Origin of the sequence: Pseudoduganella sp. RAF19, assembly GCF_052114165.1 — a bacterium.
Lineage (GTDB): Bacteria > Pseudomonadota > Gammaproteobacteria > Burkholderiales > Burkholderiaceae_D > Rugamonas.
This window is the reverse complement of the sequence record NZ_JBFREF010000005.1, coordinates 565,337-620,068: the sequence shown is the minus strand read 5'-3', so window position 1 is coordinate 620,068 and position 54,732 is coordinate 565,337. Positions and strand designations below refer to the sequence as shown.

The 54,732-nt window shown below is 60.5% G+C and carries 57 protein-coding genes and 1 pseudogene (2 of these 58 only partly in view); 22 read left to right on the top strand and 36 right to left on the bottom strand.

Annotated elements, in window-relative coordinates; all coding sequences use genetic code 11:
* The 6 genes in view from AB4Z19_RS16125 to AB4Z19_RS16100 are tightly spaced (at most 36 nt apart) and all read left to right on the top strand, a layout consistent with a single transcriptional unit that may run on beyond the window.
* Positions 1-1,084, top strand: the 3' portion of a protein-coding gene (locus AB4Z19_RS16125; RefSeq protein WP_442029017.1) for an OmpP1/FadL family transporter. 518 nt of this gene lie to the left of the window's left edge; the window shows 1,084 of its 1,602 coding nt (coding positions 519-1,602); its start codon lies off the left edge, out of view; it ends in the stop codon at positions 1,082-1,084.
* 11 nt (positions 1,085-1,095) lie between these two features.
* Complete coding sequence (locus AB4Z19_RS16120; RefSeq protein ID WP_442035601.1) at positions 1,096-1,635, top strand: DUF2059 domain-containing protein; 540 nt, start codon at positions 1,096-1,098, stop codon at positions 1,633-1,635.
* A gap of 15 nt (positions 1,636-1,650) precedes the next feature.
* Complete coding sequence (locus tag AB4Z19_RS16115) at positions 1,651-2,619, top strand: AraC family transcriptional regulator ligand-binding domain-containing protein (RefSeq protein ID WP_442035600.1); 969 nt, start codon at positions 1,651-1,653, stop codon at positions 2,617-2,619.
* Positions 2,606-3,304 (top strand): hypothetical protein, encoded by a 699-nt coding sequence (locus AB4Z19_RS16110; RefSeq protein WP_442029962.1) that lies wholly within the window; start codon positions 2,606-2,608, stop codon positions 3,302-3,304. Before AB4Z19_RS16115 ends, AB4Z19_RS16110 begins: the two co-directional genes overlap by 14 nt.
* Positions 3,305-3,306: 2 nt before the next feature.
* The gene (locus AB4Z19_RS16105; RefSeq protein ID WP_442035599.1) at positions 3,307-3,963 is read left to right on the top strand and encodes a hypothetical protein; all 657 of its coding nucleotides are present in this window, start codon (positions 3,307-3,309) and stop codon (positions 3,961-3,963) included.
* Between the two features lie 36 nt (positions 3,964-3,999).
* Positions 4,000-4,500, top strand: a complete 501-nt coding sequence (locus AB4Z19_RS16100; protein ID WP_442028952.1) for a DUF1003 domain-containing protein — start codon at positions 4,000-4,002, stop codon at positions 4,498-4,500.
* A 27-nt stretch (positions 4,501-4,527) separates the two neighbouring features.
* Here the strand turns inward: AB4Z19_RS16100 and AB4Z19_RS16095 are convergent, their stop codons facing one another.
* Genes AB4Z19_RS16095 through AB4Z19_RS16085 form a run of 3 tightly spaced genes read right to left on the bottom strand, consistent with a single transcriptional unit; the run spans position 4,528 to position 9,091 of the window.
* A complete protein-coding gene (locus AB4Z19_RS16095; RefSeq protein ID WP_442028953.1) occupies positions 4,528-5,268 on the bottom strand; it encodes a GntR family transcriptional regulator in 741 nt (246 codons plus the stop codon).
* A complete protein-coding gene (locus AB4Z19_RS16090; protein ID WP_442028954.1) occupies positions 5,265-6,389 on the bottom strand; it encodes an acyltransferase family protein in 1,125 nt (374 codons plus the stop codon). Before AB4Z19_RS16090 ends, AB4Z19_RS16095 begins: the two co-directional genes overlap by 4 nt.
* Entirely contained in the window at positions 6,389-9,091 is a 2,703-nt protein-coding gene (locus AB4Z19_RS16085) for a TonB-dependent receptor (protein ID WP_442035598.1), read from the bottom strand. Before AB4Z19_RS16085 ends, AB4Z19_RS16090 begins: the two co-directional genes overlap by 1 nt.
* Before the next feature lie 182 nt (positions 9,092-9,273).
* Here AB4Z19_RS16085 and AB4Z19_RS16080 point away from each other — a divergent pair, with 182 nt between their 5' ends.
* On the top strand, positions 9,274-10,029 hold the full coding sequence (locus AB4Z19_RS16080; protein WP_442035597.1) for an FCD domain-containing protein: 756 nt from the start codon (positions 9,274-9,276) through the stop codon (positions 10,027-10,029).
* Positions 10,030-10,087: 58 nt separating this feature from the next.
* On the opposite strand, the gene AB4Z19_RS16075 is transcribed toward AB4Z19_RS16080, so the two are convergent.
* Positions 10,088-11,722 (bottom strand): M28 family peptidase, encoded by a 1,635-nt coding sequence (locus AB4Z19_RS16075; protein ID WP_442026427.1) that lies wholly within the window; start codon positions 11,720-11,722, stop codon positions 10,088-10,090.
* Positions 11,723-11,791: 69 nt separating this feature from the next.
* Between AB4Z19_RS16075 and gluQRS the strand changes: the two genes are divergently transcribed.
* Together gluQRS and AB4Z19_RS16065 are read left to right on the top strand one after the other, a co-directional pair.
* Positions 11,792-12,697 (top strand): tRNA glutamyl-Q(34) synthetase GluQRS, encoded by a 906-nt coding sequence (gluQRS, locus tag AB4Z19_RS16070; protein WP_442026426.1) that lies wholly within the window; start codon positions 11,792-11,794, stop codon positions 12,695-12,697.
* Positions 12,698-12,759: 62 nt separating this feature from the next.
* Positions 12,760-13,113, top strand: coding sequence for a DUF4124 domain-containing protein (locus AB4Z19_RS16065; protein WP_442026425.1), 354 nt, complete (start codon positions 12,760-12,762; stop codon positions 13,111-13,113).
* Here AB4Z19_RS16065 and AB4Z19_RS16060 read toward each other — a convergent pair.
* Complete coding sequence (locus tag AB4Z19_RS16060) at positions 13,110-13,457, bottom strand: hypothetical protein (protein ID WP_442026424.1); 348 nt, start codon at positions 13,455-13,457, stop codon at positions 13,110-13,112. The genes AB4Z19_RS16065 and AB4Z19_RS16060 overlap by 4 nt on opposite strands.
* 127 nt (positions 13,458-13,584) lie before the next feature.
* A complete protein-coding gene (locus tag AB4Z19_RS16055) occupies positions 13,585-14,295 on the bottom strand; it encodes a substrate-binding periplasmic protein (RefSeq protein ID WP_442026423.1) in 711 nt (236 codons plus the stop codon).
* Between the two features lie 107 nt (positions 14,296-14,402).
* Here AB4Z19_RS16055 and AB4Z19_RS16050 point away from each other — a divergent pair, with 107 nt between their 5' ends.
* Both AB4Z19_RS16050 and AB4Z19_RS16045 read left to right on the top strand, forming a co-directional pair.
* On the top strand, positions 14,403-15,191 hold the full coding sequence (locus AB4Z19_RS16050) for an alpha/beta fold hydrolase (protein ID WP_442026422.1): 789 nt from the start codon (positions 14,403-14,405) through the stop codon (positions 15,189-15,191).
* A 33-nt stretch (positions 15,192-15,224) separates the two neighbouring features.
* On the top strand, positions 15,225-15,410 hold the full coding sequence (locus AB4Z19_RS16045; protein WP_442026421.1) for a hypothetical protein: 186 nt from the start codon (positions 15,225-15,227) through the stop codon (positions 15,408-15,410).
* Positions 15,411-15,613: 203 nt separating this feature from the next.
* Here AB4Z19_RS16045 and AB4Z19_RS16040 read toward each other — a convergent pair whose 3' ends face one another.
* Positions 15,614-16,510, bottom strand: a complete 897-nt coding sequence (locus AB4Z19_RS16040; RefSeq protein ID WP_442026420.1) for a LysR family transcriptional regulator — start codon at positions 16,508-16,510, stop codon at positions 15,614-15,616.
* Between the two features lie 96 nt (positions 16,511-16,606).
* On the opposite strand from AB4Z19_RS16040, the gene AB4Z19_RS16035 reads away from it, so the two are divergent.
* Positions 16,607-17,812, top strand: coding sequence for an MFS transporter (locus AB4Z19_RS16035; RefSeq protein ID WP_442035596.1), 1,206 nt, complete (start codon positions 16,607-16,609; stop codon positions 17,810-17,812).
* A 41-nt stretch (positions 17,813-17,853) separates the two neighbouring features.
* Here the strand turns inward: AB4Z19_RS16035 and AB4Z19_RS16030 are convergent.
* The 3 genes and pseudogenes from AB4Z19_RS16030 to AB4Z19_RS16020 form a co-directional block, all read right to left on the bottom strand.
* Positions 17,854-18,603, bottom strand: a pseudogene (locus tag AB4Z19_RS16030) (DUF4198 domain-containing protein); the annotation flags it as partial.
* Positions 18,604-18,622: 19 nt separating this feature from the next.
* On the bottom strand, positions 18,623-19,753 hold the full coding sequence (locus AB4Z19_RS16025) for a DUF4331 family protein (protein WP_442025251.1): 1,131 nt from the start codon (positions 19,751-19,753) through the stop codon (positions 18,623-18,625).
* A complete protein-coding gene (locus tag AB4Z19_RS16020) occupies positions 19,750-20,067 on the bottom strand; it encodes a DUF885 family protein (RefSeq protein WP_442025252.1) in 318 nt (105 codons plus the stop codon). Before AB4Z19_RS16020 ends, AB4Z19_RS16025 begins: the two co-directional genes overlap by 4 nt.
* 135 nt (positions 20,068-20,202) lie before the next feature.
* Here AB4Z19_RS16020 and AB4Z19_RS16015 point away from each other — a divergent pair, with 135 nt between their 5' ends.
* Positions 20,203-21,021 carry an EAL domain-containing protein gene (locus AB4Z19_RS16015; RefSeq protein WP_442025253.1) on the top strand — a complete coding sequence of 273 codons (819 nt, stop codon included), beginning with the start codon at positions 20,203-20,205 and terminating at the stop codon, positions 21,019-21,021.
* 16 nt (positions 21,022-21,037) lie between these two features.
* Here AB4Z19_RS16015 and AB4Z19_RS16010 read toward each other — a convergent pair whose 3' ends face one another.
* Positions 21,038-21,943, bottom strand: coding sequence for a LysR family transcriptional regulator (locus tag AB4Z19_RS16010; RefSeq protein ID WP_442025254.1), 906 nt, complete (start codon positions 21,941-21,943; stop codon positions 21,038-21,040).
* A gap of 101 nt (positions 21,944-22,044) precedes the next feature.
* Between AB4Z19_RS16010 and AB4Z19_RS16005 the strand changes: the two genes are divergently transcribed.
* The 3 genes from AB4Z19_RS16005 to AB4Z19_RS15995 all read left to right on the top strand — a co-directional run bounded on the left by AB4Z19_RS16005 (position 22,045) and on the right by AB4Z19_RS15995 (position 25,797).
* A complete protein-coding gene (locus AB4Z19_RS16005) occupies positions 22,045-23,121 on the top strand; it encodes a tartrate dehydrogenase (RefSeq protein ID WP_442025255.1) in 1,077 nt (358 codons plus the stop codon).
* Positions 23,122-23,187: 66 nt separating this feature from the next.
* Positions 23,188-24,516, top strand: coding sequence for a dicarboxylate/amino acid:cation symporter (locus AB4Z19_RS16000; protein ID WP_442035595.1), 1,329 nt, complete (start codon positions 23,188-23,190; stop codon positions 24,514-24,516).
* A gap of 12 nt (positions 24,517-24,528) precedes the next feature.
* Positions 24,529-25,797, top strand: a complete 1,269-nt coding sequence (locus tag AB4Z19_RS15995) for a glycerate kinase type-2 family protein (protein ID WP_442025257.1) — start codon at positions 24,529-24,531, stop codon at positions 25,795-25,797.
* On the opposite strand, the gene AB4Z19_RS15990 is transcribed toward AB4Z19_RS15995, so the two are convergent.
* Positions 25,794-26,219, bottom strand: coding sequence for an Lrp/AsnC family transcriptional regulator (locus AB4Z19_RS15990; protein ID WP_442025258.1), 426 nt, complete (start codon positions 26,217-26,219; stop codon positions 25,794-25,796). The genes AB4Z19_RS15995 and AB4Z19_RS15990 overlap by 4 nt on opposite strands.
* A 110-nt stretch (positions 26,220-26,329) precedes the next feature.
* On the opposite strand from AB4Z19_RS15990, the gene AB4Z19_RS15985 reads away from it, so the two are divergent.
* On the top strand, positions 26,330-27,919 hold the full coding sequence (locus AB4Z19_RS15985; protein WP_442035594.1) for a phytoene desaturase family protein: 1,590 nt from the start codon (positions 26,330-26,332) through the stop codon (positions 27,917-27,919).
* 137 nt (positions 27,920-28,056) lie between these two features.
* A complete protein-coding gene (locus AB4Z19_RS15980; protein WP_442035593.1) occupies positions 28,057-29,991 on the top strand; it encodes a methyl-accepting chemotaxis protein in 1,935 nt (644 codons plus the stop codon).
* Here the strand turns inward: AB4Z19_RS15980 and grxC are convergent.
* From grxC to AB4Z19_RS15965, 3 genes are all read right to left on the bottom strand, one after another.
* The gene (gene grxC / locus AB4Z19_RS15975; RefSeq protein ID WP_442027793.1) at positions 29,977-30,234 is read right to left on the bottom strand and encodes a glutaredoxin 3; all 258 of its coding nucleotides are present in this window, start codon (positions 30,232-30,234) and stop codon (positions 29,977-29,979) included. The two genes, AB4Z19_RS15980 and grxC, sit on opposite strands and share 15 nt — an antisense overlap.
* 96 nt (positions 30,235-30,330) lie before the next feature.
* On the bottom strand, positions 30,331-31,458 hold the full coding sequence (locus tag AB4Z19_RS15970) for a branched-chain amino acid ABC transporter substrate-binding protein (RefSeq protein ID WP_442035592.1): 1,128 nt from the start codon (positions 31,456-31,458) through the stop codon (positions 30,331-30,333).
* 87 nt (positions 31,459-31,545) lie between these two features.
* Positions 31,546-32,253 (bottom strand): pseudouridine synthase, encoded by a 708-nt coding sequence (locus AB4Z19_RS15965; protein ID WP_442027790.1) that lies wholly within the window; start codon positions 32,251-32,253, stop codon positions 31,546-31,548.
* A gap of 42 nt (positions 32,254-32,295) precedes the next feature.
* On the opposite strand from AB4Z19_RS15965, the gene AB4Z19_RS15960 reads away from it, so the two are divergent.
* Positions 32,296-32,964, top strand: coding sequence for a GNAT family N-acetyltransferase (locus tag AB4Z19_RS15960; protein WP_442035591.1), 669 nt, complete (start codon positions 32,296-32,298; stop codon positions 32,962-32,964).
* Here AB4Z19_RS15960 and AB4Z19_RS15955 read toward each other — a convergent pair.
* A complete protein-coding gene (locus AB4Z19_RS15955; protein WP_442035590.1) occupies positions 32,957-34,597 on the bottom strand; it encodes a glycoside hydrolase family 43 protein in 1,641 nt (546 codons plus the stop codon). The genes AB4Z19_RS15960 and AB4Z19_RS15955 overlap by 8 nt on opposite strands.
* Positions 34,594-35,847: an MFS transporter gene (locus tag AB4Z19_RS15950; RefSeq protein WP_442028075.1), complete on the bottom strand. Its 1,254-nt coding sequence runs from the start codon at positions 35,845-35,847 to the stop codon at positions 34,594-34,596. Before AB4Z19_RS15950 ends, AB4Z19_RS15955 begins: the two co-directional genes overlap by 4 nt.
* 137 nt (positions 35,848-35,984) lie before the next feature.
* On the opposite strand from AB4Z19_RS15950, the gene AB4Z19_RS15945 reads away from it, so the two are divergent.
* The gene (locus AB4Z19_RS15945) at positions 35,985-36,725 is read left to right on the top strand and encodes a substrate-binding periplasmic protein (protein WP_442028073.1); all 741 of its coding nucleotides are present in this window, start codon (positions 35,985-35,987) and stop codon (positions 36,723-36,725) included.
* A 196-nt stretch (positions 36,726-36,921) separates the two neighbouring features.
* Complete coding sequence (locus AB4Z19_RS15940) at positions 36,922-37,917, top strand: DUF4214 domain-containing protein (protein ID WP_442035589.1); 996 nt, start codon at positions 36,922-36,924, stop codon at positions 37,915-37,917.
* A gap of 420 nt (positions 37,918-38,337) precedes the next feature.
* On the opposite strand, the gene AB4Z19_RS15935 is transcribed toward AB4Z19_RS15940, so the two are convergent.
* From AB4Z19_RS15935 to AB4Z19_RS15900, 8 genes are all read right to left on the bottom strand, one after another.
* Entirely contained in the window at positions 38,338-39,672 is a 1,335-nt protein-coding gene (locus tag AB4Z19_RS15935) for an HNH endonuclease (RefSeq protein WP_442035588.1), read from the bottom strand.
* A 701-nt stretch (positions 39,673-40,373) separates the two neighbouring features.
* A complete protein-coding gene (locus tag AB4Z19_RS15930) occupies positions 40,374-41,297 on the bottom strand; it encodes a hypothetical protein (protein WP_442028845.1) in 924 nt (307 codons plus the stop codon).
* 108 nt (positions 41,298-41,405) lie between these two features.
* Positions 41,406-41,612 (bottom strand): hypothetical protein, encoded by a 207-nt coding sequence (locus tag AB4Z19_RS15925; RefSeq protein ID WP_442028846.1) that lies wholly within the window; start codon positions 41,610-41,612, stop codon positions 41,406-41,408.
* Positions 41,609-41,824, bottom strand: a complete 216-nt coding sequence (locus AB4Z19_RS15920; protein ID WP_442028847.1) for a helix-turn-helix transcriptional regulator — start codon at positions 41,822-41,824, stop codon at positions 41,609-41,611. The genes AB4Z19_RS15925 and AB4Z19_RS15920 overlap by 4 nt, the downstream gene beginning before the upstream one ends.
* A gap of 99 nt (positions 41,825-41,923) precedes the next feature.
* A complete protein-coding gene (locus AB4Z19_RS15915; protein ID WP_442028848.1) occupies positions 41,924-43,255 on the bottom strand; it encodes a tyrosine-type recombinase/integrase in 1,332 nt (443 codons plus the stop codon).
* Between the two features lie 340 nt (positions 43,256-43,595).
* Positions 43,596-44,258 carry a hypothetical protein gene (locus tag AB4Z19_RS15910; RefSeq protein ID WP_442035587.1) on the bottom strand — a complete coding sequence of 221 codons (663 nt, stop codon included), beginning with the start codon at positions 44,256-44,258 and terminating at the stop codon, positions 43,596-43,598.
* Entirely contained in the window at positions 44,255-45,112 is an 858-nt protein-coding gene (locus AB4Z19_RS15905; protein ID WP_442025272.1) for a ComEC/Rec2 family competence protein, read from the bottom strand. The genes AB4Z19_RS15910 and AB4Z19_RS15905 overlap by 4 nt, the downstream gene beginning before the upstream one ends.
* Before the next feature lie 132 nt (positions 45,113-45,244).
* Positions 45,245-46,033: a DNA adenine methylase gene (locus AB4Z19_RS15900; protein ID WP_442025273.1), complete on the bottom strand. Its 789-nt coding sequence runs from the start codon at positions 46,031-46,033 to the stop codon at positions 45,245-45,247.
* A 151-nt stretch (positions 46,034-46,184) separates the two neighbouring features.
* Between AB4Z19_RS15900 and AB4Z19_RS15895 the strand changes: the two genes are divergently transcribed.
* On the top strand, positions 46,185-46,982 hold the full coding sequence (locus AB4Z19_RS15895) for a hypothetical protein (RefSeq protein ID WP_442035586.1): 798 nt from the start codon (positions 46,185-46,187) through the stop codon (positions 46,980-46,982).
* A gap of 28 nt (positions 46,983-47,010) precedes the next feature.
* On the opposite strand, the gene AB4Z19_RS15890 is transcribed toward AB4Z19_RS15895, so the two are convergent.
* The 11 genes from AB4Z19_RS15890 to AB4Z19_RS15840 all read right to left on the bottom strand — a co-directional run.
* Positions 47,011-47,436, bottom strand: coding sequence for a DUF1353 domain-containing protein (locus AB4Z19_RS15890; protein WP_442025275.1), 426 nt, complete (start codon positions 47,434-47,436; stop codon positions 47,011-47,013).
* Positions 47,433-48,023, bottom strand: coding sequence for a hypothetical protein (locus AB4Z19_RS15885; RefSeq protein ID WP_442025276.1), 591 nt, complete (start codon positions 48,021-48,023; stop codon positions 47,433-47,435). Before AB4Z19_RS15885 ends, AB4Z19_RS15890 begins: the two co-directional genes overlap by 4 nt.
* A gap of 51 nt (positions 48,024-48,074) precedes the next feature.
* Positions 48,075-48,533, bottom strand: a complete 459-nt coding sequence (locus AB4Z19_RS15880) for a glycoside hydrolase family 73 protein (protein WP_442025284.1) — start codon at positions 48,531-48,533, stop codon at positions 48,075-48,077.
* An 11-nt stretch (positions 48,534-48,544) separates the two neighbouring features.
* Complete coding sequence (locus tag AB4Z19_RS15875; protein ID WP_442025277.1) at positions 48,545-48,871, bottom strand: hypothetical protein; 327 nt, start codon at positions 48,869-48,871, stop codon at positions 48,545-48,547.
* A gap of 64 nt (positions 48,872-48,935) precedes the next feature.
* Positions 48,936-49,346, bottom strand: coding sequence for a hypothetical protein (locus tag AB4Z19_RS15870; RefSeq protein ID WP_442025278.1), 411 nt, complete (start codon positions 49,344-49,346; stop codon positions 48,936-48,938).
* Positions 49,347-50,873 (bottom strand): hypothetical protein, encoded by a 1,527-nt coding sequence (locus AB4Z19_RS15865; RefSeq protein WP_442025279.1) that lies wholly within the window; start codon positions 50,871-50,873, stop codon positions 49,347-49,349.
* Positions 50,873-52,150: a hypothetical protein gene (locus AB4Z19_RS15860; RefSeq protein WP_442025280.1), complete on the bottom strand. Its 1,278-nt coding sequence runs from the start codon at positions 52,148-52,150 to the stop codon at positions 50,873-50,875. The genes AB4Z19_RS15865 and AB4Z19_RS15860 overlap by 1 nt, the downstream gene beginning before the upstream one ends.
* A gap of 8 nt (positions 52,151-52,158) precedes the next feature.
* Positions 52,159-52,722 carry a YmfQ family protein gene (locus AB4Z19_RS15855; protein WP_442025281.1) on the bottom strand — a complete coding sequence of 188 codons (564 nt, stop codon included), beginning with the start codon at positions 52,720-52,722 and terminating at the stop codon, positions 52,159-52,161.
* The gene (locus AB4Z19_RS15850; RefSeq protein ID WP_442025282.1) at positions 52,723-53,841 is read right to left on the bottom strand and encodes a baseplate J/gp47 family protein; all 1,119 of its coding nucleotides are present in this window, start codon (positions 53,839-53,841) and stop codon (positions 52,723-52,725) included.
* Positions 53,841-54,287, bottom strand: a complete 447-nt coding sequence (locus AB4Z19_RS15845; protein WP_442025283.1) for a phage GP46 family protein — start codon at positions 54,285-54,287, stop codon at positions 53,841-53,843. Before AB4Z19_RS15845 ends, AB4Z19_RS15850 begins: the two co-directional genes overlap by 1 nt.
* Positions 54,284-54,732 carry the 3' portion of a phage baseplate assembly protein V gene (locus tag AB4Z19_RS15840; protein ID WP_442035585.1) on the bottom strand. Its footprint extends 169 nt past the window's final position, so the window shows 449 of its 618 coding nt (coding positions 170-618); the start codon falls outside the window, past its right edge — the gene reads right to left on this strand; the stop codon is at positions 54,284-54,286. Before AB4Z19_RS15840 ends, AB4Z19_RS15845 begins: the two co-directional genes overlap by 4 nt.

The following is a 54,732-nucleotide window of genomic DNA, read 5'->3' as shown; positions in this document are numbered from 1 at the left end:
GCAGCGTCTGGTCTACCTGTCTCCTGCAGTCGGCTACAAATATTCGGACACCCTGCGCTTCGGCGCTGCGGTACCGATCGCCCACTCGGCTTTCGTGATCGATACCGATATGCGATTTCCGAATGAGCTGCTGGGCGTGTTCGGCAAGCTGCAGCAGGGCTGGTGTCCCGAACAGGGCGGCAACGTGATCGACATCTTCGGCTTCGGCTTGTGCGGCGGCGGCAAGGACGGCTTCGTGAGTCCTTTCAAGAAGGCGGCCAATATGCGCATGGAGATGACGGCGCCGGTCGACCCGACCATCAACCTGGGCGTGCTGTGGGAGCCAAAACCTTGGTTCGCGCTCGGTGTTGTTTACCAGGGCGGATCGAACACGCGCTACACCGGCTGGTATGACTTCCATACCGAACCCATGCTGCGCAATTTCGTGAAAGGCCTGAATTCCAGTCTGCTGGGACCGATCGCAGGCGCCGTGCTTGGCCTGCCGCAGTCCATTCCTGAAGAACAAAAGGGCAACGTGAGCGCCACCATCCCCTTCCCTGCGCACCTGCAGGTCGGGATCAAGCTCAGGCCGGTCAAGTATGTGCAGCTGAATGTGGATGCCAGCTATGCGCGCTGGAGCGACTGGAACGCGCTGACCTTCGAGTTCGACCAGAGTATCCGCCTGCTGGAAGTGGCGCGCCTGTACGGTATTCCGGATTCGACCAAGCTGAAGATCCCGCGCGGCTATAAGAGCCTGGTCAACTTTGGCTATGGCTTGCAGCTGTATCCCTTCGATCGTCTGGCACTGCGCTTCGGCTATGAGCCGCGCAAGTCCTCGATACCGAAAAACGGCATCGACCTGATTGCGCCGCTGCCGGACACGAAGCTGTACAGCGTGGGCCTGAACTTCAAGATTACCAAGACGATGGATCTCAGCCTGACCGCCACCACCATGCGGGGCAAATTCGACGTGCCCGCCAACACGGACGAAAACCTGAACAGCAGCAAATTCCTGAATGTGATTTACAACCCTTATGCAGGCCTGGACGTAGCGGGCGATATCAAGGTCCGCTACTACGGCTTTAGTCTCAACCATCAATTCTAGGAGGGAGCGTCATGAAAAGACTGACAATGATGTGTGCTGCGCTGGCCGTTGCCGGTGCCGCGCAGGCGGCCGGTGCACCGATTCCGCCAGCCAAGCAGGAACTGGTCAACAAGGTACTGAAGCTGTGGCATATGGAGAGCATCGGCGAATCCATGCTGCAGCAGCCGGTCGGCAGCGCTGTGCAGCAGGCGCGCGTGGTGCTGCAAGGCCGCGTCGCTCCGGAGAAGCGCGACGCCGCGATGAAGGACATCGTGGAAGACGCGCGCAAGTTCATGGACGAAAACAAGGCCGTCACCACCGCCAGCGCGCAAAAGCTGATCCCGACCACCATTGCGCCCTTGCTGGCCGAGCGCTTCACCGAAGATGAACTGAAACAGATCATCGTGATCCTGGAATCGCCCGTGAAAGCCAAGTTCGAGGCCATGGTGCCGGAACTGCAGAAAAAACTGGGTGAGAGCATTGCCGCCGACACCCGCAGCGTGATCGATCCGAAGCTCCAGGGCCTGGAGCAGCGCATCGGCACGCGCCTGCACACCGCGGTGGGACAGTAAGCGGAGCCCAGCGCCATGAGCTATTCCTCGGCTCTCCACCTGGTACGCGGCGTGAAATCGCGCCTCGCCCACTCAGGGGTAGAAGCGGATGCGCTGTTCGCCCAGGCCGGCCTGAATGAAGGCGATGGCCTGGCCTGCGACGCGCTGACACTGTCGGACAAGTTGAGCCACCTGTGGGAACTGGTGGTCGAGCACTCAGGCGATCCGCTGATCGGACTGAAAATCTCCACGCCGCACCGCCTTGGCTGGCTGGGCGTGATGGGCCACATCATGCTGGTGTCGCCCACCGTGCAAAGCACCATCGAACGCTGCCACGGCCACACGCGGGTCGGCATCGTGCTGCCCGGACTGGAACGCTCGGTGCCGCTGCAGCGCTACGATTTCGTGTGGTGCGTGCTGCTGCGCACCTTGCGCTGTGCCTCCGGCCGCGACGATGCGCGCCCAGTCGCAGTGGAATATGCTTTTCCGGAGCCGCCGAATGTGGCTTTTTATGAACAGACTTTCGGCTGCCCGGTGCGCTTCAACCGTCCGCACAATGTCATGGAATTCGCCGACGCGGATCTGGTGGCCGCCCTGCCGAATGGCGGCGGTCCCACGCCGCATGATTCAAGCGCCATGCCCGTGCTGACCCAGCTCGCGCATGCCGCACCGCCAAGTTTTACCGCCCGTGTGCAGAACATCCTGGCTGAGATGCTGCCCAAGGGTCCGCCGCATCGCGATGCTGTCGCGGCGCGGCTGATGATGAGCGAGCGCACGCTGCAGCGGCGTCTCGCGGAAGAAGGCACCAGCTTCAGCCAGCTGGTGGACGACACGCGCCGCGAACTGGCGCGCCAGTCACTCGAAGCGGGCGACCTGTCGCTCAAGATGCTCAGTTTCCAGCTCGGCTTTTCCGAACCGAGCGCCTTCTACCGCGCCTGCAAGCGCTGGTTCGGCATGACGCCTTCGGATCTCGTTCACCACGGAGACAAACATGACTTGGTTTAAACCGGAGCATCCTACCCAGCTGTTTGGCCAGATGCTGGTCAAGCACAATCTGATTACCGAAGAACAGCTGGAACGCGCGATTGAACATCAGCGCCAGACTGGCCAGCGCCTCGGCGAGATTTTCGCCGAATGGGAACTGGTGACCCACCAGCACGTGCAGGACATGCTGCGCAAGCAGCGCCGCATCCGCATGGCGGCAGCTTTCATCAGTGCCGTGTTCGCGCCGCTGGAATCCTATGCGATGGAAGCAGCGCTGCCTGCCACCGCCATCACACAGCCGGCCATCGTGCCGCGCAAGGATATGCAACAGCTGGATGACGCACAGCTCGACGCGATCTCGGCGCAGGGCCTGGGCGACGACCTGGTCAACCAGGTGCAAAAACAGCTGAAGGACAATGGCGTGGTGGTGCTGGGCGACCTGGCCAAACTGGTGAACCCGGTACTGGGCATGCTCGATTCCGACGTCAGCATGCACAATGTGGTGTACGCGCCGAACCGTGCCACGTCCATGCTCAACCCGGACGGTTCGATTACCCTCAGTCTGCCGACTACCATCGGTGAACTGAGCTTCAAGAACATCCGCGTGCATGGCGCGACCAGCGGTCCCAGCTTCGGCAGCATCACGATGAAGGGCATCGACCTGACGGGCATCGTCATCACCCTCGCGCTGAAGCACGGTCACTGATCATGCGCACCTCGCCCTCCTCCAACCGCACCGCCATTCCGGCCCGGGTGCCAGCCACGGCCAGCTTCGCTTTCGCATTGGCCGCCATAGCGATGGCGCTCGAAGCTCCGGCAGCGGCTTACCCGGATATCTCCTCGCTGAGCGAAGATCACGTGCGCGTGGTCGAGGAGCCCGGCAGCGGCCATCCCGGCAAGACCTTCACCGCCTTCACCCTGATCGCCGCGCCGGTGCCTAAGCTGTGCAGCATGGTGCAGGATTACGCGTCCTACAGCGCCTATATGCCAAACACCAAAAGCGCCGTGCCGATTGAGGCGGGCGATGGCTATGCGCTGGTCGACATGACGCTGGACCTGCCACTTGGACAGGAAAAGCGATACCGCCTGCGGCTGGAGCCGGAAACGCCGCCAGGCCAATGCAAGCTGGCCTGGCGCCTGATCCCGCGCGCGGACTTGCGCGTGTCGGAAACCATCGCCGACACCACGGGCTACTGGCTGTTCAAGCCCCTGCCTGGTTCCGCCGACAAGACCGTGGTCGAATACCACGTCTACGCCGATCCCGGCCCTGTGCCCTTCGGTTTCGGCTGGATCGTCGACATGATGAGCAAGCGCAGCCTGCCCCGCACATTGGAAGCGCTGCGGACCCAGGCGGCGAAACAGTGAGTTATAGTGGGCCACCACCAGTTGCGGAGGCTCCACATGAACACACACCATGACGCTGACCACCTGCGCTTCCATCGCCAGCATGAACACCTGAGCACCGTCTTCGGCGCGGACCGATTCGGACAACGCGCCGAAGCGTTCGCGCGCTTCTTCGGCACACCGATCTTCCTCGGTGCGCAGACGGTGCTGGTACTGCTATGGATCGCGGCCAACCTGGTTGGGTGGGCGCATTTCGATCCCTACCCTTTCATTCTATTGAATCTGGCCTTCAGCGTGCAGGCCGCCTATGCCGCGCCACTTATCCTGCTGGCACAAACGCGGCAGGCGGAACGCGACAAAGCTCAGACGGATGCGGACGCCCGCCACCGCGAGGCGCTGGCATTGGCGGCGTCGCGGCATTCGGCGCAGATGATGGAGCTGTTGAAGCAGAATACCGAGCTGACGGCTGCGACGCAGCAGATGGCGGAACGTATCGACAGGCTGACGGCCGAGATGCACCAGCATATTCTGGCGGCGGCACAGCGGCGGATCGAATGATCCGCCCTACGTCCTGCGGATCGGGTTTTATTGGGTGCGGCGCATCTCCACCACGAAGTCGTATCGGTCGCTGCGGCAGTAGGAGTGGGCCAGCTCTATGGGCTGGCCGCTGGGGTCATAGGCGATACGCCTGATGAATAGCACGGCGTCGCCCGCGCTCAGGCCAAGCAGCCCGGCCACCAGCGTATCGGAATTCATGGAGCGGATATGCTGCACCGTGCGCACCGGCGGATGGCCAACCCGCGCCAGGTGCTCTTCCAGCGAATCCTGCAGCAACTCCGGCGCCGCCAGCAAAGCGGCGCGCACGGCGCCCACTTCATAAGCCATCACTACGCCGTCCGCCACCAGCAGACGTTCCACGCGCGCCACCTGCGCGTCCTCACCCAGGCCCAGGGCAAACTGCTCGCCCGCATTGGCGCCGGTGAGTGCGCGCTTCAGCCACACCGTGCTGGCCTCGGACCCGCTTTGGCCGACAGCTTCGGAGAATTGCGGCTCCAGAGTTTCGACTTGCGGCGCGATGTAAGTACCCGAGCCGCGGCGGCGCACCACCAGTCCCTGCTCCACCAGCTGGTCCAGCGCCTTGCGCGCCGTCACGCGCGAGACGTTCAACCACTCGGACAGCACGCGCTCCGGCGGCAGCGCCACGTCCGGCGGATAGTGGCCATTGCGCACCATGTCCCCCAGCCTGCGCGCCAGCCGCACGTACAGCGGCGACGTGTCATCCTCATCCGGATGGCATTGCAGCAGGGACGGCGCGATGTAATTCATACCTTGATGAACCAGCGACGGCGATACATGAACCAGGCCACCACAAACATCACGGCATTGAACGCAATCGCATACAGCAGCGAAGTCATCTCCGGCGCCAGTGGCAGCGCCTTGATCGGTGCGTACAGCGTAGCGCCCAGCTTGAAGAAGCCGATCATCTTCGCCACCAGGCCGGAAAGCGCAAAGAGGAACAGGGCGTTCATGCCATAGATGGTGAAGAACCTGACGTAGCGTGGCGGCAGCGCAGGCGGTCCGTCGAGCAGCCAGTAGAAGACCGAGAACATGAGTAGCGCCCAGCCGGTCATCATGAAGCAGTAGGACGTGGTCCACAGACTCTTATTGATCGGCATCAGCACGGCGTCGAGCACGACGCTGATAAATAGTGCGGCCAGGCCGGCCATCAGCATCCAGACCGTCGTTTCGGTCGGCGCGCGGCGCGCCAGCAGCCAGCGGCCCGTCAGCACGCCAAACAGCTGGCTGCACAAGGCGGGGATGGTGGTGAACAGGCCTTCCGGGTCCCAGGTCTTGGACTGCACCCACATATGGCCGGTCAAAAGCAGGCGATCGATGTAGGCGCCGACATCGCGCCCCGGCTCCAGCGCACCGGCGGCGAGCACGCCGTCCAGTCCTGGCACGGGAATCAGCAGCATCACGATGCTGTAGAAACCAAGCAGTCCGGCAATCCATGCCAGCTGCTGCCGCCAGTTGAAATACACGACCAGCGGTGCGGCCAGTGCGGTGCACAGCGCAATGCGCTGCAGCACACCGGGAATGCGCACGGAAGTCAGATCGAACTTCGGAATGAAATTCAGCAGGAAGCCGATCAGGAAAATCAGGGCTGCGCGCTTGAACAGCTTGCGCAGCAAGGCGCCCTTGTCGGCGCCCGCTTCGGCCTGGCGGCCGAGCGAGAAGGTCATCGATATGCCACCGATGAACAGGAAGAAGGGGAAAATCCAGTCGGTGAAAGTCCAGCCGTTCCACTTGGCGTGTTCCAGCTGGGAGTACAAATGACTCCAGTCACCGGGATTATTCACCAGCAGCATGCTGGCGATGGTGAATCCACGGAAGGCGTCAAGCGACGCCAGCCGATTCTTGGGTATTCCCGGCGACTGGTTTGGCATTAATATTTCACGCGAAGGTTGAGGAAGTATTGACGACCGTTGCGGCGGAACGAATGCGGTTCATCCTTGCTGCGCACATAATTCTTGCTGATCGGGTCGTTCAGGTTCAGGCCATCAAAGGACAGCGACAGGTGCTCGTTGATCTTGTACTGGATCGAACCAGCCAGCGTCGCGAAATCGTCGGCGTGGATGGTCGGACCAACGCGGTCGATGGCGATGATGTAATCCGAGCGGCCATTGTAAGCCAGACGTGCGCTCCACTTGTCGTTCTCGTAGTACGCGCCGATGTTATACGTATGCTTGGACTGGCCCAGCATGCGCGCACCTTCCGCATCCTTCGAATCCGCGTACGTGTAGTTGGCGTTGAAGCCGAAGCCTGCGCCAATCGGCTGTTCCCACGCCAGTTCCACGCCGCGCAGCTTGGCCGAGATGGCGCCCGGCGAAGTCAGACGGTAGGTTTCCAGCGCGCCGGTCGAGGTGTTGTACAACTGGATGTCGCTCTCGCCGAACTTCACGTAGTCGTGGATGTTCGATGCAAACACACCAGCCGACAGCAGCGCGCGCGGTGCGAAGTACCAGCCCAGCGATGCGTCGAAGTTGTCGCCCTTGATCGGCTTCAGGTTCGGATTGCCGCCAGTGGCTTTGTGGGTCAGGTTGTCCACCGAGGAGATACCACCCGCGATATCCGCGTAGTTCGGACGCGAAATGGTGCGGTTCAGGCCCACACGGCCAATCAGATCGTGGTTGAATTCATAGCGCACGTTCAGGCTGGGCAGCAGGTTGAAGTGCTTGTTGCTGACCTGCTGCTGGTAGTAGGTGCCGTAGATCGAAGTATTGATCGCGCCCGGCACGGAGCATGGCGCCAGCGGCGCGCACTGGGTTGCCGCCACCGGCACATACAGCAGCACGTCGTCCTTGGTCTGCACGGCGCGCACGCCAACGTTGCCGGACCAGGCACCCTGCTCCGCTTCAGCCATCACGTAAGCGGCGTTGATCTTCTCCTTCAGATTGAACTCGGAGCGCAGCAGTTCGCGGCGGATCGGGTCCGCATCGACGTTCGAATCCTTCCACTGTTCCAGCGTCTTCGGATCGATGTACCAGACATTGGTAGGGAAGTTGCCGCCCAGGCCCTGGCCGAAATCACCCGGATAGGTGTCGCCGTTCCAGGCCGGCAGAGAAGTCACGCCAGCATTCAGGCCCGGCGATACCTGCGCCAGTTCGCGGCCATGGTTGGAAGCGCGCACGCCGAACTTCAGCTTGTTGACCGGACCCCAGTCGGTGGACAGGATCGCATCCAGCTGGCCATTGCGCTCGTCGTCGCTGGAGGTGATATTCGTGCCGCCCGCGCCGCTCAGCTTCGTGTTCGCATCCAGCTTGGATGGATCGAGGCTGGAGTAGCTCACGTCCGCCGCGCTGTCGATGCCATGCAGGGTGTAAGCGAGCCCGCTGTTATAGGTCATCACTTCCACCGAGGACTGCTTCGGCGTCTTGCCTTCGCCCTTGGTGTAGCCCAGCTGCGCCTTGATCTCCAGACGCTCGTTGACGCGGTACTTGGCGTTCAGGTCGAGGAAGGTGGAATCCGACTTGGCGCCGTTACGCACATAGCTCTCGGTGGTTTCCGCCGCGTAGCCTGGACCCGGATTCGGAATATTCAATCCAGTGATGACATTGCCAGCCGGGTTCAGGGTGTACTGGAAATTCTGCACGCCGTCGCCGGTGCCCAGCATGGCACGCGAATACTGCATGTGGTTGCGGTTGTAGTTTTGCGCATCCAGCTTGGAATACATGCCGGTGAAGCCGACGGTCAGGTCGCGGTTCGGCTTCGCTTCCAGCGCCAGCATGCCGCCCTGGCGTTTGCGCTCACCTTCGAATAGCGCAGAGCCGATCAGGCCGGAGTAGCGCGCATTGGCCAGTTCGGGATGGGCCTTGGCGGCGGCGCTGGTCGGCGAGATCGCGGTCCACCACAGGTGTTCCTGCGAATCGCGGCGCAGCTGACGCTCTTCGGAGAAGGCTTGCACCATCACGCCCAGCGTGTTGTCGGCATTCTTCCAGTTGGCCAAAGCGGAGAATTGCGGCGAGGTCTTGCCCGGCAGGTCGGCATACACACCGCCGATCGATGCTTCCAGCGTCAGGGGCTGTTTGAAGTCCAGCGGCTTGCGGGTGATGATGTCCACCGTGCCGGCCAGGCCGCCGTCGACGATGTCCGCTTGCGCGGTCTTGTACACCAGCACCTGGCTTACCAGTTCCGAAGGCAGCAGGGCAAAGCCCACGCTGCGGCCGCTACTGGTCTGATCGGCCACGTGCCAGTCGCCACTACTGACGGAGTGGCCGTTCACCAGGGTCAGGGTCAGGTTGGGCGAGGAGCCGCGCAGGGACACTCGCTCGGCTTCATCGAACTGGCCGGCAGACGTCGCGCCCACGTTCACGCCCGGCAGGCGCTGCACGGCGTCGGCGATGTTCTTGTCCGGCATTTTGCCGATGTCTTCCGCCGACACGGCTTCCAGGTTGATGCTGGCGTTCTTCTTGCGGTCCAGCGATTTCTGCTTCGATGCTCGAATACCGGTGACGTCCACCACCTGCATATTCGGGTCGTTCGCCTGCGCGGCGCTGTCCTGGGCTGGTTGTGGATCGGCGGCGTAAGCCGTGTGACTGATGCTAAGCAGGGCGAGCGAAACCGCCGCGGCGATTGGATGCACTTTCATCCGATGGTTCTCCTCTTTGATGATTATTTTCTTTTATGGACAACTGGTAATACCACATCAATATTGGCAAAACAATATAAAACACTTTGTTACATGGGTCAATTGTTTTAGTTTCTTTCCTTGACCGCATCTGGATTGTTGGTTACGATTTATTGGTCATACCACTACAAATCAAGCAAAACATGACTGCTCGCATGCCTTCGACGGCCCGTCTTTCCGATGTCGTCGCAACCGAACTGGAGACCCGCATTCTTGAAGGCTCGCTGAAGCCCGGCGACCGCTTACCGGCCGAACGCGAACTGGCCGTGGCCATGGGCGTGTCGCGCCCTTCCCTGCGCGGCGCGCTGCAGGCGCTAGTGGCCAAAGGCTTGCTGGTGACCCGCCACGGCGGCGGCACCTTCGTCACCGATTTCATGGAAGCGCCGTTTGTCGACCCGTGGCAGCAGATGCTGAAGGGCCATCCGAATATTCACGGCGATATGCTGGAGTTCCGCCATATGCTGGAAGGCCAGGCGGCCCAATTGGCAGCGGAGCGTGCAACGGACGAAGATATTGAACGCATCCGCGTTTGCTACGACGCGCTGGAAGCGGCGTTTGAAGCGGATGATCTGGAGGCCTGCATTACGACCGACGTCGCCTTCCATCAGGCGATTGCGGAAGCGTCGCACAATGTGCTGATCGGGCACCTGAGCTCAAGCCTGCACAAGGTGGTGCAAGGACATGTGCAAAGCAATCTGGAATATCTGTATGCGCGGCCGGAATTGTGGCAGCAACTGAAGGTACAGCACCGCGCGATCTGGGATGCGGTGCGCGAGCGCCGCAACGATACCGCGGCCCGCGCTGCGCATCATCACATCGAGTTCGTGCAGCAGACGATGGTGGAGACGCTGAAGAATGAAGAACGGCGCAACCGGGCGTCGCGCCGTTTGATGGTCTGATCAGAACCCAAGGCAGATGCTGGTGGCAGGCACGATGTGCCTGCCACCAGGGTTTGCTTTAAGGTTTCGCGCGCGCCTTGCCGAACGCGTCGCCCGCCTTCCACTCCGGCATTTTCGGCGCATCGGCCACCATGCGGCCCAGGTTCAGGGTGAACTGGGCTTGCTGGGTCATCCCCGCCAGATCCCACTTCGGATCGTATTCATCGGTCACCTGGTGATAGCTCTTCTCGTACGCCTTGCGCTTGGCCTTGGCAGCTTCCTTATCGCCCAGATAATCGCGGCCCATCTCGATCGAGAACGCCGGCACGCCAGCTTTGGCGAAGGCGAAGTGGTCGCTGCGGAAGTAGCCGCCAGCCAGATCAGGCTCGTTCTCTGCAATCACCATGTGCATCGACTTCGCGGTCGCTTCGGCCATCTTACCCAGCTCGGTGCGCTCGCTGCCTTGCGTGCCGATGTCCCTGGTCACACCAATCCAGTTCAAGCTATCCAGGTTCAGATTGGCAGCCGTTTTATCCACGGGCCACAGCGGCGCTTCGGCATACGCCGAGCTGCCCAGCAGGCCCTGTTCTTCCGCTGCCACCCAAAGGAACATTTGCGAGCGCTTGGCAGGCGACTTCACGGCAGCTTGCGCCATCGCCAGCAGCGCGGCGCTGCCGGACGCATTGTCCACGGCGCCGTTGAAGATATTGTCAGCGCCATCGCCCTGCTTGCCCAGGTGGTCCCAGTGCGCGCTGTAAATCACGACTTCGGACTTCAGCTTCGGATCAGTACCGGGCACCACGCCTGCCACGTTGTACTGTTCAACGGTACGCACAGCGGCCTTCATATCGCCGGTCAGCTTCGCGTTCAGCGCGACTGGCTTGAAGTCCTTGCTCTCGGCGGCTTTGCGCAGCGCGTCCAGATCCTGGCCCGCCGCTTTGAACAGGGCCTGCGCCGTGTCATTGGTGATCCAGCCCTGCAGCTCGGTGCCCGGTGTGCCTTGCGCCAGCTGGAAGCGTTCCACGCCCGCCCAGCTGTTCTGCACCACACTGTAGCCATACGATGCGGACTCGGTGGTATGAATCAGCAGCACACCTTTCGCACCCTGGCGCTTGGCCTCCTCGAACTTGTAAGTCCAGCGGCCGTAGTAGGTCAGCGCCTTGCCGCCGAAGCGGTTCGGCTGTTCTGCGGTCGGTTGCGGATCGTTGACCATCGCGACGATGATCTTGTTCTTCACATCCACGCCCTTGAAATCGTTCCAGCCTTCTTCCGATGCAGTGATGCCATAGCCGACGAACACCAGGTCGTCATTGAAGCTGTGCGCGGCTTGCGCATCGCCCGGTGCAAACACCCAGTCCTTGCCAAAGCTGATCGGCAGCGCGGCGCCGTTCACTTCCAGACGCAGCGTGCTCGCAGCAGGATCGGTCTTCACGCCGGCGATCTTCACCAACTGGCGATAGCTGCTGCCGTTGGCGGGCTTCAGGCCCACGGCCAGCGCCTGGTTTTCGAGATAAGCAACGGTCAGGTCGCCGCCGCGCTGGCCGGTACCACGGCCTTCCAGCAGATCGCTGGCGAGGAAAGCGAGATGGCCGCGCAGTGGCGCTTCCTGCACTTGCGGCAGCGACGCGGCTTGCGGCGCGGCCTTCGGTGCGGCTGCCATCGCCATGCTCGTGGCAAAGACGGAGGCAATCAGAGTCGGGATAATTTTCTGCATGCTGTTTTGATAATCCATTGAGGTGATAGGAGCGGCTGCAGCGCCGCGCGAGCATTGTATACTGCGCGCATGACGTCTCCCAAGCCTTACATCGGCCGCTTCGCGCCCTCTCCTACCGGTCCATTACATCAGGGTTCCCTCGTCGCTGCCATGGCCAGCTACCTCGACGCCAAGGTGCACAACGGCCAATGGCTGGTGCGGGTTGAGGATCTGGATCGCGACCGCAATGTGGCTGGCGCCGATCAGCATATTCTCGCGTCGCTGCAGCGCTGCGGCATGCAGTGGGATGGGGAGGTGACGTGGCAAACCAAGCGCCAGCATTTGTACGAAGCCGCGTTGGCGCAGCTGGCCGATAAGGTCTATCCCTGCGGCTGCTCACGTAAGGAGATCGCCGATTCGCAACTGCGCCTGGGCCAGAGCGGCAACGCGGCCCTGGTCTATCCCGGCACCTGCCGTCTCGGCCTCGCACCCGGACGCGCACCGCGCGCGCTGCGTCTGCGCACGCCGCAGGAACCGCATTGCGTCATCGGTTTCGACGACCGCTGGTGCGGCCATGTGAATCAGGACATTACCGCCGAAGTAGGCGACTTCGTGATCCGCCGCGCTGACGGCTTCTGGGCCTATCAGCTCGCCGTTGTCGTGGACGACGCAGCACAAGGTATCACCGACATCGTGCGCGGCGCCGACTTGCTGGACTCCACGCCGCGCCAGATCTATCTGCAGCAGCTGCTTCATCTGCCGCAGCCGCGCTATCTGCACGTGCCTGTCGTGGTCAATGAAGATGGCGAGAAACTGTCCAAGCAAACCGGCGCACAGGCCTTCGACAATGGCGCTTCGGTCGAGTCCCTGCTGGCAACAGCGCTCCTGCCGGCAGCAGGATTTCTTGGCCTGCAATTAAAAGCCGGCAGTATCGAAGAATTCTGGCGCCAGGCCATTCCCGCATGGGATGTGCGCCTACAAGCGCACGTGAAGTGACGAACAGAGCACCGGCGAACTAGCGCGCAGAATCGGTTTCACCTACACCAAGGAGGTGAACCATGCAACGCACAGCCATCGGCGGTGCGCTTTGCGCGGCTGCAATGGTGCTATCCGCGCACGGAGCGCTCGCACAGGACGAGGTCTTTCACTGCAAGGACAATAACGGCACCACCGTGTTGACCGACAAACCCTGCAACGCTTTGCAGGCCATGTCGCTGACAGCAACGCCCGCCCCCGTTACGACGGAACACATCATCGTCAAGGAACATTTCACGCTGCCGCCAACGGAAGCAGGACGGGAACGCTGGGCCAGCAAGCCGCCCACACGCACGCCACCCAAGATTGATATCGCTACGCTACGCGCCGCGCGTTTAGCACTCGACTTGCGCGAACAGGTCGCCAGTGCCCGCTAATGCGGCAACTCGTGCGGCATCGTGAAGAGAAAGCCCGCGACCAGCGTATGCACAATGGGCAAGACCATGAGCATGATTGCCGCGTGAGCATCGTCGCCGGTAATGCTGAGCCATGTCGCGGCGACCGCCAGCACCATGGGCGCCAGCACCACGCAGGCGCTGCGGAAAGTTGGCGGATTGGCACGCCGCACCGCAGCAAGGTTTACCGCCAGCGCAATGACATATAGAGCGCGGTAAACCCACTCGCCCTGGCCACTCGCAATGCGCAAGTCCACCAGCATGGCTTGCATGAGCAAGCCGAGCAGCAGCGTCAGCAGCAACGCAGGTAAAGCGGACCGTTCCATGATCACTTAGGACCTCCCGGGTGGATACCGAGAGTTAAAGCAAATTCCGCGCCACGGATCGCTTCGCCGTCAGTAATAGGCTAAATCAAATATCAGCTTTCCAGACTGTAAGGATTTTCGACAGCATCTATCGAAAGACAATCTCCCTGTTGAGCTTGGCAATGAGCTCATCCGGTACGTTCAGGCTGCACATGATGTGGCGCTCTTCCCCTTTCGGCATGCCAGCCAGGTTCAGCACACGCAGCTTGCCGGCGTGCGGACCGCCCAGGCTCATCAGGTAGGCTGCCTCCTCTTCCGAAACGAACATCAGGTCCACCGTGTTGGCACTGAGCGACTGCAGCATTTGCACGGTGCTGCCGGTGGACACGGCGGTGACGGGATGGAAGCGGCTCAGCATGGCGTCGATGCGGGGGCCGTAGGAATATTTGTCCTTCACCATGAGGCGCAATCCACCGCGGCCCATCAGTTCTTCCAGCGGCTGGCCCTCGCTAGCGTCGAAGAACAGGCCGGTCATGGCTACCCAGCGGTGGTCGCGGTAGATGGGGCGGGTGAACTTGGCGAACTGCGCGCGCTCATCATTGCGGAACCAGCCCACCGCACAATACTGCGCACTATTTTCGCGCACCATGGCGATCTGCCGATTGGTCGGCATTCTCACCCAGCGCACATCGATACCCGCCGCGCGGAAGGCCTGGGCCGCGGGCGTGCCCGTCAAACCCGAGGGACTGCCGTCCCGCGTGGCGACGAGGTAAGGTGGCCTTTCGTTGTAGGCAACCGTGATCTGAGCTTGCACGGCGGAGGCCAGCAGCACGGTGGAAAATATCAGCGGTTTCTTCATGGCGAATCACCCGTCTTATAGTGCTTCGTCCATATTACCTCAGCCATTTGATGGTGCATCGCAGCAGGACGGTATAATCGCAGGTTTGCCGTGGCTTTTATCCGAATATGACACACCCTGCTCTGCCTGCTGTTGTCCTGCTGCACAGTTCCCTCAGTTCCCGCAACCAGTGGTCCGCCCTGATGGCAGCCCATGCGGAGCAGTATCGCTTCATCGCGATTGACATGTTGTGGTATGGAAAATCTGCTTTCCCCACGGAAGCTGCCGAGGCAGGCTATACGCTGGCGCATGAAGCCGATGCAGTGGCTGCGGCCCTGGCTTCCCATCTGGACGCGGGCGAGCCATTCCATCTGGTTGGCCATTCCTACGGCGGCGCCACTGCGCTGCGCCTGGCGCGCCAGCTGCGCGGGCGCGTGCTGTCGCTGACGCTGTTCGAGCCAGTTGCCTTCCATCTGCTGCAGCGCGACGACGCGGCACGCAGGGAGATCGAAGCCTTCGCAGCTTCCATCGCCGCTGCGGACGCGGAAGCCGACGCTACCCGCATCTTCATCGATTACTGGAATCGTCCAGGCGTATTTGATGCGCTGCCGGATAACCAGCGCCAGCGCTTCATGTCGCAGATCGCCAAGGTAAAACTGGACTTCGTCGCCCTGCTGGGCGAGCCGGCCACGCTGGCCGATGCCTCCGAGCTCGACGTGCCAGCGCTGGTGATGGCGGGCCGCAAAGGTCCATCGTCGACCCGCCGCGTTGCCGAGCAACTGGCTGCTGCACTGCCAAATGGCTCCTTCCTTGAAACGGCAGGCGGCCATATGGCGCCGATCACCGATGCGGAAGCGGTCAACGAGGCCATTATTGGCTTCCTGAGTGCTTGTACCGCGGACCAGATTGCCGGATAATCAGGCCATTACAAAATCACATCGGGGCAGGACATGAGCGACACGCGATACAACCAGCAGTTAGCCATCCAGGTCGATAAGGGCATCGAGCTGCACGCCATGCGCGGCGCAGCGAACGCATGGATCTATATGCAGACCATGCAAGTGCCGCGCAATGTGATCCTGCGCGTGCTGGCCTACCCCGACCAGCGCCGCAATCCGCGCGAGCTGCCGCACTAAGCTCCGCTCACTTCCAATATGGCGGCACATTGGCCGCCACCCGCTGCACTTCATTTGCCGTCAACGGCGGCTTCCTGAATGCGGCCCAGCTTTCGCGGGGACGTAAATTATCTCCCGCCGCTGCATCCGATCTGTACAAGATGTGCTCCGCCCCAACCTGCCGCAGCCGGGCTGAGTAGAAGTTTTTTCATTGACGGGCTCTTCTAGCGCGGCATGGCCCAGTGCACCGCCATTTCCCGTACCGCTTTCAATACGGTCTGTTTGCTGGCGTCTGGACGTTTGCCGCTGCGCCAGGCCACCATCGCTTCCCACTCCCAGCGCGGCAGATCGGTGATATTCAGCTTCACCAGGCTGCCCTCGCGCAGCTGCCTGGCCGCCGCCATCTCGGGCATAAAGGTCAGGAAGCCATGCTCCAGCGCCAGCTCGATTGCGGCACTGGATGGCGTGATGGCGTGAATCGGATCGGGCACCGAACGCCAGGTGCGGATCATGGCGATCAGCTCGCGGCATTCATCGCCCCAGAACTGCGGCGCCAGGCGGGCGTTCGCCACGTCCGCCAATGTAAGCAGCGCGCGCCGGGCCAGCGGATGGCCGCGCTTTACCACGCCCACAATGGACGACAGGCTCACGCGCTCCATCTGAATGCCCGCGATGGCCGGACACTTCAGCACAAAGCCCAGTTGCGCGCGGTCCGTGAGCAGCATGTCCATGATGACGGGCGAGTGATCGGAGGTGCAGCGGATTTCCATCGGTGCGTCGGCCAGCGCCAGCAGAATCGGACCAAAGAACAGCGGCGCCAGCGAAGGCACACAAGCCAGCGTGATCTGCGGCAGGGCCGGTGCGCCCTGCACCGCGCGCTGGCCCTCTTCGATGGCGGACAAAGCCTGGCGCGCGGCAGGCAGAAAAGTCATGCAGGCCGGCGTCGGCGTCGCACCACGGCGATGACGCTTGAACAACTGCACGCCAAGCTGCTCCTCCAGTGCGCCGACCCGCTGGCTCACCTGCGGCTGCGACCAGCGGCGCTGGGCTGCGGCCTGACTGAAGCTTCCGCGGTCCACGATATCAAGCAGCAGCTGCAAATCATCGAGATTCAGAGCCATAACAAACTCCAATATGAAATATCAGTAGTTGACGGCTTCTATTATGGCTCTAAAGAAACTAACATCAAAGCTAGTGCATATATCGGGAGCCGCATCGTGGTCGGGTCGAACAGGGCGAGAAAGCTGGGCAAGCGTTTCATCATGCTGGACAGCGCGCTGGTGGTGGCCGGATTCAATGTTGTCTTTCCGATCATCGGCCTGCACTTTGTCGATCAACTGGGATGGGCTGCCGCGTCGGTGGGTCTGGCGCTGGGCGTACGCCAGGTGTCGCAGCAAGGCCTGGCGCTGTTCGGCGGTTCGCTGACCGACCGATTTGGCGGCAAACCGCTGATCGTACTGGGCATGCTGCTGCGCGCGTCCGGCTTCGCGCTGATGGGTTTTGCCGCCACGCCGCTCCAGCTGATGGTGTCCCTCATTCTGTCCGGCCTGGGCGGCAGCCTGTTCGACCCGGCGCGCGGCGCGCTGGTGGTGAAGCTGGTGCGGCCGGCGGAGCGTCCCCGTTTCTATTCGCGCATGCTGATGCAGGAAACTGCCGCCGCCGTGCTGGGCGCCCTGCTTGGCACCTTCCTGCTCGATTTCGATTTCCGCTGGACGGCGATGGCCGGCTGCTTCCTGTTCCTGCTGGCAGCGCTGGCCAATGCCCTGCTGCTGCCGTCCTACCGCACGTCCACGCCCGGTACCGGTGCGCTGGCCGCGATGCGCATGCCTTTGCGCGATAAGCCCTTCCTCATTCTCGTACTCACCCTGAGCGGCTACTATGTCTTGCAGACGCAATTGATGCTGGCCGTGCCCGTGCTGCTGATGCAGCTTTCCGGCTCGGCGAAGTCGGTGGCCTGGATGTACGGCATGGAGGCCGTGATGGCGGTAACGCTGCTGTATCCCATGGCACGCCTGGCGGAACGCCACTTCGGACTGGAGTCGCGCCTGATGACGGGTGTCGGTGTGATGGCAATCAGCATCGGCACGCTGTCGCTCGCGCGCGGCACCTTGGGCGTGTTCGCGGGAGTGGCTGTGTTCTATCTTGGCGGCCTGTTTGCCGATCCCGCCCGCGAGGCCCTGGTGGCCCGCTATGCACAAGCCAGGGCACGCGCCAGCTATATCGGTTTGAGCCGCTTCGGTTTGGCGCTGGGCGGTTTGTTCGGCTACACCACTACCGGCTATCTGATGGACCGCGCGCGCGCCATCGGCATGCCTGCGTTGCCCTGGCTGGTGCTGTCGTCCATTGGCATGGCGACCGTGCTCGCGCTGGTCTGGCAATTCACGCCGCGCGCGAAACTCAGACTGGAGAAAATGGTGTCGTAATCGGTGCCATCGCCGGGTGGCGCTGGCTCTGACCAGACCACGCTCAGCAGCCATGCACCACAGGGGGGCACCGCAAATGCGACGCGTCCATTCTGGTCGGTCCGCTGCTCAGCGACCGGCTCCGCATCGTGCGCGAGGTAAGTCAGCTTCACCAGCCCGCCTTCCAGCGGCATACCTCGATACAGCACGCGCACTGGCACCACCGCCGTCGCTCCGGCCGGATCGCGTTCCGGTACGATTTCCAGCGGCAGCCCATAAACGCGCGTCGCCGCCCCACCGTCCGTTCCGCCGGTCTCCGCAACGACCGCGCCGCCGCTCAGTGCCGCCTCCGTTGGGCCGGACGTGGCGGCGTCCGTGCTTGCTGCGCCGCGCCTTGCATCGCCCACGCTGATCAGCGCCTTGGCCACGCGGCTGTAGCGCTCCGCGCCGTCCTCGCCATTCAGCTTGTTGCGCTCGCGATGCGTGATCACGTCCTGCAAACCTTCGGTGTACAGGTATGCATTGAAGCGAGCCACAGGAACGAAGCTCTGTGCCTTGTCGTCCGTTTGCAGCAGCAGCACGTGCGTGCCTGCCGCAGCCAGGCGCAGGCCGGCCTGCACCGGCTGCGTGTCGCCATCCGGCGCGACCGCGGTGAAGCGAATGATCCGCCGCGCAGGGATAGGGGAACGTTGACGGTCCTCGCCATGCCCTACTTCAAGTGACAGCGAAACAGCCTCGCCTGCGCGCAAGTGATAGCTTGCCGGCTGAATCCAGAAATCATGCGCTGGCGCCGCGGCGGGCAGCAGCGCCATGCACAGCGCAGCCGCGTACTTACTTGCCACGATAACCTTCCGGTGTCGCGGGCGGCGCGACAAAGGGGAACACCGTGTTGGAATGCTGCACTTCATCGCGATGAACGCCATCGTCGATGCCCGTATTCCGGCCTGCAGCGAGCAGCGAGCGATAGACGTTCACCGCGTCGTAATCCAGCGCCCGGCCGCCGCAATCGTCACGGTAGCGGACATCGCCAGCAGCAGCCATTTCCACACCAAACAGTTGCGTGCAACTGCCGGAAGTGCTGTTCACCCAAAGACGGTCATCCGCCAGCAGCTCCGCCATGCGCCGGTAGCGATGCTCGGGAGGCGCCTTGGCGTCGATCATCAGCTGATTGCCGCACTTGCCGTCATAGCCATCGTACAGCGCCAGCGATTTCTCAATTTCCGGCACAAACTGGGCCGAAGTAGAGGGCGTAGCCTCGTTGTAAGCGATCTTCATCTGGTCGCTGACCTCGTCCGCCTCCAGTGGCGCCAGCAGTGCATTACCGGTCAGCGGACGCCCCATGCGGTCGATACGTGTGCCTTTGATCGAGGTTTCCGCCCACACCGCCAACAACGGTCCGCCCTTCGCCACACTGGCCACATCAACCGAGAGCACAATTGTCGCAGGCGTCCAGTCCTTCAGGAAGTTGGTGCCCGGCCCGCCATCGGTGCTGCGCCAGCGCTTCAGAAATTCGGTTGTCTGTTTGGCGCTGAACAGCGGACAGCCAGCGTCGTCACGCTGCACACCGCCTTTGATCGCTGCAGCCGCGTAATTGAATGCATCGCGCGAGCCTTTCACATTATTGAAGAAGGGGTCGTCGCGCAGGCCTGCGAACAACTGCATCTTGTGGATGCCTTTGCATTGCATGGTTCCATTGAGGCGGCAGGCGATATCCACCGTCGCCGTCGTCGCGCCAACGTGCTTGGCGCTGTCGATGTGGAAGACGTAATCGGCATCCTTCGAAAAACTATGGCCGACGATCGCCATCACCAGATTGAGCTGCCGCGCATCCGGCGACATCCACGCATAGATATCGCCAATGTCCATGCGCGGATCGGCGATAACCTTGGGCGAATCAAGATGATCCGATGCCTGCGCCAACGCCGTCAGCGCCAGCAGCGCTCCTGCAAAGACCCGCTTCAAGGCCGGCTCCCATGCAGCCGCTGCTGCGCATTGCGTAGTTCGCTCTGCGCCCGGTCTTCGGACAAGCCGATCGATTGGGTCAGATAGTCGTGCGCTTCCTCGCTCGTCCAGTTGAAGGAGCGGAGGCCAGTATCCAGTACAACGCGGGCCGCGCTTAGCAGCTCGCCTTGCAGGCGTCGAACTTCCAGCTGTGCCGCGGTGTGCTGCTTTGCCGGGTCAGGCGCGCCGTTGACCTGCGCGCGTGCGATAGATGCCGCCGTTCCGTACAGCGCCCAGGTCAGCATCGCGAGAATGAGTATGCGTAGTGTTTTCATGACTTCGATTCTAGAAAGCGTTGCGCATACAATCCATTACCTCGGAGGTTATATAAGGTTATGCCGAAACCTTCGTTCACTTTCCCCTCAGTGGCAACGTAGACTGGGGACTCCAGAATCTTCAGGAGTCCAACAATGAGCTATCCCGCGCTGCACGAATACCTGGATCGCCTGGCATCGGGCGCTTCTCCATCCAGCAGCCTGAGTGTCGATGATGACGGCGAAGTCCATGGGCGCATCTTCAATTGCCGCCTGGGCAGCGTGTTTCATCCCGTGCGCGAGCTGGCGACTGGCGAAGTGGTCGGCTATGCAGGACGTGTGCGTGGCGTCGCGGCGGAAGATGTGGATCTGCCGCTGTGGAAGTTCCTCGATGGCGCGGCAAGCGACAATGAGTCCGTGGAACTGGACCGGTTGTGCCGCATGCTCCACGCGATCAACTTCTTCCGTCGTCCGGATGCGGGGCAGCACACGCTTTACCTGAATGTGCACGATCGCTTGCTGAGTGCCGTGAGCAGCAACCATGGCATGGCGTTCCGCCGTATTCTTGACGCCTTGGGCTTGCCGGTCGAACAGGTCGTGCTGCAACTGCCGGCCGTGAATGCGCGGCAGAACTGGATGCTCAACTACGTTGCGGACAATTACCGCCGCAACGGCTTCCGCATTGCCGTGAAGGTTGGTACGCCATCGCAGCTGCCGTCCATCCTGGGCCACGCCAGCACCGACGCAGTCAGGATCAACACCTTGCGCGGCGTCTCGCCGGCCGACCTGACGCAATCCCTCGCCAAAGCGGCAGCGCTGAACGTCAACATCCTGGTCAAACAAGCCGATGCTACCGGCGCCCTCCTCCACGCCGCCGGCCGCACTGGCGCCTGCGTGCTGGTCCAGGAGCACACCGGCCGCCCCGGCCTGCCCCGGCCTTCACGTAACATCGCGCAGTCCCAACGCGCAGCCTGATACTGCCTCTGCGGACCTACCACGCCCCGCCAGACGATTCGCTGAAGCTCTGTGCGAGGAATTCGGTGAAGGCGCGGACGCGGGGAGAGCGGGCCTGGCGTTCGGCGGAGACGGCGTAGATGTCGGCGTCGGGTGTGGCGTAGTCTTCCAGCAGAATGCGCAGGCGGCCGGTTTTGACGTATTTGGCAATGTCCCACTCGGCGCGCAGCATCAGGCCGTGGCCATCGAGCACCCAGTTCATGCAGACTTCACCGTCATTGCTGCTCAGCGTTCCGCGTACCTTGACCGTTTCGGACAGCTTCCCGCGCGTGAAGCGCCACGAACCATAGGCCGCGTCGTTCTGGCGCAAGACGATGCAGTTGTGCTGCACCAGGTCGTGCGGCACATTCGGCACGCCATGCTTTTTCAGATAGGACGGCGCCGCGCACACCAGACGCCGATTGCTGGCGATCTTGCGCGCTACCACGCGTGCGTCGGGCAGTTCGCCGAAGCGGATACCGACGTCGAAGTTTTCGTCCACCAGGCTGAGTGGATGGTCGCTCAGCTGCAGCTGCACTTCCACGTCCGGATACTTGCGCACGAAGCGCGACACCAGCGGCGTCACATAAGTGCGCCCAAAGCCCAACGGCGCATTCACCCGTAGCAGCCCCTTTGGCGCAGCGCGATTCTGCGAAATCTGCCGCTCCATATCCTCCAGCTCACTCAGCAGCCGGATCGCATTCGCGTGCAACAGCTCCCCCTCGTCGGTCAGTGTCATACGGCGCGTGGTACGCAACACCAGCGGTACGCCCAGTTCGGCCTCCAGCTTGGTCAGCCGTTTACTGATCGAAGCAGGCGTCACGCCCAGCTCCCTCGCAGCAGCGGAAAGGCTGCCCTGCTTGACGATTTCCCGGAAAAAGCTCAGCTCAGGCGAGTGGATCATCTTTAACTCCAGGTAAAAAGCAGATTGAATTTCACGTGATTTCAGCAAATTGTACGCGGAATACACTGCGCATCATTGAACACCACCCAAGGAGACTCAAGATGCGTACCCACAAAATCGCCGCCATTCCCGCCGACGGCATCGGCACCGAAGTGATCGCCGCCGGGCTGGAAGTGCTGAACGCCCTGGCACAGCACGACGGCGGCTTCCGCCTGAACGTCGAACACTTCCCATGGAGCTCGGATTACTACCTGGAGCACGGCCACTACATCCCTGAAGGCGGCCTGGAAAAGCTGAAAACCTTCGACGCCATCTTCTTCGGCGCGGTCGGCAGCCAGGAAGTGCCGGACCACGTATCGCTGTGGGGCCTGCGCCTGCCCATCGCGCAAGGCTTCGACCAATACGCCAACGTGCGCCCAGCCCGTGTGCTGCCCGGTGTGAAAAGCCCGCTGAAAAACGGCGAGGACATCGACTGGGTCATCGTGCGTGAAAACTCCGAGGGCGAATACGCGGGCAACGGCGGCCGCACCCACAAAGGTCTGCCGATCGAAACCGCCACCGAAACGGCAGTGTTCACCCGCGCCGGTGTCGAGCGCATCCACCGCTTCGCCTTCGAACTGGCGCGCAAGCGTCCGGCCAAGCATCTGACCCTGGTCACCAAGTCCAACGCCCAGCGCTTCGGCATGGTGATGTGGGACGAGATCTTCTACGAAGTGGCCAAGGATTACCCGGACGTGAAGACCAACCGCGAACTGGTTGACGCCGTCACCACCACCATGGTGCTGAAGCCCAAAGCACTGGACGTGATCGTCGCCACCAATCTGCATGCCGACATTCTGTCCGATCTGGCAGCAGCGCTGTCGGGCAGTCTGGGCATCGGTCCCACCGCAAATCTGAATCCTGAACGCGACTTCCCATCGATGTTCGAGCCGATCCACGGTTCCGCTTTCGACATCACCGGCAAAGGCATCGCCAATCCGATCGCCACGTTCTGGACCGCCGCCATGATGCTGGAACACCTGGGCGAATTCTCCGCAGCCCAGCGCCTGATGGAAGCCATCGAATACGTCACGGCCAGTGGCGTGCATACGCCAGACCTGGGCGGCAAGGCCACCACGGCTGATGTCACGGCAGCCGTGTGCGATTACCTGGCCCGCGCCATTCCCGTCGCAGCCTGATTAAAACCTGCCCTGAAGCCGGCGCCAAGACCGGCCATCGCACTACATCATTCAAGGAGACACATCATGCGCAAGCTGAAGAAACTACTCGGCATGCTTTATGTCCAGGTGCTACTCGCCGTCGCGGCGGGCATTGCGCTTGGTGCGTTGTATCCAACATTCGCCGTTGACCTGAAACCGTTTGGAGACGGTTTCGTCAAACTGATCAAGATGGTGTTTGCCCCGGTGATCTTCGCGACCATCGTTGTCGGCATCGCCAAGCTGGAAAACATGAAAGAACTGGGACGCGTCGGTCTGCGCGCCCTGATCTACTTCGAAGTGCTGTCCACCTTCGCGCTGGGCATTGGCCTGCTGGTGGTGAATCTGGTTGGCCCCGGCGTTGGCATGAACGTCGATCCGCACACGCTGGATACCAAGGCCATTGGCACTTACACCTCCCAGGTCAAGCACGACACGTTCGCCGGCTTCATCCTGCAGCTGATCCCGTCCAGCATTGTAGAGGCGCTGGCCAAGAACGATATCCTGCAAATCCTGGTATTCGCCGTCATGCTTGGCGTCGCGCTGGCACGCATGGGCAAGAAGGCGGAGATCGTGATCAATGTATTCGAGTCCTTCTCGACCGCGATGTTCTCCATCGTGCGCATGGTGATGCGCGTTGCGCCATTGGCCGCCTTTGGCGCCATGGCTTTCACCGTCGGCAAATACGGCTTCGGCTCCATCGTTTCGCTGGCCAAGCTGATGTCGACCATGTACCTGACCTGCTTCCTGTTCGTGTTCATTGTGCTGGGCAGCATCGCGCGCTATTCCGGCTTCAGCCTGTGGAAGTTCCTGAAGTACCTGCGCGAAGAGATTTTCACTGTGCTGGGCACCAGCTCGTCCGAATCGGTTGTGCCGCAGATGATGAGCAAGCTGGAACGCGTGGGCTGCTCCAAGTCCGTGGTTGGCCTGGTCGTCCCTTCCGGCCTGACCTTCAATCCGGACGGACAGTGCATCTACTACACCATGGCAGCCATCTTCATCGCCCAGGCCACCAATACGCCGCTGACGCTGATGGACCAGGTGGTGGTGCTGGGTGTGCTGATGCTGACTTCCAAAGGCTCGGCTGGCGTCACCGGTTCCGGCTTCATTACGCTGGCTGCGACGCTGGCCTCGCTCGGCAAGATCCCGGTTGAGGGCATGGTGCTGCTGCTCGGCGTGGACCGCTTCATGTCCGAAGCACGCGCCATCACCAATACCATCGGCAACGCGGTTGGTACAATGGCCATTGCCAAATGGGTTGGCGCGATTGATATGCAGCGCGCAAACGCGATTCTGGATGGGTCGGCACAGCCGGTGCAGGTTGAAGAACCTGCCCCCGAGCTGGTCCCGCCTCCTGCTGTCGCTGCTGCCGCCTGACCGGAGCACTTCATGCAAAACACCGATGCACGCGCCCTGCTGCGCACCATGTTCGACGCCGCCGTCAGCGCTGCGCAGCCGGCCGTTTGCCTTCCGCGTCATCTGCCCGCTGCGCCAAAGGGACGTACCATCGTCATCGGTGCGGGCAAGGCAGCTGCCACCATGGCCCGCGCGCTGGAGGACAACTGGAAAGGCCCGCTGCAAGGCCTCATCGTCACGCGCTACGGCTACGCTGTACCTTGCGAACGCATCGAAGTGCTGGAGGCTGCCCACCCGGTGCCCGACGCGGCGGGCAGCGCAGCAGCGGCGCGCATCATGAACATCGTATCGGGACTGACGGAAGATGATCTGGTGATCTGCCTGATCTCAGGCGGCGGTTCTTCTCTTCTGACGATGCCGCCGAATGGCGTGACGCTGGAGGACAAGCAGGCCCTGAACAAGGCCCTGCTGGCCAGTGGTGCATCGATATCGGAAATGAACTGCATCCGCCGCCATGCCTCGGCAATCAAAGGCGGGCGGCTTGCTGCGGCCTGTCATCCGGCCCGCGTCCACACGCTGCTGATTTCGGACGTGCCGGGCGATGATCCCATGGACATCGCCTCCGGCCCAACGGTCGCCGATCCGACCACCTGCGCCGACGCGCTGTCCATCGCCACGCGCTACAACATCGCCCTGCCCGCCAGCATTGAACGCCAGCTGCGCAGCGGCGAATGCGAATCCATCAAGCCCGGCGATCCACGCCTGGCACGCGCCGAAACGCATATGATCGCCACGCCGCGCATGGCGCTGGAAGCCGCCGCTTCGGTTGCACGCCACGCAGGATGGCCTGTCCATATTCTCGGCGATGCGATTGAAGGCGAGGCGCGCGACGTCGGCAAAGTCATGTCCGGCATGGTGCGCTATGTTGCGCAGCATGGACAGCCATTCAGCAAACCCTGCATTCTGCTGTCCGGCGGCGAAACGACGGTGACCGTGCGCGGCAAGGGTCGCGGTGGCCGCAATGTCGAATTCCTGCTGTCGCTTGCCATCGCGCTGGACGGCCTGCCCGGTGTCCACGCCATCGCCTGCGACACCGATGGCGTCGACGGCCAGGACGAAATTGCCGGTGCCTTTATCGGGCCGGACACGCTCAGCCGCGCCTGGGCTGCGGGACTGCCACCAAAAGACAGTCTGGCCAACAACGATGCACACAGCTTCTTCGAGCACCTGAGCGACTCCGTCATCACCGGCCCGACGCTCACCAACGTCAACGACTTCCGCGCAATCCTGATTGCCGATTAGCGGTCGATCCGCGTCGTCATCATAATCGACGTCGTGGTGCGCTCGACGCCATCGAGTGCACCGATACGGTCGATCACCGCATCCAGCTCCTCGACCGACTCTGCCTCCACGCCTGCAATGAAATCATAGATGCCGTTCACCGAATGCAGCGTGCGAACGGGCGGCAGGCGGCGCAGCGCGCTCTCGATGGTTGGCGTCAACTTGGGCGCAGCGGTAATCATGACCAGCGCTCGCACCAGCCCCGCACGATAGTCGGCGCTGGTGCGAACCGTGTAGCCGATCACCACACCGCTCTTCTCCAGACGCTCGATTCGGCTCTGCACCGTGGTGCGCGACAAGTCCAGCCGGCGCGCCAGTTCCGTGGTCGATGCACGCGCATTCTCACGCAGGAGGTTCAGCAACTGCTGATCGATTTCGTTCATTTGCCGTCATTTTCGTCAATTTGACCAATCATACTCTACAGTTCGTCGTTCTGATTAATGCAATTTGCCGACACCCGCCGCACAATGAATCTCACTACAAGGAGAATTCAATGCGGGACGCGATCATTATCGGCGGTGGACATAACGGCTTGGTGTGCGCACATTACCTGGCCAAAGCGGGCCTGAAAGTAACGGTGCTGGAGCGGCGCGGCGTGGTCGGCGGCGCAGCCGTGACCGAGGAATTCCATCCCGGCTTCCGCAATTCGGTGGCGGCGTACACGGTGTCCCTGCTCAATCCAAAGGTGATCCGCGACATGGAGCTGCCGAAGCACGGGCTGCGGGTCGTGGAGCGTCCGCTGTCCAATTTTTTGCCGCTGAACGACAGCCAGTATCTGAAGATCGGCAACGGTAAGACAAAGGAAGAAGTGGCCAGGTTCTCGCAGCGCGATGCCGAGCGGCTGGAAGCGTACGCGGGCCAGCTCGATGTGGCAGCGGACCTGCTGCGCGACCTCGTCCTGCAAACGCCGCCGAATATGGTGCAGGGCAGCTGGATGAGCGCTCTGCCCGAATTGATCAAGGCCGGTACGCTCGGCAACCGCATGCGCAAGCTGCCCCTGTCCATGCAGCGCGAGCTGCTGGACCTGTTCACCAAGTCTGCCGGCGATTATCTGGACAGCTGGTTCGAGAGCGCGCCAATCAAGGCGGCGTATGGCTTCGACAGCATCGTCGGCAATTACGCCAGCCCCTACACACCCGGCTCGGCCTATGTGCTGCTGCATCACGTGTTTGGCGAAGTCAATGGCAAGAAAGGCGCATGGGGACACGCCATCGGTGGCATGGGCGCGATCACACAGGCCATGTCGCAGTCGGCGCAGTCGCGCGGCGTGGAAGTGCGCACCGATTGCGCCGTGCAGGAAGTGCTGCTGACGCGCGGCCGCGCAACGGGCGTTGTCACAGCCGCAGGCGAAAAGCTGGAAGCGCGTGTGGTGATCTCCAATCTCAATCCGCGCCTGCTGTACACCAAACTGGTGGACTCGGCCGTCCTGCCTGCGGACTTCCTGCGCCGCATGCAAAGCTGGCGCTGCGGGTCCGGCACCTTCCGCATGAACGTGGCGCTGTCCGAGCTGCCGGATTTCAGCTGCCTGCCTGGCAAGCAGATGGCCGAGCACCACGGCAGCGGCATCATCATCGCACCAAGCCTGGGCTATATGGAGCGCGCTTATCACGACGCACGGGCCGAAGGATGGTCGCGCAAGCCGATCATTGAAGTGCTGATTCCGTCCACGCTTGATCCAACGCTGGCGCCGCAAGGGCAGCACGTGGCGAGCCTGTTCTGCCAGCACGTAGCGCCACAACTGCCTGACGGTTCGAGCTGGGACGATCACCGCGATACCGTCGCAGACCTGATGATCGAGACAGTCAACGAATACGCCCCGAACTTCAAGCGCGCCGTGCTGGGACGGCAAATCATGAGCCCCCTCGACCTTGAGCGCACCTTCGGTCTGATTGGCGGCGACATCTTCCATGGCGCGCTCGGCCTCGACCAGCTGTTCTCCGCGCGCCCGATGCTGGGCTATGCGGATTATCGCGGTCCTATTCCCGGCCTTTACACCTGCGGCGCAGGCAATCATCCCGGCGGCGGCGTCACCGGCGCACCGGGCCATAACGCGGCGCGTGAAATCCTGCGCGACTTCCGATAGAAGCGTGCGACAATACGACAGAGATTCTTGCAATATAGGAAAAGCCACACAATAATTGCATCATTTCTTTCGGATCGCTAACGCTCATGTCCATGTCCTCGTTTATGGCTACCCGCAGCGTAGGGGCGAAGATAGCCATGTTCACCTGTGCCCTGGTGGGTGCGGTGCTTGCCTTGCTTATCACGATCATCAACTGGAATACCGCCTCAATGCTGGAGTCGCGATCACGCGACCAGGTGGCATCCGACTTGAATGGCGTGGTTCACACAGTAGAAATGTTCAACACGGCGACAAGCAACGAGGCCGCCAGTTTCGCTCACCTGTTCGCCACAACACTGCCGGGCGCGTTCACCCTGGACACGGCCAATCCCACCGAAGTTGCAGGCAAGAGCGTTCCCACCCTGAGCGTGGGCGGCAAAGCACTGAACATGGACTTCACGGTCCCGGATACCTTCACCACACAAACAGGCGCCGTCGCCACAGTCTTCGCAGCCAATGGCGAAGACTTCGTGCGTGTGACCACATCGCTGAAAAAGGAAAACGGCGAGCGTGCCATCGGCACCCAGCTCGATCACGCCCATCCTAGCTACGCGCTGCTGCGTGAGGGGCGCTCTTACACGGGCATCGCCACCTTGTTCGGCAAACCCTACATCACGAAGTACGATCCTGTGAAGGATGCTTCGGGCAAGATCGTCGGGGTGCTGTTTATCGGCGTGGACATCAGCAAAGATCTGGAGGCTTTGAAAGCCCAGATCAAAACCATTCGCATCGGCGATACAGGCTATGTCTATGTGCTGAATGCCGCGGAAGGCAAAGATCAGGGCGTGCTGCTGATCCATCCTGAGAAGGAAGGCACCTCACTGCTCGATACCAAGGACACCAACGGCAAGCTCTTTGTGCGCGAAATGCTGGCGCAAAAGAACGGCGAGATCCGCTACTACTGGGCCAGCGGCTCGAACGCCCCACGCGAAAAGCTGGTGGTCTATCGCTATGTTCCGGACTGGAAGTGGATGGTCGCAGGCGGCACGTATATTCACGAGATCACGAAGGACGCTGCCAGCGCGCGCAATCGCTATATCGTGATGGGCGTGATTGCCTTGTTCGTCTTCGCGGGCGCCCTGCTCCTGCTGACACGCGCACTGGTAGCGCGTCCGCTGGCGCAGGCACGCCATGCTGCGGGACGCATCGCGGATGGCGACCTGACCGTGCAGATCGATGTGCGAAACCAGGATGAAATCGCACGCCTGCAGTCGGCCATGAACACGATCAGCGAAAAGCTGTCCGGCGTGGTGGGACGGGTGCGCCATGGCGCGGATCAGATTGCGACGTCCTCGGCGGAGATCGCGAGCGGTAATCAGGATCTGTCGGCCCGCACCGAGCAGCAAGCCTCCAGTCTTGAGGAAACAGCCGCCTCGATGGAAGAACTGACCGCGACCGTCAAGCAGAATGCGGACAATGCGCGCCAGGCGAATCAGCTCGCGCAGCAGGCTTCCAATGTCGCATCCGATGCCGGCTCCGTTGTGGGACAGGTGGTGCAGACCATGGGCGCGATCAGCGAGGCCTCACGCCGCATTGGCGACATTATTACCGTCATCGACGGCATCGCTTTCCAGACCAATATCCTGGCTTTGAACGCAGCGGTAGAAGCGGCGCGTGCCGGCGAACAGGGCCGCGGTTTTGCCGTGGTGGCGTCCGAAGTGCGCAACCTCGCACAGCGCAGCGCCGCAGCGGCGCACGAAATCAAGGATTTGATCGGCAACGCACTGGGCGAAGTGGAGAACGGCAGCAAGCTGGTTGAAAAAGCCGGAGAAACCATGGACGGCGTGGTCGCCAGCGTGCATCGCGTGGCCGATATCATGGGCGAGATCACTTCTGCCAGTGAGGAACAGCGCGCGGGCATTGGCCAGATCAACCAGGCCATCGTACAGATGGATGGCGTGACGCAGCAGAATTCCGCGCTAGTGGAGCAATTGGCGGCAGCAGCGTCCGCGATGCAGGATCAGGCGGCCGAACTGGCACGCGAAGTACGCGTGTTCCAGGTCAGCCGCGAAACGAAACTACTCGGCGCTTAACGCAGCCTGCAAACCGCCGGACCGGTCCAGCGCCGCCAAGTCATCGTAGCCGCCGACGTGGCGCTCACCGATGAAGATCTGCGGCACGGTGCGGCGCCCGGTGCGCTGCATCAGCGCCATGCGCGTCTCGTTGTCGCCGTCGACGTTGATCTCATTGAACGCCGCGCCGCGCATGTGCAAAAGCTGCTTCGCACGCACGCAATAGGCGCAGCTGGTACTGCTATAGATGGTGATGGGTTTCATAAAACCTCCAGGTTCTGTATGAAACCCAGTTTAGCTGCCAGATGCAAGACAATGAATGATCGGAAAACTCACCGGCTTGCCCGATCGTCTCAATTGCTAGCGCAGCACGTCGAGTTTTACTTTCTGACCGTTGCGGTAGGTCGACACCGTCATCGCGGCCTTCAGCGTGTCACCTGACGGATCGAACTGAATCAAGCCTGTCAGACCTTCATACTTCGTCTGCTTCAAGGCTGGCAGGTACTTCGCGGGATCAGAGGAACCGGCTTTCTGCATGGCCGCTGCAATCACCATCACGGCATCGTAAGCATACGGAGCGTAAGTCTGGATGTCGCTATGGTACCTGGACTTGAAGCGGGTGATGAAGTCATCGACGATCTTCTGGTGCGCCGCATCGATGCCGCCTGCGTCAGCGCAGAACACTTCACCGTCGCGCATGCCGTTGCCGGCCAGGCCGGGCAAGGAGTCCGAGCACACGCCATCGCCGCCCATGAATTTGATGTCCATGCCGAGCGTTTTCATCTGGCGCAGCAGGCCGCCCGCTACCGAGTCCATGCCGCCGAAGAAAATCAGGTCCGGCTTTTTGCCCTTGATCGCGGTGAGGATGGAAGTGAAGTCGGTCGCCCGCGCGTTGGTGAACTGGCGGTCCACGATCTTCTTGCCGGAACGCGCCTGTGCAGTCTTGATGAATTCATCGGCGATGCCCTGGCCGTATGCCGTGCGGTCATCGATCACCGCGATGTTGCGCGCCTTCAGATTATCCGCAGCGTAGCGGCCAAGCATGGAGCCGAGCATATTGTCGTTCGCGACGACGCGGAAGGCACCGGGGAAGCCCTGCTTCGTATAACCCGGCGTGGTGGCGGACGGCGTAATCTGAGGGATGCCTGCCTGGTTGTAGATGCGGGAGGCAGGCACCGTGGTGCCGGAGTTGGAGTGGCCGACGACCGCGGCCACGTGCGCGTCCACCAGCTTTTGCGCCACTGCCGTGCCCTGCTTCGGGTCCGCGGCATCATCCTCGCTCTGCATCTTGAAAACGACCTTTCTGCCATTGATCTTCGTCGCGCGCGCGTTCAGATCATCGATCGCCATCGCCACGCCGTTCTCCATGGCCTTACCCAGATGCGCTATTTCGCCGGACAGGGGACCAGCCACACCGATCGTGATCACTTCCTGAGCTTGCACAGAACCAGCAACCAGGCCTGCCACCAACAGCAGCTGCTTTTGCATGAGGGACTCCGCAGAATATAGAAGGCCTCACGATACTGTCAAAACCGGCATATGACAAGGCAAAGGGGAAACGGAACGCCCACACTATCAGGGGAAAATCGATAGCACCTGGAGAAAGCTGGCTTCCGGTTGGGCTTCAAGTTCGAGCAACTCTCCGGTCGCCGGATGAGCGAAAGCGATGCCCGTGGCGGCGAGCATCAGACGGCCGTAACCAAAGCGTTCGGCGAAGTAGCGGTTGTGGCGTCCGCGACCATGATAGGCGTCGCCGATGATGGGATGGCTGATGTGCTTCATGTGGCGGCGCAGCTGGTGACGGCGGCCAGTTTCAGGATAAAGCTCCACGAGGCTGTATCGGCTGCTGGCATAGCCTTCGATGGCGACCGGGATTTCCGTTGTGGCCACACGGCGGTACCGAGTCAGCGCTTCGCGAACCTGTCCTTCCGCGTCGCCACCAAACGGATCTTCGTCCCGCAGCGGATGATCAATGACGCCCTGCTCCGGAATCCATCCGCGCACCATCGCCAGATAGCGTTTGCGCACTTCGCCTGCCATGAATGCCTTGCCAAGCACGCTCGCCGTTTCCGAATCGCGTGCAAATACCAGCAATCCTGACGTTGGCCGGTCCAGACGGTGCACAGCATAAACGTACTCGCCGCCATTCATCTCGCGTGCATACTGCAGTGCGAATTCGGTTTCGTGCGGGTCGATCGGACTGCGGTGCACCAGCAAGCCGGCAGGCTTGTGCACCACCAGCAGCCACTGGTCGCGGTATATTTCGGTAAGCGGATTATTCATTGCGGCTCAAAGTATAGGCGAAACATGGCAGTTGACCTGGAAATGTTGAAAAGATGGCTCAGCGGATGGTGCCTCGCGCGCGGACTTCCGCTGCCGCAGGAGTCTGGCGGTGGTCTGGTCGTCGAAGTCGGCGCGCCGGACCAGCTGCGGCGCCATGTCTTCGTCGATGCGGGCGCGGATCTTCAGGCTTGCGCCAGCCAGATCAGGCAGCCGCATATCTTTCTGAAGGCAGCTGTGGATGCAGCCACCTTGCGCGCGGCGCTACCCGCGCAATGGCATATCGACCAGCCCCGCTTCTTCATGCGTGCGGAGTCCCCATTCGGAGGCGCGCAGGCACTGCCGCCCGGCTACGCTTTCAGGAAAGCGCGCGAGCATGCCGCTCACGTCGTCATTGTGGAAGACACGCACGGTGAGCGCGCAGCCATAGGCCGCGTCGTGCTGCACGAAGGCTGCGCAATATTCGATCGCATCGAAACGCACGAATCCCATCGCCGCAAAGGGCTGGGCACAGCGGTCATGTACGCATTGGATGATATGGCGCGCGAGGCAGAAGCGACGGAGCGCCTGCTCGTCGCAACCGCGCAGGGACAAGCTTTATACACCAGCATAGGCTGGCAAACCTTATCGCCTTATTCGACGGCCTTCCTGCCTGACGAGCAAATGCTCACCATCCAGCAACTCACCCGCGCGCCGCAGTGGCGGTTTACTTGACGCTTTTCGGATCGATGCAATAAGGCCGTTCGCGGTATTCGAAGTAATCAAAGTCCGCATGCAGCGCGGCGCCGGACATATCCTGACAGGCCATGCCGACGAAAGCGCCGGTAAAGTTGGGCATGCCCGGTGCGTTGGCCTCGTCGGAGAGAATACTGGCGTCGAACATTTGCGGCAGCCATTGCCAGTCGCCGTTGTCCACGCGATAGCCGAAGTAGAGGCGTTCCTCATCCACTTCCACACGCAGCTGCACCGGCACGCCGGACGGCACCGGAATAGGCGCGGTAAAGGTGTCGGTCTGCACGTGGTTCGGCAAGCTGCTCATCACGCGCAGGTGCTTGCCTAGCACCTCATCGTGCGTGATATACAGGTAGTGGAACTTGGCCGCACCGTAGTAGCAAACCAGACCCGCCTGCTGTTGATAGTGCTCCGGCTCGAACTCGACCACGGTGGACGCGCTGTAGCAATGCGCTTGCTGGCGGCGCGCGACCAGCGCTTGCCGGAACTGGCTGCCCATGGTTTCGCGTCCGAACAGACGAAGGTGGCCGGGCCGCGCAGTGAGGCTGAACAACTCTTCCGGCCACGGCGAGCGCAGCCACTGGAAGGCTGGCGGCAACTCGGACGAGTCRAATTCTTCGCGCATTGGCTGTTCAGCAAAGCGATGCTCGGGCAGTGCCGGCCCGGCCGGCTGCAATTCCGGCGCTCCCAGGCCGTCGGCGGTGCGCAGCCAGCCATCCTCGCCCCAGACCATGGGCTGAATGGCAGTCTCGCGGCCCAGCGTGCAGGTGCCGCGATTACGCAGCGGACGGCCGCACAGATACACGGCGTAGGTGTGTCCATCCTGCGTTTCGACCAGGTCGGCGTGTCCTGCCCGCTGCAGCTCGGCATCTGGACGATTGCGCGAGCTGAGGATTGTCGTATCGGGATGCAACTCGTACGGTCCATGCAGGTCGCGCGAGCGCGCCATGGTGACGCCGTGATTCCAGCCAGTGCCGCCTTCCGCGGTGAGCAGATAGTAGTAGCCCTCGCGCTTGTAGATGTGCGGCGCTTCGGTCAGCCCGTGCGCCGTGCCTTTGAAAATATTCTCGCGCTGGCCAATCAGACGGCGCTCCTGTACCGAATATTCCTGCATCACGATACCGGCGAAGCGATTGCTGCCCGGACGATGATCCCACAACTGGTTCACCAGATATTTGCGTCCATCGTCGTCATGGAACAGCGATGGATCGAAGCCGCTGCTGTTCAGGAAAATCGGATCGGACCATGGGCCTTCAATACTCGGACTCGTGACCAGGTAATTGTGAAAGTCGCGCAGCGACGCGCCACCGCTGGCCGCGCCGGTGGACGTGCGGCCATAGCGCTTGACGTCCGTGTAGATCAGCCAGAACAGACCGTCCGCATAAGTCAGACAAGGCGCCCATACGCCACAGGAGTCCGGCGCGCCCAGCATATTCAGCTGGCTGGGTCGATTCAACGGACGTGTGATCAAACGCCAGTTGACCAGATCGCGCGAGTGGTGAATCTGCACGCCCGGATACCATTCGAAGGTCGATGTGGCGATATAGTAGTCATCGCCCACGCGAACGATGGATGGATCGGGATTGAAGCCACGGAGGATGGGGTTCTGGATCATAGGGATTTCGGTTCGCGCACGAGAGTCCACAGCAGCACGGCGGCCAGCAGATCCAGTACGGCGAGGCTAACAAAGAATGGCGTGTAGCCGACGGTGGCCATCAGTCCACCGATCAGCAGGGAAAACAGCAGCAGGCCCAGATTGCCGAACGTGCCGCACATGCCCGCCACCGTGGCCACTTCATTGCGGCGGAACAGGTCGGACGCCATCGTGATGACGGTGACGGACAAGGTCTGGTGCGCGAAGCCGGCCAGGCAAAGCAAAGCGATCGCGGTGTAAGGACTTTCCACATAGCCGACGAAGGCCACGCCCATCATCATGCAGGCGCCAACCGTGAACGCGCCGCGCCGCGCATTAATCAGGCGCACGCCGCGCTTTTGCAGCGCCAGCGCCACGGTCGGCCCGAACAGGCAACCAAGGTCCGCGGCCAGGAAAGGCAGCCAGGCGAACATCGCGATCTGCGTCAGGTCGAAATGGCGCACGGTGGTCAGATACAGTGGCACCCAGAAGGCGAGCGTGCCCCAGGCAGGATCGGCCAGAAAACGTGGCAAGGCAATGCCCCAGAAATTACGCATCTTGAGGATGCTGAGAATCGATGGGCGTGTGCCGTCGCCTTGCAGGTGCTGCTCCTGCCCTTGTGCGATGTACTGTGCCTCTTCGTCAGACAGGCGCTTGTGGCGCGAAGGCGCTTCGTAGATCAGCAGCCAGGCCATGACCCACACCAGTCCCAGTGCGCCAGTGATCACGAAAGCTGCCTGCCAGTTGTAATGCAGGATGGCCCACACCACCAGCGGCGGCGCAAGCATCGAGCCGAACGAGGCGCCCACATTGAAGATGCCGCCCGCGAGGCCGCGCTCCTTGGACGGGAACCATTCGGATACCGCCTTCATCCCCGCCGGATTCGCGCATCCCTCGGCCAAACCGAGCAGGCCGCGCAGCCCAGCCAGCGCTTGCCAATTGGTTGCCATGCCATGCGCCATGCAGATGACCGACCATGCCGCCGCGAAGATCGCGAAGCCGAATTTCAGGCCGATCACGTCGAGCACATAGCCAGCCAGCGGCTGCAGCATGATCGCGCCCTGGAAGGTGGCGGTGATGTACGAATATTCCTGGGCCGTGATGCCCAGTTCTTTCAGCAAAGTCGGCGCCGATACCGCCAGCGTGCTGCGTGTGAGATAGTTGATGATTGCGCCGAGCATGACCAGTCCGATCATCCACCAGCGTAGTCCTTTGATCTTAAAGCCAGCCATGATTGCGCAATCATTACTTCAGGGACTGCCACAATATCACAATATGATCACAGAATGGTTGCGCAATCTTTATGTAACAAACACGGTCTGATAGAGTGGCTAAGCGCTATCGCACCCGCCCCTCAACCAGCGACGCCATGAAAATAATAATCAAACCGCTCACCTGCCTGCTTCTCGCCTTTGCGCTTAGCGCTTCCGCCGCAAGCCCGTCACTCAAAATCATTACCATCCACGGTGCACCCTGGGGCTTCATTGGAAGTGACGGCCAGCCTACCGGCATGATGTATGAGATCAGCAACCGCATTGCCGAAGTAGCGGGTTTCAGCTATACCAACGCCCTCGTGCCCTACGCCAGAACGGCACTGGACATAGAAAACGGCAACGCGGATTTCGTCCTCCGCTTCAGCAACGACCAGATCGCACGCAGCGCAGTACCGGTGGCGACAATCGTGACCATGCCGATCATCGCAGTCGGCCCCAAAGGAACGCAGTTCCGGACGATAGAAGCCCTACATGGAAAGACTGTCGGTGTCGTACGCACCAGTAAATATGTCGCCTCGTTTGACGCGGACTCGGCTATTTTGAAGTACGCCGTCAACGACTACCCGACCATGGCGAAAATGATTTCCATGCGCAGGCTGGATGCTGGCGTGGGCTCCAGCGCCGGTTTCTACTACGGAGCCTACATGGCAGGCATCAGCCCGGAGCAGTTCGGACCGCCACTCGTATTAGGCAGCAATGACTTCATCCTCTTCTACTCAAAGAAGAACGCAACACCCGAAACAATTAAGGCCTTGCGAAAGGCCGCGGACAAATTGACTACAAGTGGCGAAATCAAACAAATCGTCAACAAATACACGGCCCCTCACAGACCGTAGGCGCCATGTCAATTTGACATTGGACGATGTGGAATTCAAGACTCCGCGCCTATCTTTCTGCCCCGAAAACGAAAATACCGCCCCGCAAGCGCAAAGCCCAAACCTTCCCGACTGAACGATTACTGCTTCACCCGCCACATGAACCTTTTGTGTGTGACCAGGTATTCACGGTCAAACTGACAACATTGGRGGGACCATGCCTGTCTCGAATTTCCTGAAGATCGCAGCTTGTGTGCTGTTTCCAGTAGTGCTGGCCGCCTGTGGCGGCGGTTCTGAATCGTCCCAGCAAGCGGCTGCGCCCATGCGGCTCGCTGCAGTGCAGGCAACTGCGCAAGTGGCAGCAGAAGATTATTTCCCGATAGTGCAGCAGCTGTATATCGCGTATTTCGGACGGGCTGCCGATCCTGTCGGACGGAATAATTTTGCGGCACAGCTACTTCAGTTAAATGCTCCCACTGATATTCAGCAGATGACTGACGCGTACAATAACGATGGCCGCATCCGGGCGCTGGTCGATAGTTTTGGCACCAGTGACGAGTCGAAAGCACTGTTTGGTGCCGGCGATAATGCCGCCTTTGTGACGGTTATTTTCCAGAACGTGCTGGGCAGAACGCCAGACCCCGCCTCCTCCGGCTTTTTGTTCTGGGAGAATGCTCTGAATGGCGGCGGCTTGAACCGGTCCGATGCCTCCATGTCGATCATGGCCGGGGCCTTGGCTAACACCACGCCTCAGGGATTGATTGATGGAAAATTGGTGAATAACCGCGTGGCGGTCGCCTCCGCGTTCACCGCGGCGCTAGACACGGATATCAAGATCAATGCCTATAGCGGTGCGGCAGCGGCCGCGTTGGTACGTTCCATGCTTGCTTCGGTGGATGCCAATACCGATGTCGCCTCGTTTTCAACCAACATCTCAAACGCGGTCAACACCTTGGTCGCTAATGCACCGCCGCCTGCGCCAACCTTCCAGACCGTACGAGCGATTATCAATCAGCGCTGTTTGACCTGCCACTCAGGAGGCGGTGCGCAGGCCGGCATTCGCCTGGACTTGGATTCGGTAGTGCACAGCCAGGCAGCCATGATCTATCAGCAGGTTGTAGTGACCCGCTTCATGCCGTTGGGAAATGCAACTGGCATGACCGACGATGAACGCGACATCATCAAGAACTGGTATCTCGCTGGCGCCCAGTGACGTCAACCTTTGACCTATAGCTTCGCATGACCAAGCGATGTCCGCTACGAAAGGCAGCAAGGTATTAACTTGGAGGAGCCGCCGGGATCGTAGGTAATCAAGAGGAAATGTCGACTTATCCCCCCAAAAAAACACCATCGAAAAGCAAAAAAGCCAGCTCTCGGAGCTGGCTTTTCGTAAATCAAATATTTACTTGTATTCTTGGCGGAGAGGGGAAGTCAAATCATGCCACACAACCCGCATGAATACTTGGTTTAAGCCATCACAACCACACGAATACCGTCACCGATACCGTCAAAAATTTGTGTCGCAAGTATATTCAGTTGCGGATAGCCCTCACCTCAAGAACCAAGCGACCGCAATATTGGTTGCTGTTGGTCCTGAACAACAAATGGACACGTCGAACGAACGTCGGCCGACCTACGCTTCCCAACTGCCCTTCGCCCATGTCCAGTGCATTTCAATTGCCACACGGCTTGGACGGTCTGGCATTTGCACCGGCAAGCGAACCGGAGCACCGCCAAGAGTTGAATAAGTAGTTGCCTGCAATTTTGGAGAGATGACTACTGTCATCGAAGCGGGGTCGATCGCAATAAGACCTAGGTCATAGAGAGTATGGATATCGGCTCGCAGAAGGAGTCCATTTTCCACTACATTCGTCTCTTCACCCATGTAGCCGTATATGTGTGCCGCTTCCAGCGCAGCTGGTACGTCGCAACCCGAGAGCGCACAATGTCCCTCATATGCTGCCAGGACCAAACGTCGGAACTTTCCTTGCCCCTGACGACAGACTATTGCCGCGAGAGTCTTTTTGCGAGCATCCTCGATGCTCTCAGGATCAAAATCATCTTCGCCGCTGCTACTTGTGTCGTTGCCCTGAACAGGATTCGGCGGTCCGCTGCTGAGTCCCTCAAGATTGAAATGCCCATTCTCCCACTCTCTCACCAACGCCAGCCCCAGCACCTGGTATCGAGGATTGGGTTTAGCTTTCACCTGTCGAATTACTCCGACGGGAATCTCATCTCGTTTGCAAGCTAGAAGCGCGACGTTGGTATACATCCGGTCGCGCTTGGAAGGGTCAAGCTGCTCTTGGAAATACTCGTAGGTCCAAGAGCCATCAGGGTTAAATTTTGGCTCACGATCCGGGTAAGGCCCCCCCAGAGACTCACGAATACTCAACGCGTACTGCGATCCCGCCGGCTTGTGGATTCCTTTCGCCTTGTTCACCAGGAACATACCATTAGCCATTTGCGCCGGCCAAGAAACCTCCTGTCCTTTATGCTCATGGAACCAATTTAATGCCTCCCGGTGTTCCGGTGTGAGCGCATCCAACTTCAACAAGGGGGCTACTGGCCGACCATGGGAGACATCGTTTGGAGTCTGGAAATTAAATGGTGGCTTTAACTTCTCCGATTGTACGTGGCCGTGAATAATTTGAAGTTCGGCTAAGACATGCTCCCGCGTGACGTTTTCCTTTCCAGCTTGACCTTCCAGCCGGCCGCGAACCTTCTTGATACCTTCGCCGCTCAGGGAGAAAGATTGATTGGGATTATCGTTGTTTAACCAGTGATTACGGCTCCAATGACCAATTGCCTGGCCTAGTAAGTACTTCAATAGCTCCGCCGACATATTAACGTCAGCGCGAATTTGATCAGGGTCATCCACGAATTGTGCTGCCATAAAAGAGGCGAGCGTAAATGCAGAGAGCCGTTTTTTGTCGTCTCTAAGGCTGTTCTCGGGGCGGTAGAACTGCATACAGTACGATCTCCTTTGTCCAGTCTTTTTTGATTTGGATTGTGACAGCAGTCGATTTCTGGGCGATAGCGGTTATGAAGACTATAACTCATCTAGCCGTTTATGCCGATGTTGGCCGGCTCACGCTGGCGGTCGCTGAACGCAAGCAGATTCAAAGTTTCCGGTAACTCTATGGATACTATTCGGCCAACATCTGGCAGTTGTTCGATGCTGATCGCGTTTTGGGGAAACGTGCGATTGAAGGAACGAACAGGTTCCTGGTTCTGATCCTTATATAAGGATCGGCCAAGAAAGTAAACGCCCTGTTCTATGACGGGCATCGGGGTATTGAGCTTTTTTTCTAAGACTACCAACCCTCTTACCGCAATCATCTCATATTCGTGCATTATGGGTAAGCGTTGCGGAAATCGACGCCCAACGACCTCTTGCTTCTCATATTACAGAGAAACTCCAAAAGGAAATTCTTTATGACCGCGTACACGCTTCGGCTGTAAGCTGTCAATTAGTTGAACTGAACCGCTTCACAATCATGCTCGCGGCCCTCCGCGACTTGGGCGGATTCAGACCGGCGGGAGCACCGTGTGCGGTGGTTGTTTTCAGTGCACATGGTGATTTTGATGAACATCGCACACAGTGGTTTCTCCTATGAAATCCACCGTGTGCGCTGTGACAAGTTCTATCTACGATAGAACAGGCATACGCTAGCACCCGGGAGTAGGTAGTTCCTGGCTTTTTTCGGGGCCGAATTTGTCCCATGCCTGCTTGACCGCCGCGATCTGCTTCTGGACCTTCTGCCTGGTCATTTGCTCGCCATAAATGGCTTCGAACATGCGCGCCGTAATAGTCGGGCTTTGATCGGCCAGCAAGTACGTTTTCCAAATCAGGTAGCGGACGCGGGCGGTCTGGTCCGCTCGTCGGTCCTTTGACAACCTTCCGGCGTTGGCCACCGCATGGCTGGCAATTGCGTGGCGCATCTCTGCCGATTGCTTTAGCTGGCGCTGTCGTGCAATCTGCTTGCTGGTCTTGATGGTCATCAGGTCCAGCCGGTGATCGTCGGTCAACGCCAGCCCCTTTGCATAATAGCTAGCGTTCTGATCGCGCCGCCAGGCAAATTCGAACACGTTTTTGGCGTTCTCGTGCCAGGACTCACCAGCTGGATCGAATAACCGCCGCCAGGACCGAAATCTTGTAGCAGGCCGCGCTCGCCTGGTATGCCAATGAAGATCACCCAGCCAGGTAATAAATCGAGCTTGGTCGGTGCTATCGCTCCTTGGGTAGCGGAAAGCAGGCGGGATTTCTCTCCGGTCCAGTTCGTGATGAACCTCCCAAAGCACAAGCGGGTCGCCAGTCGATTCAATGCGGGCAATCAGCGTTGAGGTGCTGTGCTCGGCCAGAGCCTCGGTCGACTCCCGAAAAGCCCGCCAAGCGGCTTCATTTACCTGCCTGGCGGCTTTTAGGGCAGGAACGCTTTGGATGCGCTCCCGCTCGCCTTCGACGGCCTCAGGAAACATCAATGGCGCGTGCATGCGAGTGAATTGATCCGCCCGATTCGTGGTCAAGGTGGCAGCCTTGAACAACGGCAGCGCCGCCAGCAGCGTCAACGAAGATAAGGACATCCACGCCATCTACAGTCGCCACATGGGTTTCTGGCGCTTGTGGTGCGTTGATAGTTTGCAGGATGGCGCAGTTCTCGCCTGTAACGAGTTCTGCAAATTCCATGTTATCGATGTAGGTTACTTGCATAGTTTGGTTTCGGTTACGGGTTTGTCGGTGGCGATGATCGTGTTGTCGCTCAGGAAGCGGGTGAACTCAGCGGCGTCATCTGCTGCGCACGCATACGCGTTTTGCATGCTCAGGGCGTACCTGGCATCCTGGAGGATGCGAACGAAATCAGCAGTCTGCTCAATCAAATATTCGTGTTCGTTGATCGTAGCGCTCATGCCGACACCCCGCCGCAAGAGGCTTTGATGCGTTCAGCTAGAAAAGCATCTATTGACGACTCCAACCAGCCGCTCGCGCGCTCAGATAATTTGATCGGTGCTGGGAAGGTGCCTTTTTTGATTCCAGCATAAATGCTGGATTTTTTGAGGCCCACGCGTTTCATTACAGATGGGAGGCGGAGCACTGACACTCCGCGAATTTCATAACTCATATTTCAATCCTAGTTAATCCGTTGCGGGACAATATCGTCCCTCGCAACTTATTGTAGTAACGACGTTCGACGATTCTTCTAGGAATTTGAAATATTTTTTTAGGCCGCTTTCCTGCCGAAATTTCCGGCGATGACCTTGCCGCTCGAAACACCATCAATGAAATCTGCCCAGTCCTGCATCATCACACGGCGTTCGGCTAAGAACTGCGCCCTGTCGTAAGCCGCAGCTATCTTGTCTTTCTGAGCGTGCGCAAGCTGGCGGTCTACGACCTCGTGCCGATAGCCCAAACGCTCCTTGATCGTTGACATGGCGAGTGCGCGGAAGCCGTGACCAGTCATGCGATTTTTGTAACCCATGCGCTTGAGGGCCGCGAGGATTGCGCCGTTGCTCATTGGCTTTTCGTGGTCGCGCTGATTAGGGAACAGGTACTTTCCCCCGCCGGTCAGTGCGTGCAGCTCCCGCAGCAGTTCAAGAGCTTGCGAAGACAGGCATACATGGTGGTTAGTGGTATCCGGGTTCACAGTCAGTTTGCCCCGCTTCATGCGGTGCCAAGGAATGATCCACTCCCCGGCCTCAAGATCGAGTTCGCTCCAAGGCGTTTCGATCAACTCTGACGTGCGCACGAAGACCAGCATCATCAAGCGCAGGGCGATGCGGGTCGGCTTGAACAGACGGGCGTCGTTCTTGTCCATCGCTGCCAGGAAGGCTGGCAATTCATCAGCAGTGATAGCGGCGAAGTGACCGGCCTTGACTGGCTTTAGCACATCCTTCATGTCCGCCGCTGGGTTACGGTTTTCAATGCCCTGTTGGCTGGCGTAGCTGAAAACGCGGGCGCACGTCGCCTTGATACGGTGTGCAATCTCTTGCGCGCCACGGCTTTCGATCTTCCGTAGCGCGGCGATCATGTGCTGGTGTTTGATCGAGCCAATAGGCATGGAACCAATCTGTGGAAAGATGTCTATCTCCAGCCGCCGTATAGTGTCTCGTGCTGTAGCAGTACTCCACGTCGACAGCTTGTTGCCGTGCCATTCGCGGGCCAGCTTTTCGAAGGTATTACCGTTGGCCTCGCTCAGCTCGCGCTGGCGCTCCTTCTTCTCTTGGCTGGGGTCAATCCCTTGGTCGAGCAGTTTGCGGGCCGCCAAGCGCTTGTCGCGGGCCTCCGCGAGCGTGACCTCGGGATACTTGCCAAAGGCGAGGGTTCGACGGGCTTCACCATACCGGTAATCCATGCGCCAATACTTCGCGCCATCGGTATTAACCAGGAGATAAAGGCCGCCCCCATCCGACAGCTTGTAGGGCTTGTCTTTGGGCTTGGCCGTGCGGGGTTGGATATCAGTGAGGGGAATTGCAAGTTTAGGCATATGACGGTATCTGTTTTGGCGGTATTTATAGATACCGTCAACCATACCGACAAAGTTACTGGATTTCAATGGACGCTACAGCACGTCCAAAAACGAAAAACCCGCGATCTCACAAGGAGTTTCGCGGGTTTCTGGACATCTTTGGACTTTTTGCCACTTGTTCTTGGCGGAGAGAGGGGGATTCGAACCCCCGATAGGCTATGAACTCACTTTAGGGGCCATCGGAGGGGAGTATAGGGGAATGTTTTCAAGGACTTAGCCTCTCGCCCATCCCTTCCATTCCCCGCAAATCCCCGGCACTATCCCTGAGTTTATCCCCGGAAAGTCGGCTGCTCAATGCCGCATTGCCCAACGGCGACCCAGATCATACCTAAGCGCCCCAAAAAGCCGCCAGTGCAAACGTCTGCACTCAGACCGCAGTGGATTTAGTCGTCCGCCGCTTCTTCGGCACATCCGCTGTATGCAGTGCCAACACGGACGTTACGAGTCGGGCGCCACTCCAGCGCGCAGCAATGGCCGCCAGCATATACTGAACCAAGAAAATCGCGCCGACCATCAAGAAGGTACGGACGTCAAACACAGCCAAAACGACCGGTGACCCAATTATGCTCACCAGCGACACTGCCGCTAGATCCCTGAACAACAGGAAATTCTTATGCGCGTCCACGACCCTAACGTCGGCTTCAACGTCCTTATAGAGCTTATACCAAAGCGAATTTTGCTCGCCAGCTGTGGATGGGAGCGATCCAATTTTCTTCTGGAGGGCCACCATATCCACGCGCGGATCAGACGGGCCGTGCAATGTAAAGGCGCGGCAACCAGGCAGTACATCGCGCAACCGCCAATAAACGAGAGTAGCCTTCAAGGACGCAGGAAGTAGCGCCCCTAACAACAGGCATAGAACAGGGAATAAACTGCCGGTCAAAACTCGACCACCTAAGACCGTCTGCCAGTTAAATTGCTGCCCCTGCGAGGAAAGGAGCCACCCCACCAGCAGCACATCTGCCAATACGAATGAAGACAGCAGCGGCAGGTTCTGCCCTTTCAGTGATTTCTTACTTTGCTTGCTCATCCGCGCGTCTCCGTGTCCACCGTGAAATTACCTTCGAAAAACCGGAACGTGATCGTCCCATCGCGACGCGTCGTCAATACATGCCTTGTCTTGCCGGTCGTGCGCACGAAGAGACCCTTTTTATCTACTACATTACGGTAATCCGGCAAGGTTTCCTGCGTCGTGTGAACTTTAGATTTATCGGAGATCACAAACGCGTCCGGGTTCGCGTGGTTGAACACTTCATCGCAAAAGCCGCTTTGCCGGCCATGATGTGACGCAACGAAAATATTGGTCCGCTTCAGCATCCTGCAAAATTCTGCATTCTTAAGCAGGGCCCTCCAACCAGCTACCTCCAAGTCCCCTGGGAATAAAATGACCCAACCGGCAAATTCGAAAAACGCGACTAGGCTCAGATTGTTCGTGTCCTCGAACTCTGGGTACGAATTCCTGAAGGTTTTCACAGTGATCCCGCCCATAGATTCGTTAAAAGGGCGGCTGACGTCTGCATTAAAGGTTTCCGCCATACTCGCGTACCTCTCGGCATCGCGCGAGAGCGGCCCACTCTCTCTCTTGATCGCGCGGATCTGGTCAGCTGTGTAAGTAGAGTTGCGGAACAACACGGAAACGTCAACTCCGGCTTCCCATAAGCCGTCTAAATCACTCATGTGATCCTGGTCTGCGTTCGTGATGAACAAGTAATCTACTCGTTCGCGACGCAGAACGTTTTTGATGAAGGCGCTGGGCCGCCAGTTTGCTGTACAGCCACAGTCCACCATCGCCAAGGCACCCATCTGGCCGTTTTCATGATGAGCAATCATTGCGCACTGACCGTGCTCAACGTCGAATATTCTGACCACCATTTCGCCCGGCATATCCCATCCTCACAGCAAAGTTGTCGTTACTGTGAATCATAGTATATTTTCAACAAACAAGTGTAATTGACGCTTAGTAATTCAACCAGATCAATGAAGCTGCCACGCAGATGTCCGCATGGCAGCCTTCGATCAGAACAGTCCAGCAGGCTCGCTGGCCTTATCCCAACTATAGATGATCAGCTCTTGCCGTTCGACGGCCCGCCCACCGCCGCCGACCGTATATGAGATACCCGTCGTTTCCATCTGAAAACGCGCAAATACTCGCCGGATGTCTGGATGATCGTTCAGGCTGAGGATGGCCTTTCCCTTTAGCCGGGCCATCAGTTCAGCCATCCGCTCATATTCGGCCAATGGGAAATCCACCCCATAGCCCTCCGTCTCCCAATACGGAGGATCGAGATAGAACAGCGTATGCGGCCGGTCGTATCGCTCCATGCACTTGTACCAGTCCATGTTTTCGATATAGGCGCTAGCCAGCCGCAGATGAGCGGCCGACAGATTCTCCTCGATGCGCAACAGGTTCACCGGTGGCGCCGTGGTAGCCGTGCCCCAGGTTTGCCCCTGAACCTTCCCGCCGAACGCTTGCTGCTGTAAGTAAAAGAAGCGGGCCGCTCGCTGAATGTCTGTCAGCACGTGAGGCGGAGTCGCCTGCATCCATTTGAACACGTCGCGGCTCGACAGCGCGTACTTGAACTGGCGGACGAACTCCTCTAGGTGATTCTTGACGACCCGGTACAAGTTCACCAGCTCGCCGTTAATGTCGTTAATGACCTCCACGTCTGCCGGTGGCCGCATGAAGAACAGCGCGGCGCCGCCGGCAAATACCTCAACGTAGCAGGTATGGGGAGGGAACTGAGGGAGAAGACGATCGGCCAGGCGTCGCTTGCCGCCGATCCAAGGAATGATTGGTGTTGCCACAGAGTAAACCTTATTTCGTTTCTGTGCTAGACTGCTGCCGCCCTCCGGAGGGTGCAGAGCCTTGCTTGGTTCACTGCTAACTCAGTGGAATGAGGCCCGCCGTCACTGTTGACGCAGTGGCGGCGGGCGCTCTGTCTAAATAGGAGATTGAATGCGCCCTGAACGCACACAGCCAGGCAACCCGCACCGCCTCACGATCAAACAGCACATATTCCCGAAGCGAAGCATCGAGCGCTTTGCCATCGACGGCGGGGTTGAAGTGCATGAGGTCGGGCCTGGCCGAACACGCCGCAGGAGCGCGGCGGATGTATTGTTCTGCGCCGACCGCGTATGGGATCACCGAACAGAACACGGGTTAATGGGGGATATTGAGATAGCCTTCCAGCAAATCGCAGAGAGAATACTGGCCGGAGAGCGGAGCTTCGCGCAGGAAGAGCACGGCGCCATCACGGATTACTATCTCCTCTGGATTCTTCGCCACAAATTCAAGCAACGTCCTCTGGCTGACCAACAGCTGCGCATGCACCGCCCTGAGCGGCGCATTGACAAGGACACGGAAGAGCATCTAGAAAAGCACGGCGTGATGTTCTTCCGCAATGACGGGACAATGCCCGGCCGTCTGCTGGTTGGCCCTTCCCTCCACGGCATGCTTGACGATAACCGCGTCAGAATGGCAGGCACTACGTGGGGCATACTGAGGGCGCGGCCGGGCCACGGAGAGTTCCTTGTGCCAGATACTTTTTCGATGTTCTCGATAGTGCCCCTAACACCCGAAATTTGCCTCGTGGCAGGAATGGAGAACAGTGTGGCCGACTTCCGTGCGATTGGCCATTTCAATGGCGTTGCCGTTGAGAATTCGGCGCAGTACTACTTCGCCCGCGATCTCAACCAGTGCCCCATCCTAAAGCAAGCCATCGAATCCGCATTCGATACAACCGGCCCAGCGTAGCTGTGCAGACGCCTGCACTGCTTCGAGGTCAGACGATACGACCGTCCACGACCAGGTGCGCATTTCCGCGCGAGTCCTCCAGCCAGGAGGAAGTCCCGCCGATCTTCACGCCCAGGTAGATGAAAGTGCGGCGCCAGGCCGGGATGCCTTCAGCCTCCATAGCTTCGAGCAGCACCTTGTTGGCCGTCTTCTCATCGCAGATTTCGTGATGGTGGTACAGCCAGTCGTGAATGACGGCAGCACGGTGCGACGTATCACCGAACAGCCAGTACGCCACCGGCACACGCGGCACGCTCGCAAAGTCCGTCAGGAAACCAGGCTCCACTTCGATCGTGCGCCCGAGAATGTCGGATTGATACTGCAACGGCGCCGTGACACGCCAAATGCCGCGCCCGCTGCACGCCAGGTCATCGACCAGCACCGTCGCCAGCTCGGTCAGGAAGCGGCCGGTCATTTCGCCACCGCCTTAGCTTCCGTCGATGGCGGCGTGTACGGCGGCGTTGGGCTGGCTGGAGACAGCTGGACCTGCACCTGACCATCCTTCGTCTGCACGATGCCAACGTTGGGGATAGGGCACGCCACCAGGGCGGCATTCACCGCGTTCGGATTCCCGGTCGCATTTCGGGCCAGAGCGCCGAGCGGCAAGGCGCAGGCGGCATCGGCCCACACGATCATCTTCATATCGCTGACCACCATGACGTTTTGCTTAGCGCCGGCGTAATTGGCCTCGCCGGCCGTGAGCGCAGCGCCGGTATAGGCATTCATCACGCCGCACCCGGAGAGCGCCACAGCGGAGACCAACGCCAGCATCAGCAGCAACGGCAGCCGGGCAAACCCAGCCTGCTTGGAGAACGTCGGCGCATCACCACCGTCAGCTGGCGGGTCGTGCGGGCCGAACAGGTCACGGGCGCCATAGCCCAGGAAGCCGCTTACGAGCGCCCAGATGGCCTCGGAATTGGTCGGCGGCGGGAAGTACGAGACACCAATGCCGGCGATGATGGCAAGCACGGCGAAGAACTGGATTGCGACTTGGCGATTCACTGGTAAAGCCTCCAAAAAGAAAAGGCCCGGAAAACCGGGCCAGGTGGTGAATTACTGCTTATCGAGCGCTGTCAGGCTGCGCCCACGGATAACTGCGATGATCTTGTCCGCATACTGCGGGTCGGTCGCATAGCCGGCAGCAGCAACGGCGCGCACGAACGACTCCGCATCGCGGCAGGCGAATGCAGGCTTGTAGCGCGGGTTCTTCAGCAGGAACTGGGCGTGGTCGTCGATGCAGGCCAGCCAGTCCGCGTACGTGCGCCAGCGCGCCGGCACCACCACCCACTGCCCTTTGATGAACTCTCGCGTGTCCATCGTGAGCACGTCGCCGGTCCAGCCAGCGCTCGCCTTCACGCCGAACAGGTTGCGGGCCTGGACGGCGAGCTGCGACTTACCCCAGCTCGACTCCAGGGCCGCCTGCGCGACGGTGAAGCTCGCAGGGATGCGAGTGACTGCCATCGATGCGCGCGCAGCTGGACCAACGGCCGCGACGAACTCGGCCGGCGTCATCAGCGGCGCGCTCACAGGTGCACCCCGAACAGCTTGGCCGTCAGCACGGCGCCGCCGGCAGTCAGCGTGGCCTTGGCGATCTCCCACAGCCAGAGCTGACTACTTTTGCTGCTTTCTTCGGTCATTGCGTCCAGCTTCGTCCAGATGACCCGTACGCTTTCCTTGAGGGAGATAACTTCCTGCTCCACCAGGCCGACCTTGCTGTTGTTCTCGACCAGCTTTTCGTAGCTTTCCGCCATGCGGCGCTGGTCCTCCGCCATCTGCATGACGAACTTCTGGAAACCCTTGAAACGCTCGTCCAGCCGAGCGACGGTTGTTTCGATACTTTCTTGCGACATGCGCATTTTCTCCAGGCGAAAAAAAGCCGCCCGAAGGCGGCCATAGATTGAACGACAGTAGCTTTTACAGGATGCGCCCAGCCAGAATGTCGGCCTGCCGCTCATCGGCGACGTGCCCCTTCTGAACCAAATAGGCGATTGCCTGGCGCACCGAGTCCAGCCCCAGGATTACCTCCTTCAGGCGCGGATCGGTGACGATGCTCCACCAGTCCGCCAGGAAAACGTCCGCCGGCACTGGCGGCGTGGCACCCGGCTTGCCAGCGACCGCGGACTTGATAGAAATACGCTCAGTTGCCGTGAACAGCATCAGAAATTCCATCGGCGTAACGGTCGGCGCCACAGCGATCGGCTCGAAGTGCGTTCCGTCCGGATCGGTGAAGCGATGGTCGCCGCACTCCCAAATACCGGCAACTAGTTGCGGCGCAAGCGCGACGACAGTAACGTCGCCCGTCAGGTTGTTTTTGATCGCTGGCATTTAGATCCCCTTGAGCGTGGTCGAATTGATGAACAGGACGCCTTTGTTACCCGGCGGCGACGCGGACGAATGGTCATAGCTCTTGCCGACACTCCCCCTGATCTCGTTCGTGATATAGCCACCCGGCCCTTCGTTCACAGTCACCAGGGCGCCCGCATTGCCGGCGGCCACGGCGGTTTGCGCGATACCGAAGATCGATGCCGACAGATACTTCACGACGTTGAACTTGCCCTGCTGCAGCCCGATGACACAGAAGTCGCCGACGTTGCCGATGGCCTGCTGCGTCATGCTGAACGCCGAGGACGTTACCAGCGTGGGCACGCCATTCGCATTGAGCGTGAACACGTAGGCATTCGTGCCGCTGCACATGACCAGGGCGCCGCCGCGATCGAAGAACATATCGATCACCGTCTCGGCTGCCGGCGTGGCCGTGGCCACTACCGCACCAGCCGTCGAAATGCGCGTCAGCCAGAAGGCCGCTGGCGACGACACGTAAGTCCCAAACCAGAAATACTGGCCATCGTTGATCAGGACGGAACCATACCCGTTCGAAGCATTGTTAAGGGCGATGGCGGCACCCTGCTGCGCGTTGGCATTGCTGAAGACATAGCCCTTGCCCCCTGCGCTGGCAATGCAGAAGTACCCAGGCAGCACCGAAATCTCGGGCACTGAGTTGTTCGCCGTACTGTTACCCGAGCCGCTGACCAGCGCCGTGTAGGCGACGATCACATTACCGGCCGTGTCGTAGATCATGTACTGCAACTGGTTGACTACAAAGGTGTCGATGCTCGCAACCACGATGTTGCCGTTCGACAGCTGGGCCATCTTGAAACGTGGACCGTTGCCATTGCCCGAGGTGGGCGCCGTCATACCGGCCATCTTGACCGGCGCCTTGACGATGTTGCCTGCGCTATCGCGGATGGTGAAGTACGAGCCATCACCAGAATTGCAGTACACAACCGCGAAGCCGCCTCCAGACAACGGCAACATGTGAGGAGAGTTCTGCGGGTTCGTGCCGGTACTTGCGATCGCGGTCTTGGCCACGATGACATTGAGCGCCTTGTCAACGATGGCGAAATACAGGGTGTAAGGCGTGGCAATGTTCGCCCAAAAGACGATGATGTTGCCATTCGAGAGATACCCCATCTGCACGTCGTTCTGCGTGCCCGTGCTGGTGCTGTCCAGGATGGTGGCAGCGATCAAAGCACCCGAGTACGAATACTTCCAAATCTGACAGCCTGTCGGGCCGGTCAGATAGGTGTCAGCGATGAACAGCGAGCCATCGGTCGGATCGAGCACCGCGCGATTGCGCTGATAGCTCGTGTTTCGCCCGAACGAGGAGTACGTCGTCAGCGCCACGGCCGACGAGCCAGCGGCAGCCACCGCCGCATAGTCCCCGACTTGTACCGGATACAGGCCGAATGGATAGCCGCCCAAGGCTACGACGTCGTTTTGATTGATGGCGAGCGGGCCGGCCTTCGCCTGCAGGGCCTGACCGTTCTTGAAAATTTGGCTCAGATTTGCCATTACTGAATGCTCCAGTTTCCGTTTTTAAATACAAGCAGGATGTCGATGTTCGGCATATCCAGCACCAGGTTCTGCGTGTTGCCTTCGATCTTGTCGCCGGCGCCATGTGCCAGCGTCACGTTGTTGGTCCAGAAGGCGCCGAAACCATCGATGATCCGCACCGACGTCCCGGTTGCGGGCGACGCCGGCAATGTCAACGTGAGCGGCCCCGCCATCGAATCCACCGTGAACTGGCCGGATGGCAGGCTCCTGGTCGTATTCACATACTGCGGCGCCGGACTCGCGCCCGGAATGGCCGTCTGCCCAACAACCGCCAGGTTGCCCACGCCGTCCGAGGTGAACGTCGCGCTGGTGCCCTCCGGCACCAGATAAGTCCCACCTACTGGGCCGTTGTCGATCTTGTCCGCAGCGTTTGGCGTTAGCACCACATCGCCCACCTGGGCATCGACCGCGAACGAGAAGCCGTTCCACACGGCCGTCGCCTTTGGCACAGCCAGCGCGCCGGCCGCAGTGGAAACGAAGCTGGCGCGGTTATCGGCGGCCACCACAGCACGCGCACCGGCGAAGTACGCGACTTGGCCACTAGCCTGCACGCCAGCGGCAGTTCGCCGCAGGCTGTTATCTGCCAGCTTCAGGCGCAGGCCACCGGCGCCATCGTCTTCCAGCCCCTGGCCAATGCCCAGATAGCTGGCGGCGCCGAGCTGCGACTTCTGGACCGCATGCTTGGGGTTCGTTGCCAGACCGACTTGCTGCGCGCCGCCGGTGCAGCCGAGCAGCACCCAGGCATCGAGCAACGCATTCCACACCACCTCCACGATGCCACCGGCTACGATCTCACCGCCCTGCAGCGCGGCCTGCGCGCCGCCGAGGATCGGCTTGGAAGCCAGGCCGTCCGGGGAGAACGTTACCGCCCCGGTGTTGCTCGTCGTAGCGCGGAACTTCAGCGTCAGGCCATCGGTGCGCGCAGTAATCGCCGGCGCGAACCCCGCCGCGTAGGCGTTCGCCGTGCCGGTGTCGATCGCGTAATTTCCGCCTGGCGCCTGTGAGATCGTTTTGATCGCGGCGGCCAGCTGGCCGTACTGCGCTTTCTGCGGCGCGATGCCAGCGGCGCTCAGCACCGACAGCAGCTCCAGCATCAAGGCATTGAGGAAGTGGGCCGGCAGGATCGTGGGCTGCACACCTCCGAGCAGATCGCCATCGGTGAAGAAGCCGGGCACACCCGGATTAGAGGGCGCAGGAAGGGCCTGCGCCGCGCTTGGCACATCAATTTGATACATGCACTACCTCATTTGAATTGGAACGTCAGGACCGCGTATGGCGGGATCAGGCGATTCAGTTCGTTCTGCAACACGGCCGGGCCGTATGCACCGAACGGCGTGGCCGCTGCCGCTGGCGCCGTGACCGTCAGCCGATACATCTGCTCTACGGTGCCCAGCTGTTGCCCGCACTTGCTTTGACCGCAGCGAAACGGCGCGCCGCCCCGGATCTCGACCGCGTAGCCAAGCAGGCCGGAGAACCTGGTCAGCGTCGGGATCGTCAGGCCACCCGGCCCAACCAGCCGCGCCACCACCAGCGTCTGCCGCGCCAGGATGCTCGGCGCCGGTCCGATGACGGGCGACGGCAGACCGAGCGTCGCCTCCCATTCCGGCAGCAGCTCGTTCGCGGTCTGCGGAAAGGCATCCTGCAGCAGATAGTTCGATCGAGCGTTCTGGGCTGCATAGGATGCCGACAAGCCAGCCAGTACCTTGGTCTGCACAGCGCCAGGGTCGCGCGGCCAAACACGGCCACGCGGCATGAGCGCCTGCAGCGCGCCGAGGTAATCGGCGGCGGAATACAGCGGAGCGGCCATCTATGCCCCCATATAGGTGATTTGGCCCAGCACCGGGATGTAGCCAGGAGGGCAAACTACGTCCGACGAAGGCGTAACGGTGAAGAAGTTGCCCGCGACGGCGCCAGCAATTGCCGACCACACGGAGCCGAACGGCAAGGTGCCACCGGGTGCGCCTTGCGCCTTGAGCAGCCCGTCCACCGCCGCAGTCGCCGCTGCGCGCACCGATTCCGGCAAGCCCGCGATCTGCAGGTCGACCTGGTGCGGCATCGGCGCAGCCACGTACACCAGGCCAACGGCGGCCTGGACGCCAAACAGGTAGTTGGCCACGGCCAGCTGGTCGCCTGCCGCAGCAACGCCACGCGCCTCCAGGGCCGCGACACCATCGGCGCCGATCGGGAAGCCGCCCGTGCTGCTGCGGACCTCATCGAGCATGACGAACAGCACCACCGTGCCGGCGCCGAAGCCGTTGGGCTTGCACCAGGCGCGCGTAACGCCCGGCGCTTGCTTAGCCCATGCTTCATAGTCACCCTTGGCCCCGCCCTGCGGCGGCTCCTGGAAGGCGATCAGCATGCGGCTGCGCAAGTTGTCGTTCGACTCCAGATCGGCACCGCCCTTCAGCTCAGCATCGACCACGCCGTTCGATTGCACGCCGGCGATCGATTGGGCCAGCGTCATAGTGGCGCCCTTGGCGGTATTGCCAAAGGCGCCAGTCAGCCCGGATGGATCGGGCACAGCGGCAACCGGGATCACCGCTGTGCCGTCTACGCCGACCACAGCGGCGGCCGTCGTAACGAACGGCACGCCATCGCTGCGGACCACGCCGGCACCGAGGGGAACCGGCGTGCCGGCTGCCCCGGAAAACTTCACCTGTCCCGCTGCTGCCCGGGCCGGCTGGCGCAAGACGCTTTTCAGCGCAGCCCAGCCCTCCAGGAATTCGTCCGTGCAGGTGAAAGGCACGGCCTGCTTGGCGATCCAGTCCAAATAGCCATAGTGCAGGTTGGCCAGCCCCGCCTGCGCTCGGCCGGTAGCACCCAGGCTGGAGAAGCGCAGCAGCGCATCGGCGCCACCAACCTCGGCCGCAATGTCGGCGGCCACCAGCGCCTGCAGCGCTGTCAAAGTAGGTCGTGTAAACGGCATTAATTCGTCCTATTCCAGATCCATGAAAACTGCATCGCCACCTTGCTGCCGTCCGGCCGAAACGCCACCACTCGCGCAGCAAGCACGCCCCCGTTCTGCCATTCGACGTCGATGCCGAACGACCCGACCACACTGTCATCGATCAGCCATTGCAGCGCCTCGCCGATGTAGTCGCGTGCCCGGTTCAGTGTCTCCGGGGTCTTCTTCTCGCGCTCCAGCAGCCAAAGCCGCGAACCGATCGGCACGGCCTGCCCGAGATCGCCCCACCAGCCGCGAGGATCGCCTGTCCCGTCTGGGATCTCGTCATCCTCCCCGGCCGTCCTGTCCGTGAACAAGCTAATCAGCACGGCGCTTTCCAGCTCGCCCCCGGAGAGCAGCGTGGGACCGTCCATCGCCCAGTCACCCGTACCAGTTGCACGGTTCCAGATAATCATCGTGTCGCTCATTGCCCCTGCCCCGGTTTCTTGCTTGTGACGGAATCGGTGCCAGCCTTGACTCCCTCGACCGGGTGCGAGTGGCCGTTGTAGACCTCTCGCATACCGGCCATGCTCTTCACGCCGTGGTCGGAGATATCACCCTGTGCGACGATGTTGCCGTCCACGTCCAGGTTGCCATCGATCTGCACGTCCCCGGTGAATATGGCTTTCGGTGTGTCCACCGTGACCTCGGGCGTGTTCTCGATCCGCATCGGCAAGCCGCCGCCGTTGACCACAATGCCGTCCTGACTTAGCAGGACAGACTGCCCGAGGTTGTCGGAGATCGACACCTCTCCTGGCCTCAAGCTGCGCATGCGAAAGCGCTGGTTGCCGGTCGCCACGATGACGCCGTTGCTTCGGTTTCCGCCGACGAACAGCACGATTGCGTCCGTGTCCGGCGGCGGCATGGAGTTGA

What these genes read in the sequence shown, in the direction of transcription:
- AB4Z19_RS16120 (WP_442035601.1), top strand. Translation starts at nt 1,096, where the DNA reads ATGAAAAGACTGACAATGATGTGTGCTGCGCTGGCCGTTGCCGGTGCC.
- AB4Z19_RS15950 (WP_442028075.1), bottom strand. Translation starts at nt 35,847, where the DNA reads ATGGCTGGCTTTAAGATCAAAGGACTACGCTGGTGGATGATCGGACTG.
- AB4Z19_RS15920 (WP_442028847.1), bottom strand. Translation starts at nt 41,824, where the DNA reads ATGAGTTATGAAATTCGCGGAGTGTCAGTGCTCCGCCTCCCATCTGTA.
- gluQRS (WP_442026426.1), top strand. Translation starts at nt 11,792, where the DNA reads ATGACGTCTCCCAAGCCTTACATCGGCCGCTTCGCGCCCTCTCCTACC.
- AB4Z19_RS16005 (WP_442025255.1), top strand. Translation starts at nt 22,045, where the DNA reads ATGCGTACCCACAAAATCGCCGCCATTCCCGCCGACGGCATCGGCACC.
- AB4Z19_RS16075 (WP_442026427.1), bottom strand. Translation starts at nt 11,722, where the DNA reads ATGCAGAAAATTATCCCGACTCTGATTGCCTCCGTCTTTGCCACGAGC.
- AB4Z19_RS16020 (WP_442025252.1), bottom strand. Translation starts at nt 20,067, where the DNA reads ATGAAAACACTACGCATACTCATTCTCGCGATGCTGACCTGGGCGCTG.
- AB4Z19_RS15995 (WP_442025257.1), top strand. Translation starts at nt 24,529, where the DNA reads ATGCAAAACACCGATGCACGCGCCCTGCTGCGCACCATGTTCGACGCC.
- AB4Z19_RS15945 (WP_442028073.1), top strand. Translation starts at nt 35,985, where the DNA reads ATGAAAATAATAATCAAACCGCTCACCTGCCTGCTTCTCGCCTTTGCG.
- AB4Z19_RS15850 (WP_442025282.1), bottom strand. Translation starts at nt 53,841, where the DNA reads ATGCCGTTTACACGACCTACTTTGACAGCGCTGCAGGCGCTGGTGGCC.
- AB4Z19_RS15940 (WP_442035589.1), top strand. Translation starts at nt 36,922, where the DNA reads ATGCCTGTCTCGAATTTCCTGAAGATCGCAGCTTGTGTGCTGTTTCCA.
- AB4Z19_RS16105 (WP_442035599.1), top strand. Translation starts at nt 3,307, where the DNA reads ATGCGCACCTCGCCCTCCTCCAACCGCACCGCCATTCCGGCCCGGGTG.
- AB4Z19_RS15890 (WP_442025275.1), bottom strand. Translation starts at nt 47,436, where the DNA reads ATGACCGGCCGCTTCCTGACCGAGCTGGCGACGGTGCTGGTCGATGAC.
- AB4Z19_RS16045 (WP_442026421.1), top strand. Translation starts at nt 15,225, where the DNA reads ATGAGCGACACGCGATACAACCAGCAGTTAGCCATCCAGGTCGATAAG.
- AB4Z19_RS15935 (WP_442035588.1), bottom strand. Translation starts at nt 39,672, where the DNA reads ATGCAGTTCTACCGCCCCGAGAACAGCCTTAGAGACGACAAAAAACGG.
- AB4Z19_RS16080 (WP_442035597.1), top strand. Translation starts at nt 9,274, where the DNA reads ATGACTGCTCGCATGCCTTCGACGGCCCGTCTTTCCGATGTCGTCGCA.
- AB4Z19_RS15960 (WP_442035591.1), top strand. Translation starts at nt 32,296, where the DNA reads ATGTTGAAAAGATGGCTCAGCGGATGGTGCCTCGCGCGCGGACTTCCG.
- AB4Z19_RS15865 (WP_442025279.1), bottom strand. Translation starts at nt 50,873, where the DNA reads ATGGCAAATCTGAGCCAAATTTTCAAGAACGGTCAGGCCCTGCAGGCG.
- AB4Z19_RS15860 (WP_442025280.1), bottom strand. Translation starts at nt 52,150, where the DNA reads ATGTATCAAATTGATGTGCCAAGCGCGGCGCAGGCCCTTCCTGCGCCC.
- AB4Z19_RS15910 (WP_442035587.1), bottom strand. Translation starts at nt 44,258, where the DNA reads ATGAGCAAGCAAAGTAAGAAATCACTGAAAGGGCAGAACCTGCCGCTG.
- AB4Z19_RS15965 (WP_442027790.1), bottom strand. Translation starts at nt 32,253, where the DNA reads ATGAATAATCCGCTTACCGAAATATACCGCGACCAGTGGCTGCTGGTG.
- AB4Z19_RS15905 (WP_442025272.1), bottom strand. Translation starts at nt 45,112, where the DNA reads ATGCCGGGCGAAATGGTGGTCAGAATATTCGACGTTGAGCACGGTCAG.
- AB4Z19_RS16055 (WP_442026423.1), bottom strand. Translation starts at nt 14,295, where the DNA reads ATGAAGAAACCGCTGATATTTTCCACCGTGCTGCTGGCCTCCGCCGTG.
- AB4Z19_RS16015 (WP_442025253.1), top strand. Translation starts at nt 20,203, where the DNA reads ATGAGCTATCCCGCGCTGCACGAATACCTGGATCGCCTGGCATCGGGC.
- AB4Z19_RS15845 (WP_442025283.1), bottom strand. Translation starts at nt 54,287, where the DNA reads ATGAGCGACACGATGATTATCTGGAACCGTGCAACTGGTACGGGTGAC.
- AB4Z19_RS16060 (WP_442026424.1), bottom strand. Translation starts at nt 13,457, where the DNA reads ATGGAACGGTCCGCTTTACCTGCGTTGCTGCTGACGCTGCTGCTCGGC.
- AB4Z19_RS16040 (WP_442026420.1), bottom strand. Translation starts at nt 16,510, where the DNA reads ATGGCTCTGAATCTCGATGATTTGCAGCTGCTGCTTGATATCGTGGAC.
- AB4Z19_RS16095 (WP_442028953.1), bottom strand. Translation starts at nt 5,268, where the DNA reads ATGAATTACATCGCGCCGTCCCTGCTGCAATGCCATCCGGATGAGGAT.
- AB4Z19_RS16000 (WP_442035595.1), top strand. Translation starts at nt 23,188, where the DNA reads ATGCGCAAGCTGAAGAAACTACTCGGCATGCTTTATGTCCAGGTGCTA.
- AB4Z19_RS15990 (WP_442025258.1), bottom strand. Translation starts at nt 26,219, where the DNA reads ATGAACGAAATCGATCAGCAGTTGCTGAACCTCCTGCGTGAGAATGCG.
- AB4Z19_RS15925 (WP_442028846.1), bottom strand. Translation starts at nt 41,612, where the DNA reads ATGAGCGCTACGATCAACGAACACGAATATTTGATTGAGCAGACTGCT.
- AB4Z19_RS16115 (WP_442035600.1), top strand. Translation starts at nt 1,651, where the DNA reads ATGAGCTATTCCTCGGCTCTCCACCTGGTACGCGGCGTGAAATCGCGC.
- grxC (WP_442027793.1), bottom strand. Translation starts at nt 30,234, where the DNA reads ATGAAACCCATCACCATCTATAGCAGTACCAGCTGCGCCTATTGCGTG.
- AB4Z19_RS15985 (WP_442035594.1), top strand. Translation starts at nt 26,330, where the DNA reads ATGCGGGACGCGATCATTATCGGCGGTGGACATAACGGCTTGGTGTGC.
- AB4Z19_RS15870 (WP_442025278.1), bottom strand. Translation starts at nt 49,346, where the DNA reads ATGCCAGCGATCAAAAACAACCTGACGGGCGACGTTACTGTCGTCGCG.
- AB4Z19_RS15880 (WP_442025284.1), bottom strand. Translation starts at nt 48,533, where the DNA reads ATGACGCCGGCCGAGTTCGTCGCGGCCGTTGGTCCAGCTGCGCGCGCA.
- AB4Z19_RS16050 (WP_442026422.1), top strand. Translation starts at nt 14,403, where the DNA reads ATGACACACCCTGCTCTGCCTGCTGTTGTCCTGCTGCACAGTTCCCTC.
- AB4Z19_RS15980 (WP_442035593.1), top strand. Translation starts at nt 28,057, where the DNA reads ATGTTCACCTGTGCCCTGGTGGGTGCGGTGCTTGCCTTGCTTATCACG.
- AB4Z19_RS16010 (WP_442025254.1), bottom strand. Translation starts at nt 21,943, where the DNA reads ATGATCCACTCGCCTGAGCTGAGCTTTTTCCGGGAAATCGTCAAGCAG.
- AB4Z19_RS15970 (WP_442035592.1), bottom strand. Translation starts at nt 31,458, where the DNA reads ATGCAAAAGCAGCTGCTGTTGGTGGCAGGCCTGGTTGCTGGTTCTGTG.
- AB4Z19_RS15895 (WP_442035586.1), top strand. Translation starts at nt 46,185, where the DNA reads ATGCGCCCTGAACGCACACAGCCAGGCAACCCGCACCGCCTCACGATC.
- AB4Z19_RS16065 (WP_442026425.1), top strand. Translation starts at nt 12,760, where the DNA reads ATGCAACGCACAGCCATCGGCGGTGCGCTTTGCGCGGCTGCAATGGTG.
- AB4Z19_RS16090 (WP_442028954.1), bottom strand. Translation starts at nt 6,389, where the DNA reads ATGCCAAACCAGTCGCCGGGAATACCCAAGAATCGGCTGGCGTCGCTT.
- AB4Z19_RS15855 (WP_442025281.1), bottom strand. Translation starts at nt 52,722, where the DNA reads ATGGCCGCTCCGCTGTATTCCGCCGCCGATTACCTCGGCGCGCTGCAG.
- AB4Z19_RS16100 (WP_442028952.1), top strand. Translation starts at nt 4,000, where the DNA reads ATGAACACACACCATGACGCTGACCACCTGCGCTTCCATCGCCAGCAT.
- AB4Z19_RS16110 (WP_442029962.1), top strand. Translation starts at nt 2,606, where the DNA reads ATGACTTGGTTTAAACCGGAGCATCCTACCCAGCTGTTTGGCCAGATG.
- AB4Z19_RS15875 (WP_442025277.1), bottom strand. Translation starts at nt 48,871, where the DNA reads ATGTCGCAAGAAAGTATCGAAACAACCGTCGCTCGGCTGGACGAGCGT.
- AB4Z19_RS15930 (WP_442028845.1), bottom strand. Translation starts at nt 41,297, where the DNA reads ATGGCGTGGATGTCCTTATCTTCGTTGACGCTGCTGGCGGCGCTGCCG.
- AB4Z19_RS16085 (WP_442035598.1), bottom strand. Translation starts at nt 9,091, where the DNA reads ATGAAAGTGCATCCAATCGCCGCGGCGGTTTCGCTCGCCCTGCTTAGC.